This is a genomic window from Bradyrhizobium sp. SMVTL-02, from assembly GCF_051853005.1.
GTDB lineage: Bacteria > Pseudomonadota > Alphaproteobacteria > Rhizobiales > Xanthobacteraceae > Bradyrhizobium.
In genome coordinates, this window is the sequence record NZ_CP182469.1 from 3972103 (window position 1) to 4027867 (window position 55765).

Genomic DNA, 55765 nt, shown 5'->3' on the forward strand with positions numbered 1-55765 from the left:
TTGCCGTGCGCATCCGCGACATCATCGTGCGCGACCGCGACCATGCGATCGTCGCCAGCGCGCCGAAGGCCGAGGTGAGGCTGTCGGGCGCGGGCCTGCTGATGGGGCACCTGCGCGCGGAAAGCCTCAACCTGGTCGACGCCGAACTCGCGATCCGCATCGCCCCCGACGGCACCGTCACGGTCTCGGCCGGCGACACCGCAAAACCGCTGGCAACGGGCGTTGCCTCCAAGAAGGATGCGGGCCTGCCGCCGACATTCCCGCGCAACGGCGTTCCGCCGCCGCCATTCGCCACCGCGCCTGCGGGCCAGGAGCCGTCTCAAGCCGCATCGCAAGCCGCGCCTCAGGCGAGCGCGCCGAGCGGCATTCTCCAGGGCCTCGACTGGCTCGACAGTCTGAGCATGACCGGCCTCGACGGTCAGAACCTCAACGAGATCGGCCTGAAGAACGGCAATCTGATCGTCGACGATCAGCAGCGCGGCAGCAAATGGAGCTTTGAGAACATCACGCTGAGCTTGCGCCGGCCGAGCCACGGCGGCGTCGCGCTCAGCCTCGGCGAGGAGGGCGCGCGGCCCTGGATGCTGCGCGCCACGATCGGCCCGGCCGAGAATGGCGTGCGTTCGGTCGACATCAAGGCCGACAAGGTCTCGACCTCCAACATCCTGCTGGCACTGCGGGTGAAGGATCTCACCTATACCGCCGACCTGCCGTTGACCGGCGAGCTCAAGGGCGAGCTCGGCCGCGACGGCGTGCCCACCTTCTTCCGCGGCAAGATCGCTGTGGGCGCGGGCAACATCATCGATACCGACACGCCCGACTATCCGATGGCGATCGATTCCGCCGAGATCAACGTCGAGTGGGATGCCAATCGGCGGGTGCTGGTCGCACCTTTCAAGATCCTCTCCGGTGCCAACCGTCTGACGCTTCTGGCCCATCTCGAGCCGCCCAACGGCAACATCAACGACTGGCAGCTCGGCTTCAGCGGCGGATCGATCCTGCTCGGCGGCATCGACAACGAGCCGCCGCTGGTCTTCAACCGCATCGCGATCGGCTTCCGCTTCGACACCGACCACAAGCGCATGCTGCTGACGCAGGCCGACGTCTCCAATGGCGAGATCGGCGTCGCCGGCACCGGCGCCATCGACTATTCGGGCGAGCCGCGGCTCACGCTCGGCTTTGCGGGAACGCCGATGTCGGCCTCCGCGCTCAAGCGGATGTGGCCGACGCTGATCGTCCCCGAATTGCGCGAATGGGTGATCGAGCGGATCGAGCGCGGCACGCTCCAGCGCATCGAGATCGGCATCAATTCACCGACCAGGAACCTTCCGCGCAAGGGGCCGCCGATCCCGGACGACGGCCTCTCGGTCAATATCGTCGCGAGCGGCGTCGCGGTGCGCCCCGTGGACGGCATGCCTGTCGTGCACGATGCCGACCTCAAGGCACGCGTGACCGGGCGCACGGCGACGGTGAATATCGGCCAGGGCATCGCCGACACGCCGGCCGGTCGCAAGATCACGATCTCCGACTTCACCTTCGAGGTGCCTGACATGGCGCCCAAGCCGTCGCCCTCGCGCACCAGGTTCCGCGTCGACGGTCCCGTGCCTGCGGCGGCCGAAATGCTTTCGAACGATCGGCTGAGTGATCTCTCGGCGACCGTCGTCGATCCCAACACCAGCAAGGGCACGTTCTCGGCGAACATCCAGCTCGGCATGCCGGTCAAGGGCGAACTGACCAAGTCCGACACGACCTACGCCGTCACCGCCGATCTCAACGGCTTTGCCGCGGACAAGCTGGTGATGAACCAGAAGCTCGAGGCCAACAATCTGAAGATCCTCGCCAATAACCAGGGCTACCAGGTCAAGGGCGACGTCAAGATCAACGGGCAGGCCGCCTCGCTCGACTACCGCAAGCCGGCCGAGGGCGATGCCGACGTCCGATTGCAGGCGACGCTGGACGATGCGAGTCGCGCGCGCCTCGGCTTCGATCTCAGCCCCGCCGTCAGCGGCTCGTTGCCGATCAAGGTGTCTGGCAAGATCGCCGGCGGTCCGGAGCAGACGACGAAGCTCGGCGTCGAGGCCGACCTGACCTCGGTCAAGCTCGACAACATCCTGCCCGGCTGGGTCAAGCTGCCGGGCAAGTCCGGCAAGGCCAGCTTCAAGGTGGTGCCGACGGCGCAATCAACCCGCTTCGAGGACATCGTCATCGAAGGCAGCGGCGCCTCGATCAAGGGCTCGCTCGAGCTCGATCCGAATGGCGACCTCGTGAGCGCGAACTTCCCGACCTACGCGCCGTCCGACGGTGACAAGGCGTCGTTGAAGGTCGAGCGCGGCCAGGATGGCGTGGTGCGCGGCACCGTGCGCGGCGACGTGTTCGACGGCCGCGGCTTCCTGAAGTCGGCGATCTCGGGCAATTCCAAGGACGACAAGAGCAAGCTGAAGAACGTCGATTTCGACATCGACGTGAAGCTCGGTGCGGTCGCCGGCTTCAACGGCGAGGCGATGCGCAGCGTCGATGCCAAGATGTCGAAGCGCAGCGGTGCCATCAAGGCCTTCACGCTGAGCGGCAAGATCGGCCGCGACACGCCCATTGCGGCTGATCTGCGCGGTGGCCGCGCCCAGGGCAACCGGGAAGTGATCTACCTGCAGACCAACGATGCCGGCTCGCTGCTCCGCTTCACCGACACCTACACCAAGGCGGTCGGCGGTCAGATGGTGGTTGCGATGGAGCCGCCGACGTCGGAGCCGAACACCTCGCGCGAGGGCCTGATCAGCGTGCGCGACTTCACCGTCAAGGGCGAGGCGCAGCTCGAGCGCGTCGCCGCCGGCGCGCCGAACGGAAACGGCAACGGCGTCTCCTTCAGTGCGCTCCGCGCCGAGTTCACGCGGCAGAACGGCGCGCTCACGATCCGCGACGGCGTGGTCAAGGGCCCGATGATCGGCGCCACCATCGAAGGGTCGATCGACTATCCCGGCAACCAGGTGTGCATGAGCGGCACCTTCGTGCCGATGTATGGGGTCAACAACATCTTCGGCCAGATCCCGCTGTTCGGCATCTTCCTTGGCGGCGGCAACAATGAGGGCCTGATCGGCGTCACCTACGAGGTCGTCGGCACGCCGGCCGCGCCCGTGATGCGCGTCAACCCGATCTCGGCGATGGCACCTGGTCTGTTCCGCAAGATCTTCGAGTTCAACACCGGCAAGCAGACCTCGCCGTTCGAGGAATTCCCGTCGCAGTCCAACGATGGCTCGACCGGCTCGACGCGTCAGCTGTCGAGCGGCTGCAGCCTCGCGCGGCGGCAGTAGCGGGGCTCCAGCGCCCGCGCGGAATGACGCTGCGGAGCCTCCAGCGCCCGCCGTCTACGCCGCATGCGCGCCCTTCAGGAAGGTCCCGACTTCGCCGGAAAGCTGCCCGGCCTGCTTGGAGAGATTGGAGGCTGGCGCAACCACCATGCCAGCGGCGTTGCCGGTCTCCTTGGCGGCGGTGGAGACGCCGCCGATATTGGTGGTCACCTCCTTGGTCGCCGCGTTCTTGCGCCCGCCGCTGCGGACTGCCCGGAAATCGATGTTGGATTCTGGTAGCTACGGAGCAGGGCCGGACCCGCAATGAATCGATTCGTTCATCGCATCATCATGTTCGTGCTGCTCGTTGCGGCCCTCGTTCTCATCTGGAACGTGCTGGGGGCGCGTTGATGCGGCACCGGCGCACCCGCCGGTGCCGTGTTGCTTGCGAAGTGATCCGGGGGGTGCCTCAGCGCCGCGCGAACGCGCCGCCGGCTGCGCCGCTCTCCTTGCCGATCACGGCATCGACGCTGATAGGTCCGCCGCCGGCGGCCGACAGGTAGAGGCAGGCGAAGCAGAACAGGATCGCGGCGGTGCCGCCATTGAGCAGCGGCAGGAGCACCGGCGCTTCGCCCTTGAACATGTGGCCCATGAAGTAGGCGAAGGCCATTTCACCCGAGAGGATGAAAGCGGCCAGGCGCGAGAACAGGCCGATCATCAGCAGCCCGCCGAGCACCAATTCGAGCGTCCCGGCCGCGCCGTAGAGTGACATCAGTTCGACTTTTGCGAACATCGGCACGGGCGGGAACTTGAACAGCTTGGCGATGCCGTACTGGAACAGCAAGAGGCCGGTGATGAAGCGAAACAGGCTCAGAAGAGCCGGTTGAAAGCGAGAGAGAAAAGAAAAGTCCATCGGTTTGCCCTCTATCCAATGTAGCGACTTGGACCGCATTCGGTTCCTCCTCGCAAGCCACCCGGGATGAATTTCATGCTGACATTTTTGTCATGTCGGACAAAACACCGCAGGCTGGGATTTCAGCCGCGTGCAATCGGCATTTTTTGCGCGCATTCGTGCCGGTCCCACCCGTAATTTTCCGGTGACAGGAATGCGATCAGGTTACCCATGAGATACCTAACGCCGCAGAGCGGGCAAAATCAGGAAGGGAATCATCCCGAGGATCACGCTCGCAAGTGCGAAGGCCAGCAGCGCGTTGTAGCCATGGGTTGCGTCGTGGATCAGGCCGCCGCTCCAGGAGCCGAACGCCGAACCGAGGCCGCTGCCGATCGAGATCGTGCCGTAGATGGTGCCGACGCGCTTGCCCTGGAAGATCCGCATCGCCGTCGCGCTGATCAGCGGGCCGCGCGAGCCCATCATGCTGCCGAAGCAGACGACGAACCCCGTGAGCAGGAGAATGTTCGGCGAATACTGCAACAGCCACAGCAGCACGATGCCAAGGATCGAGATCGCGTAGCTGAGCAGCACCGAGGGCCGGCGCCCGATCAGGCCGTCGAGCGCAGACACACCGAGCATGCCGAAGACCAGCACGACGCCGGAAAAACCCCAGGCGGTCGCGGCCTGGAGCGGCGGAAAGCCGGCGTCGATCAGATAGGCCACGATTTGCGCGGCAATGGCATACATGCCGACGGCGGTGAAGAAGAAGGTCGAGAACAGGGCCCAGAAGGCGTGGTGGCGCATCGCGCCGAGCAGCGTCCAGCCGGTGTCGACGAAATCAGGATCGGTCTTCTTGACGACATGCGGCGAGCCCGCCGCGAACAGGCGCCACGGCAGCAGCAGCAGCGGCAACAGCAGGCCCAATGCGGCGAAGCCGAACAGCTGGTAGGTGTCGCGCCAGCCGACGTGATCGATCAGTAGCTGCGAGGCCGGCAACAGCGCCAGCACGCCGCCGCCCATCGCCGAATACACCACCGACATCGCGGTCGGCAGCCGTGGCCCGAACCAGCGACCGAGGAGGATCGAGTTCGGCACGATGCCGATGAACGCGATGCCGATGCCGACGCAGAGGCCGATCGAGAGCTGGAATTGCCACAGCTGCTGCGCGTGCGCCGCGACCAGGAAGGCCGCGCCGAGCAGCAGCAGGCCGAGCGCATAGACGATGCGCGGTCCGGAATGATCGAACAGGCGTCCGACGAAGGGAGCGGTGAGGCCGCTCGCGAGCCAGGTGAGCGAGTAGACCGAGACGATCTGCGCGCGGTCCCAGCCAAAGCTTTCCGAGATCGGCTTCAGGAACACCGTGAAGCTGTCGCCGAGCCCCCGTCCGAGCACGGCCAGCGTGAAGCAGAGTGCGAGCACGGTGAGCGCGATGCGCACGGCGCCTTGCGGTGTCGCCGCGACATCGTTCTTGGACGCTTCCCTGTTCGTTTCCTTGGGCGTGTTCTGGTCCATTGCCCGTCAGGGAGCGCGCATCGGCGCGCCCTGACAAGCATCAAAAGCTCATACGCCTATGCAGGCTTGATGAGGACGTGCTTCTTCTTGCCGAAGGACAGCTTGACCACGCCCTCCGGCGTGAGATTGGCCGCTGAGAGCGCCATCTTCTCGTCGGTGACCGGCGCGTCGTTGACGCGCAGGCCGCCGCCCTTGATCTGGCGCCTCGCTTCGCCATTGGAGGCAACCAGGCCCGCCTTGACGAAGGCGTTGAGCACGCCGAGCCCGGCGTCGAGTTCGCCGCGCGGAATTTCCACGGTCGGGAGGCTCTCCGCCAGCGCGCCTTCCTCGAAAGTGCGGCGCGCGGTTTCAGCGGCTTCGTTTGCTGCGTCGCGGCCATGCAGCAGCGCGGTCGCCTCGGTGGCGAGCACCTTCTTGGCCTCGTTGATCTCCGAGCCGCCGAGTGCTTCGAGCTTCTTGATCTCGGCCATCGGCAGCGTCGTGAACAGTTTCAGGAACTTGCCGACGTCGGCGTCCTCGGTGTTGCGCCAGTACTGCCAGAAATCATAAGGCGAGAACTGATCGGCGTTGAGCCACACCGCGCCTTGCGCGGTCTTGCCCATCTTGGCGCCCGACGCCGTCGTCAGCAGCGGCGTCGTCAGCGCGAACAGCTGATGGGTGCCCATGCGGCGGCCGAGATCGACGCCCATGATGATGTTTCCCCATTGATCGGAGCCGCCCATCTGCAGTCTGCAGCCGGTACGCTTGGCGAGCTCGACGAAGTCGTAGGCCTGGCACACCATGTAGTTGAACTCGATGAAGCTCATCTCCTGCTCGCGCTCGAGGCGCAGGCGCACGGAGTCCATGGTCAGCATGCGGTTGACCGAGAAGTGCCGGCCGACGTCGCGCAGCATCTCGATCCAGTTCAGCCTGGTCAGCCACTCCGCATTGTCGAGCATGATGGCGTCGCTCTTGCCATCGCCATAGCGCAGCACCTTCGCGAACACGCCGCGGATCGATTCCTTGTTGGCCTCGATCTCGGCGACGGTGCGCATCGCCCGGGTCTCGTCCTTGCCGGAGGGATCTCCGACCATGGTGGTGCCGCCGCCCATCAGCGTGATCGGCTTGTTGCCGGACTGCTGCAGCCAGTACAGCATCATCATCGTCAGGTAGTTGCCGATGTGCAGCGAGCGGGCGGTGCAATCGTAGCCGACATAGGCGGTCGCCTCGCCCTTGGCGGCGAGGGCGTCCAGTCCCTCGAAATCGGAGCACTGGTGGATGAATCCACGTTCCTGCAGGGTGTTGAGGAAATCCGATTTGAAAGCAGTCATCTGTCGGCGGCCTGACAATTCTTGGTTTACTGTTTCGGGAGCAATTTAAGGGTCTTCCGTGGGAACTCGGTTGCTGCCCGCCACTTGGCGCTGTGGCATTATAAGATGTGTCCCTCTGGCACAAGATCGGCATGCCGGAGGGGGTCCGTTGAGGACGCTGATCCATGATGTTGACGGCACTCGGTTTGATGAGCGGCACCTCGCTGGACGGGGTGGATGTCGCGCTGATCGAAACCGATGGAAAGCTGGTCAAGGCGTTCGGGCCATCCGGCTACCGGCCCTATAGTCCGGCCGAGCGCAACCTGCTGCGCCAAGCCCTCTCCGAGGCGGTGCACCTGTCGCAGCGCGATGCCCGGCCGGGCGTTCTGGCCGAGGCGGAGCGCGCGGTGACGCTGGCCCATGCCGAGGCGGTGGCCGCTTTCGTCGCCCAGAACCGGATGCGGCCGGAGGACATCGACATCGTCGGTTTTCATGGCCAGACGGTGCTGCACCGCCCCGAGAAGCGGCTGACGGTGCAGATCGGCGATGCGCCGGCGCTGGCCAGGGCGATCCATATTCCTGTCATGCACGACTTCCGCGCCGCCGACGTCGAAGCCGGCGGGCAGGGCGCGCCGCTCGTACCGGTCTACCACCGCGCGCTGGCCAATTCGCTGGAGCGCGAGGGGCCGATCGTCGTGGTCAATATCGGCGGCGTCTCGAACATCACCCATATCGACGGCAACGACACGCTGATCGCCTGCGACACCGGGCCGGGCAACGCGCTGCTCGACGACTTCATGTACCGTACCATGAACCTGGCCTTCGACGCTGAAGGCAAGTTCGCGGCGCTCGGCAAGGCGGACGAAGCCTGGATCGCGCGTGCGCTGGAGCTGCCGTTCTTCGCGGCTCCACCGCCGAAATCGCTAGACCGCAACGACTTTGCCGCGCTCAAGCTCGGCGATGTCGAGCCCGCCGACGGCGCGGCCACCCTCACGGCCTTCACCGCTGCTGCGATTGCCCGAATCATCCCGCTGTTGCCGCGCCGGCCGCGGAGCTGGATCGTCTGCGGCGGCGGCGCGCGCAACCTCACCATGCTGCGCATGCTGCGGGAGCGGGTGGGGTCGGCGACCGTCGAGGCCGCCGAAACGCTCGGCTGGGCCTCCGACGCCATCGAGGCGCAGGCCTTCGGCTTCCTCGCCGCGCGCGGCCTGAAGGGCCTGCCGCTGTCCTATCCGGCGACCACGGGCGTGCCGATGCCGATGACGGGCGGGGCGATTGCGCGGCCTTGAGATAGGGCGCAATTAATGCAGATGCATGGAACTTGACATGTAGATGCAGGTGCATCTATGCTGGATGCAGTTGCATCTAACCGCCGGGATCATTGCCATGACGACTTCGCTCAAACTCATCAGCCACAAGCTTTGTCCCTACGTGCAGCGCGCCGTGATCGCGCTGAAGGAGAAGGGCGTACCGTTCGAGCGGATCGACATCGATCTCGCGAGCAAGCCCGACTGGTTTTTGAAGCTCTCGCCGCTTGGCAAGGTACCCGTGCTGGTGGTGACGACGGAGCAGGGCGAGGTCGCGCTGTTCGAGAGCAACGTGATCTGCGAGTACATCGAGGAGACGCAAGCAGGCCTCGAGCTGCATTCGGCGGATGCGTTGAAGCGCGCCGAGCACCGCGCCTGGATGGAGTTCGGCTCGGCGATCCTCGGCGATCTCTGGGGGCTGGAAACGACGACGGATCCGGCGACGTTCGACAGCAAGCGCCAGGCGCTTGCGGCGAAATTCGCGCGTGTCGAGGCTGCGCTTGGCGCGGGGCCTTATTTTGCGGGCGAGACTTTCAGCCTGGTCGATGCGGTGTTCGCGCCGATCTTCCGCTATTTCGACCTGTTCGACGAATTGACCGAGCACGGCATCTTCAACGATGTGCCGAAGGTGCGCGCCTGGCGCGCCGAGCTCGCGAAGCGCCCGAGCGTGCGAAGCGCGGTGGGCGCGGACTATCCGCAATTGCTGCGCGCCTTCCTCGTCCGCCACGACGCGCATCTGCTCAAGCTGGCGGCCTGAGCGCGCGGCGATGTCGTCCTCTGTGGCCTGGCTGATGCTGGTGGTCGCCGGCGCGCTCGATGTCGGCTGGGCGATCTCGATGAAATATGCGGAAGGCTACACGCGCGCGAGCTGGAGCATCGTCTCGCTGATGCTGCTCGCCGCCTTCGTCTTCCTGCTCGGGCGAGCGCTGAAGGTGCTTGAGGTCGGCGTAGCCTATTCGGTGTGGACCGGCATTGGCGCTGCCGGCACCTTCGTCATGGGCGTCGTGCTGTTCGGCGAGAGCTTGAGCGCGATGAAGCTTGCGGGCATCGCGCTCGTGCTATTGGGGATCGCCGCGCTCAAGCTCGCTTAGCGCACGTTGGCGAGACGCATGTCCAGATACGCGGTGATGGTTTCCATCAGCGGCTCGAGCTTGGCGTCAAAGAAGTGGTTCGCGCCGGGGATGATCTGCTGGTCGATCACGATACCCTTCTGCGTCTTCAGCTTTTCGACCAGCGTGTTGACGTCCTTCGGCGGCACCACCGCGTCCTTCTCGCCATGCACGATCAGACCCGAGGACGGGCAGGGCGCGAGGAAGGAGAAGTCATAGAGATTGGCCGGAGGCGCGATCGAAATAAAACCCTCGACCTCGGGACGGCGCATCAGGAGCTGCATGCCGATCCAAGCGCCGAAGGAGAAGCCTGCGACCCAGCAGGCGCGCGCTTCGGGATTGATGGTCTGCGCCCAGTCGAGCGCCGCGGCAGCATCGGACAATTCGCCGGTGCCGTGGTCGAACGAGCCCTGGCTGCGGCCGACGCCGCGGAAATTGAAGCGCAGCACCGAGAAGCCGCGATGCGCAAAGGCGTAGTAGCACTGGTACACGATCTGATGATTCATGGTCCCGTGAAACTGCGGATGCGGATGCAGGATCATCGCGATCGGCGCGTTCTTCTGCTTGGCCGGGTGATAGCGGCCCTCGAGGCGGCCAGCGGGGCCGGCGAAAATGACTTCAGGCATCGATGATCTCTTGATTGATGTGCTGGAGCGAGGATTCCTCGGCAATCAACCGATTGTGGCTTCATCGGCGAATGCCGACGAAAGCGCGAATGAAGGGTGAGAAGGCGTGCGCCTCGCGGTGATGCGCAAACGGCGCACGGTGACTTGACGGCCGCGTTCTAACATGGGCGCGGGGGCAAAAAGCAAGCATCTTGAACATCGGCCAATGGGCTCAAGGCGTTAGCGTGTCATGAGCGTGTCTCACGGACAGGTGGTCCGGAATCAGGTTGCCAAGGGCGCGGCCGCAGCCCATGTCGGGCGGGAGGCGAGCCTCCGTCAAAGCAAGGTACTATATTACTCCATGCCGACCCGTGTATATCTCGACTGGAATGCAACGACGCCGCTTCGCCCTGAGGCGCGCGCGGCGATGCTCGTTGCCTGGGACCTGGTCGGCAATCCCTCCTCGGTCCACGCCGAGGGACGCGAGGCGCGGCGGCTGGTCGAGGACGCCCGTGCGGCGCTTGCGGCTGCGGTCGGTGGGTTGCCGCGGAATGTCGTCTTCACCTCCGCTGGAACCGAGGCCAATGCGCTGGCGCTGTCGCCCGGCCTGCGGGGACCAGCCGGTCGTCGGGTCGAGCGGGTGCTGGTCTCGGGCGTGGAGCACGCCTCGGTGCTGTCAGGCGGCCGGTTCCCGGCGGACAAGGTGGGCCATGTCAGGGTGACGCGCGCCGGCGTGGTCGACCTCGACCATCTGAAGACGCAGCTCATGGAAGGTCCGCCCGCGTTGGTCTCGATCATGGCGGCCAACAACGAGACCGGCGCGCTCCAGCCGGTCGCGGAGGCCGCGCGGATCGTGCACGAGGCCGGCGGTCTCCTACACGTCGATGCGATCCAGGCCCTCGGCAAAATTGCGTTCAATATTAGCGCGGTAGGGGCCGACCTTGCGACCTTTTCTGCGCACAAGATCGGCGGCCCCAAGGGCGTTGGCGCGCTGGTCGTGGCGGAGGGAATTGCTGGGCTGGAACCGGTGCTCCGGGGCGGCGGGCAGGAGCTGAACCGGCGCGCCGGCACCGAAAATGTTGCGGGCATCGCGGGCTTCGGCGCCGCCGTGAACGCCGCGCTTCAGGCTCTGCCGGAGGATGCGGAACGCGTGTCAACCCTCAGGGATCGCTTGGAAAATGGCATCAGGGCGATCGCCGGGGCGACAGTGTTCTCGGATGATGTGGCGCGGTTATGCAATACCACTCTGTTCACGGCGCGCGGCCTCAAGGCCGAGACCGCCGTGATCGGCTTTGACCTCGAAGGCGTCGCCGTGTCCTCCGGCTCGGCCTGCTCCTCCGGCAAGGTCCAGCCGTCCCACGTGCTTTCGGCCATGGGGTATGACCCTGCGACGGCCCAGGGAGCGGTGCGCCTCAGTCTGGGCTGGTCCACGGATGCAGAGGACATCAATAGGGCGTTAGAGGCTTGGCGAAAGCTCGGTAATACCCTACTTAAGGGACTAAGGTGACGAAACACGGCTTGAACGGTTCTAAGCACGTGCTTTCTACCTAGAAACATCGTAATACTCGTCCGAGTTTGATCCACCGCGGTCCTTGAAACCGCGAGCGGAGGATGGAATGCCAGCCGTACAAGAGACGGTCGAGCGCGTGAAGCGCATCGACGTCGACCAGTATCGTTATGGGTTTGAGACCCTGATCGACTCCGAGAAGGCGCCAAAGGGGCTCTCGGAAGAGATCGTAAAATTCATCTCGCAGAAGAAGAACGAACCCGCCTGGATGCTCCAGTGGCGGCTCGAGGCCTATCGCCGTTGGCTGACCATGACCGAGCCGACCTGGGCCCGCGTCGACTATCCCAAGATCGACTTCCAGGACCTCTATTACTACGCGGCCCCGAAGCCGAAGAAGACGGTTTCCTCCCTGGACGAGATCGACCCCGAGATTCTGAAGACCTACGAGAAGCTCGGCATCCCCCTGCGGGAAGTCGCCATGCTCGAAGGCGTCGAGCCGAAGGTGGGCGAGGAAGATCCGGCGCGCCGCAAGATCGCGGTCGATGCTGTCTTCGATTCGGTCTCGGTTGCGACCACCTTCAAGGCCGAGCTGAAGAAGGCCGGTGTGATCTTCATGCCGATCTCGGAGGCGATCCGCGAGCACCCCGAACTGGTGCAGAAGTATCTCGGCTCGGTAGTTCCGACCTCGGATAATTTCTATGCGACGCTGAACTCGGCGGTGTTCTCCGACGGCTCGTTCGTCTACGTGCCGCCGGGCGTGCGCTGCCCGATGGAGTTGTCGACCTATTTCCGCATCAACGAGCGCAACACCGGCCAGTTCGAGCGCACGCTGATCATCGCGGACAAGGGCTCCTACGTCTCCTATCTCGAAGGCTGCACCGCGCCGCAGCGGGACGAGAACCAGCTGCACGCCGCCGTCGTGGAACTCGTCGCGCTCGACGATGCCGAGATCAAATATTCGACGGTGCAGAACTGGTACCCCGGCAATTCGGAAGGCAAGGGCGGCATCTACAATTTCGTCACCAAGCGTGGCGACTGCCGCGGCGCCAACTCCAAAATCTCCTGGACCCAGGTCGAAACGGGTTCGGCGATCACCTGGAAATATCCGAGCTGCATTCTCCGCGGTGATAATTCCCGTGGCGAGTTCTACTCGATCGCGATCTCGAACGGCTTCCAGCAGGTCGATAGCGGCACCAAGATGATCCATCTCGGCAAGAACACGTCGAGCCGCATCATCTCCAAGGGCATCGCCGCCGGCAAGTCGCAGAATACCTATCGCGGTCTCGTCACCGCGCATCGGAAAGCGTCCGGCGCGCGCAACTTCACCGCCTGCGACTCGCTGCTGATCGGCGACAAGTGCGGCGCACACACCGTGCCGTACATCGAGGCCAAGAACTCCACGGCCACGTTTGAGCACGAGGCGACGACCTCGAAAATCTCGGAGGACGTGCTGTTCTACTGCATCCAGCGTGGCCTTTCGCAGGAAGAGGCGGTCGGCCTCGTCGTCAACGGCTTCGTCAAGGACGTGCTGCAGCAGCTGCCGATGGAATTCGCGGTGGAAGCGCAGAAGCTGATCTCGATCTCGCTCGAAGGGTCGGTCGGCTAACTCCGACCTCATCCTGAGGAGGCCGCGGAACGCGGCCGTCTCGAAGGATGGATACCGGAAAGATTGGTGGCCTCAATCCTTCGAGACGCGCCTCCGGCGCTCCCTGGGATGAGGGGATAGATGGAAAAAACGTTATGGCTTTGCTTGAAGTGAAAGACCTCAAGGTTCGTGTCGAGGAGCGTGAGATCCTCCACGGGCTGACGCTGACCGTGAACGAGGGCGAGGTGCACGCGATCATGGGGCCGAACGGCTCCGGCAAATCGACGCTCTCGCACGTCATTGCCGGCAAGCCCGGCTACGAGGTCACCGACGGCCAGATCCTGTTCAAGGGCGAGGATCTCCTCGAGATGGACCCGGACGAGCGTGCCGCCAAGGGCGTGTTCCTGGCCTTCCAGTACCCGGTCGAGATTCCCGGCGTCGCCACCATGACCTTCCTGCGCACCGCGCTGAATGCGCAGCGCAAGGCGCGCGGCGAGAGCGAATATTCGACCCCGGACTTCCTGAAGAAGGTCCGCGAGGTCTCGAAGTCGCTCAACATCCCGCAGGACATGCTCAAGCGCGGCGTCAATGTCGGCTTCTCCGGCGGCGAGAAGAAACGCAACGAGGTGCTGCAGATGGCGCTGTTCGAGCCCAGCCTGTGCATCCTCGACGAGATGGATTCCGGCCTCGACATCGACGCGCTGCGCATCGCGGCCGACGGCGTCAACGCGCTGCGCTCGCCGGGGCGCGCGATGGTCGTCATCACCCACTATCAGCGGCTGCTGAACTACATCGTGCCCGATTTCGTGCACGTGATGTCGAAGGGGCGTGTCGTGAAGAGCGGCGGCAAGGACCTGGCGCTGGAGCTGGAAGCGTCCGGCTACGCCCAGTTCGAGGATGCCGCGTAAGGAATTTTGCGATGAACGTTGCTGTGGCAAAGACCGGGAACGGCCGCGCGGTGAGCGATCTCTTCGCCAGCGCCGAAGGCCGCCTGCCGGGTTCGCCGGGAGTGGCAGCAGTGCGCCGCGAGGCGTTCGAGACCTATGAGCGTCTCGGCCTGCCGCACCGCCGGATCGAGGAATGGAAATACACCGATCTGCGCGCGCTGGTCGGCGAGGTGCTGCCGTTGGCAGCAAGCCCCGATGCCGCCGCGCTGAAGCGCGCGGCGGCGGCCGTGAAGGCGCATGCGATCGCGGGCGCCCGCAAGCTGGTGCTGGTCGACGGAGTGTTCGCGGCCGATTTGTCCGACGTGAAGACGCTCGCGTCAGAGGTCAGCGTCAAGACGCTGCGCGAGGTCCTTGCGAACGAGGCCAACCCCGCGGCCGGCGATCTCCTCCAGACTGCGTCGACGGATGCGGTCATCTCGCTCAATGCGGCCATGGCAACGGACGGCGTCTTGGTTTCGGTGGCTGACGGCACCCATTTGTCCGCGCCGATCCAGGTCATTCATGTTGCGACCGCGGCTGGTGCGTCCGCGTTCACCCGCTCGCATCTGCGGATTGGCAAAGGCGTGCGTGCCACTGTCGTAGAGAGCTTCGTCGCGGCCGGAAAGGCCGGCGGCTATCAGGTCAACGATGCGGTGGTCCTCTGGGTCGGCGATGACGCCGACGTCGCGCATATCCGCCTGATGGACGATGCGCCCGACGCGGTGAACGTCACCTCGCAGTTCGTGACTGTCGGCGCGAACACCAAGCTCAATTTCTTCAACATGACGACCGGCGCGGCGGTCAGCCGCCTGCAGGGCTTCATTACGTTCTCGGGTGAGGGCAGCGAGCTCTCGGCCAATGGCGTGAACCTGCTGCAGAAGACCGAGCATGGCGACACCACGCTGGTGGTCGACCATGCCGTGCCGAACTGCCTCAGCCGCGAGACCTTCCGCGCGGTGATCGACGATCGCGCCCATTCGGTGTTCCAGGGCCGCATCATCGTCCGTCCCGACGCGCAGAAGACCGACGGCAAGATGATGACCCGTGCGCTGCTGCTCTCGGACGAAGCCGAGGCCGACAACAAACCCGAGCTCGAGATCTTTGCTGACGACGTCTCCTGCGGCCACGGCGCCACCGCCGGCGCGCTGGACGACAGTCTCTTGTTCTATCTGAAGGCGCGCGGCCTGCCGGAGAAGCAGGCCCAGGCGCTGCTGATCCAGGCCTTCGTCGGCGAGGCGATCGAGCAGATCGCCGATGACGGTTTGCGCGAGCACGTGATCGGCATCGCCGAGCGCTGGCTGGAGCGTCGGTCATGAGCACGCATCCGGCAGTCAAGAACGGCGCCTATAACGTCGCGCGCGTGCGCCAGGACTTTCCGGCGCTCGCGATGCAGGTCTACGGCAAGCCGCTCGTCTATCTCGACAACGCAGCCTCCGCGCAGAAGCCGCAGTCTGTGCTCGACCGCATGACGCAGGCCTATACGAGCGAATACGCCAACGTGCATCGCGGTCTGCACTATCTCGCCAATGCCGCAACGGAAGCGTATGAGGGCGGCCGCGCCAAGGTCGCCCAGTTCATCAATGCGCCGCGCACCGAAGAAGTGATTTTCACTCGCAACGCGACCGAGGCGATCAATCTGGTCGCATCTTCGTGGGGTGGCCCCAATATCAAAGACGGCGACGAGATCGTCATCTCGATCATGGAGCACCACTCCAATATCGTGCCCTGGCACTTCCTCAGGGAACGTCAGGGCGCCGTGATCAAGTGGGCGCCGGTCGACGACGAGGGCAATTTCCTGATCGACGAGTTCGAGAAGCTGCTGACGTCGAAGACCAAGCTGGTCGCGATCACGCAGATGTCGAACGCACTCGGCACCATCGTCCCGGTCAAGGACGTCGTCAAAATGGCCCATGCCCGCGGCATCCCCGTGCTGGTCGACGGCAGCCAGGGCGCCGTGCACTTGCCGGTCGACGTCCAGGACATCGGCTGCGATTTCTACGTCTTCACCGGCCACAAGGTCTACGGTCCGACCGGCATCGGCGTGCTCTGGGCCAAGTACGATCACCTCGTCGCGATGCGCCCGTTCAACGGTGGCGGCGAAATGATCCGCGAAGTGTCGCGCGAGGTCGTCACCTATGGCGATCCCCCGCACAAATTCGAGGCGGGCACGCCCGCGATCGTCGAGGCAGTTGGCCTTGGCGCCGCCATCGACTACGTCAATTCGATCGGCAAGGAGCGCATCGCCGCGCACGAGCACGATCTCACCACCTACGCCCAGGAGCGCCTCCGCGAGATCAACTCGCTGCGGCTGATCGGCACGGCGCGCGGCAAGGGTCCTGTGATCTCCTTCGAACTCAAGGGTGCGCATGCCCATGACGTCGCCACCGTGATCGACCGCCAGGGCATCGCGGTGCGCGCCGGCACCCATTGCGTCATGCCGCTTTTAGAGCGGTTCAACGTCACGGCCACGTGCCGGGCCTCGTTCGGGATGTATAATACGCGGGAAGAAGTCGATCATCTGGCACAGGCGCTGCTGAAGGCGCGGGATTTGTTCGCATGAGTGACACGGCCGAAATCAAAGCCAATCCGATGGAGACCCATTCGGCGTTGCCGCCGGAGGAGACCGAGCGGCTGACCCGCGAGATCATTGCCGGGCTGAAGACCGTGTTCGATCCGGAAATCCCGGCCGACATCTACGAGCTCGGGCTGATCTACAAGGTCGAGATCAAGGACGACCGCTCCGTCGACGTGCAGATGACGCTGACGACGCCGAACTGCCCGGCCGCCGGCGAGCTGCCGACCATGGTCGAGAACGCGGTCGCCAGTGTCCCCGGTGTGGGCGTGGTCGACGTCAAGGTGGTCTGGGAGCCGCCGTGGTCGCCCGAGCGCATGAGCGACGAGGCTCGCCTCGTGCTCAACATGTGGTGACGGTCTCAACGCGCATTGAATTCGTTCTGCAACGGACCACATAAATAACATGACCCAGGCAACACCAGCATCCTCACCAAAACCCCGGCGGCCGCGCCCGCAGGTGATGCGGCTGACGGATGCCGCTGCCCAGCGCATCACCGAGCTGACCCAGCGCGCCGATTCGGAGATCGTGGGCCTGCGCGTCGGCGTGAAGAACGGCGGCTGCGCCGGCCAGTCCTACACGGTCGAATACGCCCACGAGATCCGCCCGACCGACGAGATCGTCGAGGACAAGGGCGTCAAGATCCTGGTCGATCCCAAGGCCGTGCTGTTCCTGCTCGGCACCGAGATGGACTACAAGGCCGACAAGATGCAGGCCCAGTTCGTCTTCAACAACCCCAACCAGGTGTCCGCCTGCGGCTGCGGCGAGTCGGTCGAGCTGCGGCCGGCGAAGATCGACGGCTAGCTTCTCCGGCGTCATTGCGAGCGAAGCGAAGCAATCCAGATCGTCTCCGCGGCGGCGGTCTGGATTGCTTCGCTTCGCTCGCAATGACGCGGATGCTATGAGGGTTCGCTTGCTCGTGCAGGGAAACCTCCCATGGACCGCGAATTCCTGATCGACCTGTTCGCCGATTTCGGCCCCGTCACCATCCGAAGAATGTTCTCCGGCTACGGCATCTCCGCCGACGGCACCAACTTTGCCCTGTCGCTGCGCGCCGGCCTGTTCTTCCGCGCCGACGAGGTGACCATTCCGGATTTTGAAGCGGAAGGCTCGAAACCATTCCAGTACTCGACCCGCGCCAAGACCGTGGTGGTCAACTCCTATTGGGAGCTGCCCGCGCGCCTGCTCGACGATTCCGCGGAGCTCGCACAATGGGCGAGGGCGGCGCTCGCCGCCGCGCAGCGGGCCAAGGTGAAGAAGCGGCCGGCGAGCAAACCGGCGAAGAGGGCCGCAAGTAAACCCGCGGCGAAGCGAACAGCCAAGAGAACGGTGCGTACGGTGGCCAAGCCACTCGTCCGCCGTAGCTCATAGAGCGGAAGGCGGAAGCGTGCCCCCCGTTCGGCTGCTCTACGCCACCTGGCCGTGGCTCTCGACCGTGAATTCCGGATCGGCTTCGCAGATCACGCGGTTGCGGCCGTTGCGCTTGGCGGCGTAGAGGCAGGCGTCCGCACGCTCGATCAGCGCTTCGGTGTCGTCGCCCTGCTTGAGCATGGAAACCCCGACGGAGATGGTGACGCGGCCGAGAATCTCGCCGGTCGATTTCTTCTTCAATTCCTTCGCCATCACCGCGCGGCGGATGTGATCGGCGACGGTGAGGGCCTGGCGCAGCGCGGTGTTGGGCAGCACCACCGCGAATTCCTCGCCGCCGTAACGGGCAGTGATGTCCTGGCCCTTGATGGTCTGCTTGAGCGACAGACCGACGAGCCGCAGCACCTGGTCGCCGGTGAGGTGACCGTAGGAGTCGTTGAACGACTTGAAGTGATCGATGTCGAACAGCAGCAGCGACAGCGGCTCGCCGGAGGCGAGCGCACTTTCTACCGCCATGCCGATCATGCGGTCGAAATATTTGCGGTTACCGAGGCCCGTGAGCGGGTCGGTCAGGCTCTCGGCGCGGATCGCCTCGAGGCTCTGCTGCAGATTGCTGATCTCGTTCTTCGACAGCGTCAGCCGGTCTTCCAGCGCCTTGTTGGTCTCGCGCATCGCGCTGGTCGAACGTATCAGCGTCTCGACGATCCCCTTGATCTGCTCGCGGCTCTTGGCCGACGACAGCTTCTCGGACGCGCCCGACAGGCTGGCATCGTACGAGGCGGTCATCCCGAGCGCATCGCCGAGCACGCGCATCACGTCGTCGATCTCGCCGATGACGCGCGCGCCGACCTTGTCGATGCGGTCGGTGGTCTTGATGTGGGAGAGATAGGTCTCGTAGATCTGCTCGAGGTCGGCTTCGGTCAGCTTGCCTTGCCGCGCCAGCGTCTCGTTGACGATCTTGTTGAGCGGTGCGTTGTAGCCGGTGGCGTAGACGTACCAGATCTCGTAATTGCGGGGAATTGCAGTCTGGCGAAGCGATCGGATCTGGCCGAGCGCCACTTCGGCGAACGCCATCGTGCGTTCGTGTTCGTCGAGAGCCTTGACCACGGAACATACCCCACAGCGGTCGGTGCGCCCTCGACCGCGGTAATGCTTAAATTATGTTCGTAGCCTAAGGGACGATCGTGAATACCCCGTAAATATACGTTTCCCGATGCATCTAGAAAATTGTGCGGCGGCCTGTCTCAACCAGCAGGAAGCGCGTCGCGCTTCAGGCGCCGGCGGGGGAGCGAACCGGCCGCAACAGGAACGCCGGCAGGTGCGAGTGATCGCCCGGCTCGGTGTCGACCTCGCGCTGGCGGCGCGGCTCGGGACGGCCGATCGACGGCACATGCGAATTGTTGGCCTGCGCGCGCGAGGGGTGACGCGGCTCGGACGCACGCTTTCCGTCGGAGCCGTGCCTTGCTTCGGACGAGTGCCTTGCCTCGCCACGCGCCTCGCGCGGCTCGTGGCTGCGCTCACGATCATGACCGCGCCGTTCGCCGCGCGGCGGCTTGCCGCGTCCGCCACGTGAACGCTCACGGCCGCGCTGCTCGCGCGGACGCTCGGCCGTATCCGAGGCCTCGGTGCGGACTTCGTAGTCGCCCTCGGCGCGCGGAATGCTCTGGCCGATCAGCTTCTCGATCGCGGCCATCGACTTCTGGTCGAGCGGCGTCACGATCGAGATCGCGGTGCCGGTGCGGCCAGCGCGGCCGGTGCGGCCGATACGGTGGACGTAGTCGTCGGCGTGGTGGGGGACGTCGAAATTGAAGACGTGGCTCACCTCGGGAATGTCGAGGCCGCGGGCGGCGACGTCGGAGGCGACGAGGAGCGGAAGCTCGCCCTTGCGGAACTGGTCGAGCGCAGCCATGCGCGCAGGCTGGTCCATGTCGCCATGCAGCGCGCCGACGCTGAAGCCGTGCTTCTGGAGCGATTTGTGAACGATCGCGACCTCGCGCTTTCGATTGCAGAAGATGATCGCGTTCTTGAGGTCCTTGGCCTCGCGCAGCAGGCGGCGCAGCAATTCGCGCTTCTCGTGCGCTTCGCGCCCGGCGGGCACCTGGGCCTGCGTGACGGTGACGGCTGTGGTGGCGGGGCGGGACACTTCGACCTTCTGCGGATTGTGCAGGAAGGCTTCGGTGATGCGCCGGATTTCCGGCGGCATGGTCGCGGTGAAGAACAGGGTCTGCCGGGTGAAGGGGACGAGCTTGCAGATGCGCTCGATGTCGGGAATGAAGCCCATGTCCAGCATGCGGTCGGCTTCGTCGATGACGAGCAGCTCGACGCCGGTGAGCAGCAGGCCGCCCCGCTCGGTGTGGTCGAGCAGGCGGCCTGGGGTTGCGATCAGCACGTCGACGCCGCGCATCAGCTTGGCATCCTGGTCGCCGAAGGAGACGCCGCCGATCAGAAGGGCGACGTTGAGTTTCTGGCCGGCGCCGTAGCGGTCGAAGTTTTCCTTCACCTGCGCCGCGAGCTCGCGGGTCGGTTCCAGGATCAGCGTGCGCGGCATGCGCGCCCGGGCCCGGCCCTTTTCGAGGATGGTGAGCATCGGCAGCACGAAGGCTGCGGTCTTGCCGGTGCCGGTCTGGGCGATGCCGAGCACGTCCTTGCGTGCGAGGACGTGGGGGATCGCCTGTTCCTGGATGGGGGTGGGGTTGGTGTAACCGGTGGCCGCCACTGCGGCGAGGACTTTTTCGGACAGTCCGAGATCTGAAAAGGACATTGAGCCTCTGGTCGAAACCGCCGTTCGGAATCGAGGGTAATAAGGCTGGTCGCGTTCCACCCCGAAACGGCGCGCTCTCAAAGAAGCTGGGGGTGCTGACTCACGCGAACAAAGCGCAAGGCTCAGGAATCGCTCTTCGATCTGAGCCGCGTCGCCCCGGAACATAGGCGGGAATTGGCCAAAGTCAATGGAGCAGGCGCGGGAAGGCCCTAAAAACCCTTAGCTTTTTAGCAAATCTCGGGCCCGGCTGGGATTTTCCGCCTCACTCCTAAGCCCGGCGGGCGGTCACCGTGACGGGCGAAGGCCGTTCGGAACCCTGGGCCCGGAAGTCTCCAGGGGCCATGCCATAGGCCGCATTGAAAACCCGGTAATAGGTCGCCAGGCTCTCGAAGCCGCAGGCGGTCGCGATGTCGGCGATCAGCCGGTCCGGCGCCTCGCGCATCAGGCGGCGGCTCTGCTTGAGGCGCTCGTCGGTCACGGTCTGCGAAAAGCTCTTCTCGACGGCCTCGAACAGCACATGCAGGTGCCGCAGGGACACACCGAGCAGATCGGCGACCATTGCCGGGGCGAGGTTCGGGTCTTGCAGGTGGCGCACGATCAGGCGTCGCGCTTGCGACAGGCGGGCTGTCCGCAGGGCAGCCTGTCCGAGCCGGCTACCCGGCCGCACGATACCGCGCTCGATCAGCGCCAGATGCGCCAGGGCTTGAACCAGGGAAGCCTGCACGTGGGAGGCCTGCACGTGGGAGGCTTGCACGTGGGAGGCTTGGGCGCCATCGCTCCCGTCGTCAGCTGTGGCAGCCTCACTGAGATCGGCAAAGCAGGCCTTGAGCAGGGGCGCCAGGCCGGGATCGTTGAATGTTTGGGCCGACAGCTCGCGCATGCGCTTGTCCTGCGCCGGGATGCTGCTCACGGGGATCTTCAGAATCCGCAGGTGGAAGCCGCCGTCCCCGAGCGGGACGGTGCGATAGGGCATGTCGGTGTGGCTGGTGGCGAAGCTGCCATTGGCGATGGAGAAATCGCCGCCGCGCATGCCGCCGAACCAGCCGCCGCTGCCGAGCTGCTGGTAGACGCAGATGCTGTCGCTGGGCGCGCAGGCGATGTCGGAGGCGCTGCGCTCGACCGCGTAGTGCGAGGCCTTCAGCTCGACGAGGGCGGCCCCGCCAAGCTGGCGCAGCGAGAACTCGCCGTAGAAGTCCGCGCGTCGCTCCCGCTCGAGCTCGGCGGTGACGCCGAACAGGCCCTTGGACCGGACTTCGCGCCAATAGTCGAAGCCGTCATGCGGCTCGACCTCGTCGGTACACCAGCGATACACGGCAGTCCCTCGCGTCCGGAGCGATTGCCCCGTGGAAAACCAAGGAAAAGCAGATTCCGATCGAATCTGCCATAGCTCAGAGGATGGAACCGAAGAGGCGGCTGTTGAACCCCCGCTGCGGCTGGGCCGACTATCACATCAACGGCAGGGGTTCCGACCAGTGGGGCCGTTCCACAGCGGGATGTTAGCGATGACGCGTCGGCTTTTCAGAATTCTGGCGGCCCTCGGCCTCGTGGCTGGCCTTTGCGGCATCGCGCTGCCGGCTCACGCCGCGAAGCGCGTCGCGCTCGTCGTCGGCAACAACGATTACAAGAACGTGCCGAAGTTGCTCAAGGCGGTCAACGACGCCCGCACCATGGCCGACACGCTGAAGCAGCTCGGCTTCTCCGTGATGGTCGCCGAGAACCAGAGCCGGCAGCAATTCTCGGAGACGCTGCTCGCCTTCGACCGGACCGTCGAGCCCGGCGACACCGCGTTCTTCTTCTACGCCGGCCATGGTTTCGAGATCGCAGGCCAGAACTATCTGCTGCCGACCGACGTGCCGGCGGCGACGGAAGGGCAGGAAGAGCTGGTGCGCGACGCCTCCATCCTGGCCGACCGCATCGTCGAGCGTCTCCAGAACAAGAAGGCGCGGACCTCGATCCTGGTGTTCGACGCCTGCCGCAACAATCCGTTCGAGCGCGCCGGCACGCGCGCGGTCGCCGGCGGCGGCGGGCTCGCGCCGATGGTGCAACTGCCTGAGGGCGTGTTCTCGGTGTTCTCGGCCGGTCCCCGCCAGACCGCGCTCGACCGCCTGTCCAACGACGACGCCAATCCCAATTCGGTGTTCACGCGCACCTTCGCCAGGGAGCTGCTGCAGCCCGGCGAGAACCTCGTGCAGGTGGCACAGCGCACCCGCCGTCTCGTCAGCGAAATGGCGGACACCGTGAAGCACAGGCAGGTGCCGGTCTATTTCGACCAGATGGTCGACGACGTCTTCCTCAGCGGCACCGCCAAGGACGCTGCCGCGCGTCCCGCCGATCCGCCCCCGCAGCAGGTCGCGGCGCTGCCGCCGGTGTCGGTGCCTCGCGTGAAGGAGGAAACCACCAACGCGCCGATCGCGAGCTTCTCGCGCCACAATGGCGGCTGGAGCGTGGTGTTCTCCTTCGCCGATCCGACGCTCGGCATTTCCTGGCGCATGGCCGGCCAGGGCGATTTCCGCGAGACGGGCTTCATCGACACGCTCGATCCGCGGACGCGCAAGCGGATGCCGAACCCGTCGATCGAGCTGCCGCCGGACGCTGTGGCCGGCACCATCGAGGTCCGCTATGTCGATCAGGCCGGCGACATGCAGGGGCCCTTCCCGATCAGGTTCGATCCCGAGGCCGCGCTGATCCGCGACCAGCGCAAGATCCTCGACATGACCTCCACGAGCTGGCTGTCATTCCGCGAGTTCAACGGGCTATTGGTCTACTACACGCATCTGGTCTCGTATCGCTGCGCGATCCGCGAGGTGCGCATCGGCATCGACACCGCCGTGCCCAACCAGGTGCTGAAGATGCCGAATTGCGACATGCGTGATCCCAGCGCGATCAGCGCCGGCATGCCGCTCTACATGAAGCTCGCTCCGGCCACGCAGTTCGTCTCGGTGGAGCTGACCTATCGCGACGGCAGCGTCTCGGAGATCAAGAGTTTTCGCACCGCGAACCGCAGCAACAATTGAGCGATCCGGCGGGACTGGCGAGGCTGCTTCAGGAGCCGCCCATGCTCTGCCACATCGTGCGGTCAGTTCTCAGATTGGATCAGGCTCACGCCCACCTTGCTGGTTATGATCCCCCGTGCCTGGCCCGACGATCCGCGCGTGTCACCCTGTGCTCCTGTTCAGGCGACATCAAGAGGCGCTTTCGGGAGCTAGAGGAAATACGCGATGCGTATCCAGCCGCTCGTAGGCCAGGAGGCGCAGGTCGGCGACGCCGTGATCCGGTGTATCCACGATCAGGATTTCTTCAGCCAGCGGCTCGTAGAACGCGCGGAAATGGGTCTTGGAACGAAGCACGATGATGTCGAAGTCTTCGGGACGTAACCCGAACACCCCGAACGGATCGCCATCGACCGCGAAGGCAAAAGCGCTGACGACACTCACCGACACGCCATCGATGTCGAGCAACGCCGTCATTCCGAGGTCGACGGGCATGCCATGCATGTAGGAGCCCGTCACGCGGTAAGATTTAGGGCCTGCCCACAGCACCCGTGCGGTGACGTCGAGCGTCGGCCCGGCCTTCTCCGAGCTGTGGCCGCCAAGCTCGAGCTTGACCATCGCGCCAACGCCGGCTTCGAACGCCTTCTGCGCCGCGGCTGAATCCCAGAGAAATGGCACGGCAGCCCGCGGGACGCGGCGCTTGAGCAGCACGGCCAGCAGGTAAGTTGAATCGTTCATTCGGTCTGCGTGCTCGACCAGGACATAGGGGCGTCCCGCCGCCTTGCGCGTCGTCAGGCCTGTGCACGCCCGGGAGACCGCCGACTCTGCGGTGTAGATGTCGAACGGCCTGTAGAGTGCATGCCGCTCGTTCCAGATCCGATCCGAAAGATGATCCACGACCCTCTGAGCGCGGTCGGGGTTGCCGTCCGTGACGCACAACACCGAGAAGCCGGCGTTGTGCGCGTCCGCATAGGAAAAGCCCGCCATGAGCGAAATATCGGTGTAGCGCTCGCTGTCGCGTTCGATTTGCTGTCCTTCCTCGATGATATCCGCCAGGGGACGCAGCGCGGTCGCGCTGAAGATCGATGGGACGAGCACGCCTGGTTTTGCGATCGCCCATGCCGGCGAAATCTGTCCCCGCAGCGTGCGCAGCATGCAGGTGGCGGCGCGGCGTCCCGTGTCACCCGTATCCGTGTGCGGGGATTTTCGATAGGCGAACGCTGCGGTCGCGTTCTTCAGCGTGTCCGCGTCGATGTTGCCATGGTAGTCGAGGGCGACGATCAAGGGCTTGTCCTGCCCCAGGGCCGCGCGGACCGTGTCGATGATGAAGCGCTCGGGGTCGGGATAGGAAGCCGTCCAGCACGCGCCGTGGAGGAAGAGCAGCACGCCATCCAGGTCCGAAAGAGCGCGGATACCGGCTGCCATCTCGTCCGCGTAACGTCTGACGGCCTCGTCGGTTGCGGGCCCGACGGCACCCAGGGCGGTGTACACGAGGGGATGCAACTCCACGCCGTCCTGTTCGCAGACCTCGATGAAGCCGCCCATCACGGTGTTGGTGCCTCGGAGCTCTCCGACGATGCGGCTCCCGCGCAAGGCCACCTGCTCGAAATCGTCCCAGGTCGAGGCGGTTGGCAGGAAACTCACGGACTCGATATGAAATCCGGCGGTCGCAATCCGAAACGGTTTGTGCAGGTCATGATTGGAGGTGGAGCGAATTGCAGCCTTCGAGACCATGTCACCCCCTTAGGCCGAGACGATATGCCGGGCCATCAGGTGCCGCGGAATCGCAAAGATCAGCCCAGCCGCGGCGAACAGCGCGATCGCCAGCAGCGACACTCCGGCCGTCATGCTGCCCGTGAGCTGACCGAGGAGCCCGAGGACCGCCGGACCGGCAAAACCCGCGATCGCCGCGCCGATATTGACCAGTCCGGCGCCGCTGGCCGCCGCGGTTCCGGCAAGCACGCGCGATGGCAGGCTCCAGAACATGGCGAGCGTGCACTGGATGCCGGAGACGCCGACGGTCATCCATAGGAGGGACAGCACTGGCACGTCTCGCGTGGTCACACCCGCGACCAGGGCGATGCCGCCCGCGATCAGGGGCAGCGCGGTGTGCCAGAGTCTCTCGCCGGTTTTCACCGAGTGGAACGAGTTGAGAAGCATGGCGCAGGCGGCAACGAAGTACGGTACCGCAGTCACGATGCCGATCTGGAAGTTCGTCAGCCCGCCTATTGATTTGATCATGCTCGGCATCCAAAACACGAGGCCGTAATTGCCAAGGTTGTAGAGAAACGTCGTCGCGAACAAAATCCACAGCGTCGGCTCGCGCAACGCTGGCAACAAGCTCGTCTGCTTGTCCCGGGCTTCCAGGGCGAGCTCTCGCTGCACCAAAGCTTTCTCGCCGGGCGTTAACCACGTAACATCGTCCGGCCGTTCGACGATCGCCCTGATCGCGAACAATCCAAGCAACAAGGCCGGGAGTGCCTCGAGCAGGAACATCCATTGCCAGCCCTTCAGGCCGTAGCTCCCATGGGTGAAGTCCATGATCCAGCCGGACAGCGGACCGCCGAGGATGACGCCGAGAGGCAGGGCAAGGAACAGCAAGGACATCACCTTGCTCAGCCTGTACGAGGGAAACCAGAGGCTGAAGCAGGCAATGACGGCCGGGAAGAATGCTGCTTCGGTGACCCCGAGCAGAAAGCGAAGTGCGTAGAAGCTGGCTTCGTCGCGCGTCAGCAGGGTCGCCATAGAGACAAGGCCCCATGCGAGCATCGATCCGGCGATGCAATTGCGCGGGCCGTAGAGCTGAACCAGGTAGCCGGCGGGCACCTGAAGCAGGAGATAGCCGATGAAGAACAAGCCTGCGCCAAGGCCATAAGCGGCCTCGCTCAGACCGAGGTCACTGACCATGCTGAGCTTGGCGAAGCCGACGTTCACCCGATCCAGATAGCCAAAGAAATAGCAGGCGAGAATGAAAGGCACGATGTGAAGCACGATCTTCCGGTACGTCGCGTCCGCTCCGGTCACATCGGGTGTTGCGGCCGCGGCAATCGGCATGGACGACGCAAGTTGCTGCTGGATGGGCATCGGTGCTACCTGTTCCCTTTGGTTGGGCTATCCGCCAGGATGGTAGGAACCGCCATCATTGAGGTCCAATGCGGGTTCGCTTGCGACTGATGAGACTCCCGCATGAAAGTCGAGAACGCTGAACTCGAGGCCTTCGTGGTCGCGGCAGAATTGCTGAATTTTCAGCGTGCTGCCGAGAAACTCCATCTGACCCAGCCTGGCCTGTCGCGCCGGATCCAGAAGCTGGAGCAGACGCTGGGCGTCGAGCTGTTCAGCCGCACCACGAGGTCGGTGGTCCTCACCGGAGCTGGACGCCACTTCCTTCCAATGGCTCGCCAGCAGATCAACAACCTCAACGGGATGCTGGATTCGATCCGCGAGGTCGCCGAGAGGCGCTTCGGCAAGATACGGGTGGCCAGCATTCCGACCGTCGTGTGCCAGGCATTTCCGTCCTTGCTGAGGACGTTCACCGAGCGGCATCCGAATGTCGGTGTGCAGGTCTTCGATGGCAACCAGGACTTCGTCGTTCGCCAGGTCTTGTCGGGATTGGCCGAGTTCGGCATCGGTGTGGATCCGGGCACAGATCCGGATCTAACGTTCGCACCATTGTTGGCCGATCGTTTCGTTCTGGCCGTGCACAAGGACGACGCGCTGGCCGCTCGTCGGGAGGTGACGCTGCAGGAGCTACAGGCGATGGGGAAGGTCCGGCTCGTCATTGGCGGGCGCGACAGTGGCAACAGGCTCCTGCTGGAGGTGTTGCTCGGAAATGCCGGCCTGAAGCTGCGGTGGTTCTACGAAGTCGAGCACGTTTCCTGCATCCTTGGACTGCTGGAAGCAGGCGTCGGCTGCGCCATCTTGCCGGCCATGGCCCTGCCGACAAACCCAAGCTCCAATATCCGAACCGTTCCGATCTCTGCCCCGGAGATCAAGCGTACTGTTGGCGTCATTCGGCACAGGTCGCTCAGCATCTCGCCGCTGGCCAGTGAGTTCCTCGACCTGGTGGCTCGGAATCTCGGCGCCGAGCCGGCGAGCCAATGAATCGTCGTGGTGCTGGCAAGCACCGACTTTTTCCGCGATGGCTCTCGAAGAGGGCGGGTATCGGTCTGCTACGTCTGTCGCTTCCGGATGAACCGCTTGATGGACTCGAAGGCCTCGATCAACAGAGGCGTCAGCGAGAAGAACGCGCCCATCGCGATCGAGATGATGACGTGGCGCGGCAGGAGCTTCTCCTGCTCCTCGAACGGATAGTTCTGGTTGATGGGCACCGGCGCAAGCCTGCCAGTCAGGACCGGGTCGGGTTTCCGCGGCTTGCGCGGCGGGATCATGATCACGACGAAAGTACGTTGATCAGGATCCAGACGCTGAGCAGTATGAGGATCGTCTGCACTGCAATGTCCGGCAAACCGTCTTTGCAGGAACGCTAACGGGCATTCGCAATCGCGGCAAATTAAACTTGCTTGCTGCACTGCATGGAAAACTTAAGTCCCAAACGAGAGCGGCCATGAACGCGAGTTCCTTCGTAAAAGTCCGGTGTTGTGTCGTCGGCGGCGGGCCGGCCGGCATGATGCTCGGCTATCTCCTCGGGCGTGCCGGCATCGATGTCGTGGTGCTGGAGAAGCACGCAGATTTCTTCCGCGACTTTCGCGGCGACACCGTGCATCCCTCGACGCTTCAGGTCATGGATGAACTCGGCCTGATCGACGGGTTCCTGAAGCTGCCGCATCAACGCTTGCAGAAGATGGACGGACTGTTCGGCGGCACGCCGGTGCGGATCGCCGATCTCAGCCGGCTGCACACCAAATACCCGTTCATCGCCTTCATGCCGCAATGGGACTTCCTGAATTTCCTGCGCGAAGAAGGCCGGAGCTTCGCCTCGCTCAAGGTGATGATGAGCACCGAAGCCATCGATCTCATCCACCGCGCCGACACCGTCGCCGGCGTGCGGGCGAAGACGCCGGACGGCGCCATCGACATCGAGGCCGATCTCACCATCGCCTGCGACGGCCGGCATTCGACGCTGCGCGAGCGCGCCGGCCTCGAAGTCGAGGAGATCGGCGCGCCGATGGACGTGCTGTGGTTCCGCGCCGGCCGCAAGGCCGACGAGACCGAGAACCTTTTTGCGCGCATCGAGCCCGGCAAGATGATGATCACCTTCGACCGCGGCGACTACCGGCAATGCGCCTACGTCATCGCCAAGGGGCAATACGATGCGGTGAAGGCGAGGGGATTGCAGGCGCTGCTCGACGACGTCGTGCGCATGGCGCCGATCCTCAAGTCCGGCATTGCCGACGTGAAGAGCTTCGACGACGTCAAGCTGCTCACAGTCGCGATCAATCGCCTCGAGCGCTGGACGCAGCCAGGCCTGCTTCTCATCGGCGATGCCGCGCATGCAATGTCGCCGGTCGGCGGCGTTGGCGTCAATCTCGCCGTGCAGGATGCGGTGGCGGCCGCCAATCTGCTCGCGGACAAGCTTCAGCGCGGCTGCCCGACCGAGGATGAGCTCGACGCCGTGCGCCGCCGGCGCGAGTTTCCGGTGAGAATGACGCAACGCATGCAGGTGGTCGTGCAGAACAACATCATCAGCGGCGCCTTGCAGGGTGGCGACCGGCCGCTGAAGGTGCCGCTGATCGTGCGGCTCATCACCGCGTTGCCGTGGCTGCAGGGCGTTCCGGCGCGGCTGATTGGGCTCGGTGTGCGGCCCGAGCACGTGCGGTCGAAGGCTGCGTTGGCTTCGTAAGCGCTGCAATCGGTAGGGCTAATGTCGTGTTAAATCGCGCGTTGCGCGTTGCCTGCGTGCAACAGCGCCGATGGATTGAAGGCACGCTGAGCGTCAATCCGGCATCTTAACTTTCTTGATTCAAATTTGAGTAAGGGTTGCGTGTGAGCGTGCGCCCATCAAAGGACACGGGGTGTACCATGCGTAACAAGTTGATTGCTGCCTTCGCCTGCACGACCGCTCTGGTTTCGACCGGCGCTGCGTCCGCCGCCGATCTCGGTGCGCGCTACACGAAGGCGCCCGCCTATGTCGAGCCGCTGTTCAACTGGACCGGTTTCTATGTTGGCGGCCACATCGGTGGCGCATGGACCAACGAGCAGTTCATCAACAACGGGACAGGCGCGCCGTTCGGCGATCTACTCCCGGGCGAGGGCTATCGCCAGCGTGGCTCCGGCATCATGGGCGGTGCCCAGATCGGCTACAACTGGCAGGCCAACAACTACGTGTTCGGCATGGAAGGCACGATCTCCGGCCTCGACAACAAGGCCACGGTCGTGAATACCGCGTTCGGCTCGGGGGACGATGTGTTCACCTGGCGTGCCAACGTGCTCGCGACCGTGGTCGGCCGGGCCGGCTTCGCCGTGCAGAACAATCTCTTCTACATCAAGGGCGGCTATGCCGGTGTGAACAACCGTTTGTCGGTGACCGATACGGTCGGACCGGCGACGGGTTCGGGCGGTCAAACTCACTGGGCCAATGGCTGGACCGTCGGCGCCGGCTGGGAATACGGCGTCACCCGCAACTGGATCGTCGGCCTCGAATACAACTACGCGGCCTTCGGCAGCCAGACCTATCAGCTCGGCGGCCTCTCCGGTAACTACACCTTCGATGCCAAGCCGCGCGACATCCAGTGGGCCGTCGTGCGCGCGAGCTACAAGTTCGACGCACCCGCCATCGCTCGCTACTGAGCAACGAACGACCAATCAGCAAAAGAAAACGATCTCTGCCAAATTCAAAGCCCCGGCATCGCCGTGGCTTCTTTTTTACGTGCAGCTTTCGTGCAGGAGGCTCAGGCCATCACCGAGAACCCGCCATCGACGGGGATCGCGGTGCCCGTGACGAAGTTCGACGCTGACGAGGCGAGGAACACCGCGATCCCCGCGAAATCATCGATGTCGCCCCAGCGCCCCGCAGGCGTGCGTGCCAAAACGCGCTCGTGCAATCCCGCAACCTGCTGCCGCGCGCCGCGGGTGAGGTCGGTGTCGATCCAGCCCGGCAGGATGGCGTTGACCTGGATGTTGTCAGGTGCCCAGGCATTGGCGCAGGCGCGCGTGTACTGCACGATGCCGCCCTTGCTCGCCGCATAGGCGGTCGCAAAGCTCGCGCCGAAGATCGACATCATCGAGCCGATGTTGATCACCTTGCCGTTGCCGGAGGCCTTCAGCGCCGGATAGGCCAGCTTCGAGCACACGAAGGCGCTGGTGAGGTTGGTGTCGATCACCTTGTTCCACTCGTCGAGCTCGAGTTCGTGCGGCGGCTTGCGGATGCTCATGCCGGCATTGTTGATGAGAATGTCGATACGGCCGAATTCCTTGACGACGCGGTCGATCATGGCGGCGACCGCCGCCTTGTCGGTTACGTCGGTGGGAACCGCGATCGCCTTCACGCCGCGCTGCTTGAGATCGGCAACGGCCGCGGCTGATTTGGTTTCATTGCGTCCGACCACGGCGATATTGGCGCCGGCATCGGCAAGTCCGTGCGCCAGGCCAAGCCCGATGCCGCCATTGCCTCCTGTGACGACCGCGACCTTGCCGCGAAGATCGAACCGGTTGGATGTCATGCTGTATTCCCTGGTTTCTTCTACTGGTTGCTCTGCCAGATCAGCACCAGCCCCAAGCCGGCCATGGCTGCGCCGTAGCCGGCCCATTGCAGCTGGTTGACCATGAAGCTCGATGGCGGCCAAGGCACCGTGCCGGTACCCTGGCCGATCCAGAGCAGTCCGACGGCGGTCGCAAACAGGCCTGCTACGAGCAGAAATCTGCGCATGCATTCCTCCCTTGGTCTGCTTCTGTCGCGATCCGCGGCATCAAGGAGCGCCGCGGTCACGAAAGCTTGGAGCCAGACTAGCCGCAGCATAGGTTCGGATACAATGGCTGCCGGTGCAGAGCGCCGGGAAGACGCATGTGCGCAGAAGGTGATCCCACAACGAAAAAGCCCCGGACGATGCCGGGGCTTTGACGTCTGAATGTGAGATCAGATCAGTACTTCGCGACGACCGGACCGGTCCAGTTGAAGCGGTAGACCAGCGAGGTCGAGATCGTCTGGTTCCAGCTGTTGGCGCGGATGTCGCGGCCAACGAGGGTGTTGGTGACGTCGAACAGTTCGTTCGAGGTCTTGGCGTTGTAGAAGGCCGAACGATATTCGGTCTTCATGAACCAGCCGGGCGAAGAGATGCCGAAGAAGTTCAGGCTGTTCTCGACGCCGCCACCAACGAACCAGCCGTTGCGGTTGTAGCTGTTGAGGTGGATACCGGCGGGCACGCCGGCCAGCGTCAGGAAGTTCGTCTGGCCGAAGTGAGCGCCGGAGTAGCCGCCGTTGACGTAGGTGAGAACGTTCGGAGCAACCAGCCAGCCGAGGCGCACGCCGGCGGCCCAGGAGTCTTCCAGCTTCTGGGTGCCAGTGATGCCGGCAATCGGATCCTGGATGGTGGCGCGGATGCTGCCAAACTGACCATCGGCGAACACGCCGGCGACCCAGGTGCTGTTGAACTGCCAGTCGTAGCCGAGGCCGACGGTGCCGAACCAGCCCGAGCCGCCCTGACGCTGATCGATCGTCAGCGGGATCGCGCCGACCGTGGTCTGGACGTGCTGGTCAGCATTGGACAGGCCGCCGCCGCCGCCGCCGAAGATGTAGAAGCCGGTCCAGTTGGCGACGGGCGCCGCAACCGGGGCCTTCGCGTAAGGACGGTCAGCGAGGTCAGCCGCCGAGGCCGAACCGGTCATCGCCGCGACTGCGGTCAGCGCCAGCAAAGTCTTCTTCATGATTAAATCCCCAAGTTCGTCTTTAGCAGGCGCGAGCGCACTGAAGTCCTGTGATCTGATGCCCGGACTATAGATGTTATCCTGCCGAAATGCTGTTGCAGGGCAGGCACAGTCGCCGGAAAACGCGCACCGCTGAGGCTTTGAGGTGGCGGGGTCGATTTCGACAAAATATCAGTGATATCAGCTGGTTGTGTGGATGTTTGAATTTCGAGATCGGGTGAGTTTTCGGTAGCGGATTCGGCTTTGTCTGAATGGAGGCACCCCTGTCTCATCCATCGGCGCCGCTGAGTCGCTGGCCGAGTCGCGCCTCTGCAGGACTTTGGGACGGCGGTATCCTCGTCCCACATGAAAAAGCCCCCGGGCCTGAGGGAGCCGGGGGCTTTTTGACAGTAGCGCGTGACGTCAGACGTCGAGCAGTTCCTCGCTGGCGAATTCGGCCTTGTCCGAGATGAAGGCAAAGCGCGCTTCGGCCTTGGTGCCCATCAGCCGTTCCACCGAATCCGCCGTCGTGTCGCGGTCGTCGGCGAGCAGCACCACCTTGAGCAGCGTCCGCTTGCTCGGATCCATGGTGGTTTCCTTGAGCTGCGCCGGCATCATCTCGCCGAGACCTTTGAACCGGTTCACCTCGACCTTGGCGTTGGCGTTGAACGCGCTCTTGAGCAGCGCCTCCTTGTGCGCGTCGTCGCGGGCGTAGACCGACTTGGAGCCGTGGGTCAGCTTGTAGAGCGGCGGCACGGCGAGGAAGAGGTGGCCCTCGTCGATCAGCCGCGGCATCTGCCGGTAGAAGAAGGTGATCAGCAGCGAAGCGATGTGGGCGCCGTCGACGTCGGCGTCGGTCATGATGATGATGCGCTGATAGCGCAGATCCTCTTCGCGGTAATGGGCGAGCTGTCCGCAGCCGATCGCCTGCACGAGGTCGGAGAGCTGCGCATTCGCGGTCAGCTTGTCCTTTCCGGCGGAGGCGACGTTGAGGATCTTGCCGCGCAGCGGCAGCACCGCCTGGGTCTTGCGGTCGCGCGCCTGCTTGGCGCTGCCGCCCGCCGAATCGCCCTCGACGATGAAGAGCTCGGAGCCTTCGGTGCCGGCATCGGTGCAGTCGGCGAGCTTGCCGGGCAGGCGCAGCTTCTTGCCGGCGGTCTTGCGCGCCGTTTCTTTCTCCTGGCGGCGGCGCAAGCGCTCCTCGGCGCGGTCGATCACGAAGTCGAGCAGGCGGTTGGCCATGTTCGGATTGCCCGACAGCCAGTGGTCGAACGGATCCTTCATCGCCTGCTCGACGATGCGCTGTGCTTCGGCGGTGGCGAGGCGATCCTTGGTCTGGCCCTGGAATTCAGGCTCGCGCACGAACACCGAGAGCATCACGGCCGCGCCCACCATCACGTCTTCGGAGGTCACGGAGGCAGCGCGCTTGCCCTGGCCGACGCGCTCGGCGTGATCCTTCAGGCCGCGCAAAAGGGCGCTGCGCAAGCCGGATTCGTGCGTACCACCGTCCGGCGTCGGCACGGTGTTGGTGTAGGAGGACAGGAATCCGTCGGCATCCGCGGTCCAGGCCACGGCCCATTCGCAGGCGCCATGCGCGCCGTTGCGGCCCGACTTGCCCGAGAAGATGTCCGGGTGCACCAGCGTGTCGGCGTGGATCGCTGCGGCGAGATAATCCTTGAGGCCGCCGGGGAAGTGGAACGTTGCCTCCTCCGGCACGTCCTCGACGCCCTTGAGCAGCTCGGGCGCGCAATTCCAGCGGATCTCGACGCCGCCGAACAGATAGGCTTTCGAGCGCGTCATCTTGAACAGGCGCTGCGGCTTGAACGCGGCCTTGGCGCCGAAGATGTCGGTATCGGGCTTGAAGCGCACGCGCGTGCCGCGGCGGTTGTTGACCTTGCCGAGGTCCTCGAGCTTGCCCTTGGGGTGGCCGCGCTCAAAGCTCATGCGATAGAGCTTCTGGCTGCGCGCGACCTCGACTTCAAGGCGCGAGGAGAGGGCATTGACGACGGAGATGCCGACGCCGTGCAGACCGCCCGAGGTCTCGTAGACCTTGCTGTCGAACTTGCCGCCCGAATGCAGCGTGCACATGATGACTTCGAGCGCCGACTTCTTCGGAAATTTCGGGTGCGGATCGATCGGGATGCCGCGGCCGTTGTCGGTGACGGTCAGGAACCCGTCTGCGCTGAGCTCGACTCCGATGAACGTAGCGTGTCCCGCCAGCGCCTCGTCCATCGAGTTGTCGATGACTTCGGCGAACAGGTGATGCAGCGCCTTCTCGTCGGTTCCGCCGATATACATGCCGGGCCGGCGCCGCACCGGTTCGAGGCCTTCGAGCACCTCGATGTCGGCCGCAGTGTAGTCGGCTTCTCCGCCGCTTGCGCGCGGCGCCGCCTTGGCGGCGGTGCGGGGCTTCGGCTCATCGCCGCCGAAAAAGTCGTCTTTTGCTCTTGGCTTCAACTGCTTGGACATAGATCTTGATGTGCTTAGGGGCCGCGCTGGCGGCGAATCGGTTAAGCGGACTATGCCACTTCTGGCTTGGAAAGGTTACCGCGGGCCGACCAGGCGCCGTGGTTGGGAGCTAATGCCGGCGATTTTACGCCAACTTGCCATTAGTTCCCGGCAATTTGACGTCCCGGGCTGGTTTGGATCGGCTTTTGTGACTTGATGTCACACAAGGGCTTGGCTTACCAGTCGTTTTCATCGAGCAGCACCTTGAGGCGGGCGGGAAGGCTATTTTCGGAATGGAGCAGTATGCGCACGCCCTGGCCGACTTCGTGCGCGCTCACCAGGCCTGGGCGGCTCCAATCGTGTTCCTGCTGGCTTTCGGGGAGTCGCTCGCCTTCATCTCGCTCTTGGTCCCGGCCTGGGGCGCGCTGGTGGCGATCGGCGCGCTGATCGGGGTGAGCGGCATCAGCTTCTATCCGGTCTGGATTGCCGGCGGGCTCGGGGCGGCGCTCGGCGACTGGGTCTCCTACTGGTTCGGCTACCGCTACAAGGAGCACGTCGCCCAGATGTGGCCGCTCTCGCGCTATCCGGAGCTGTTGCCGAGGGGCGAGGCCTTCGTGCGGAGCTGGGGGATACCCAGCATCTTCATCGGCCGCTTCTTCGGCCCCTTGCGCGCCTCGGTGCCGCTCGCGGCCGGCATTTTCGAGATGCCCTATTGGAGCTTCCAGGCCGCCAATTTCGTCTCGGCCCTGATCTGGTCGGCCGCACTGCTGTTGTTCGGCGACGTGATCGCCAAGATCATGGAATGGATCTGGCGGTTGATCTGAACGTGTGAACCTTGACGGGAACCGCGACTGGCCTTATAGCCGCCCGCCATGATCAACGCCGCGACCATTCTGTTCGCCCGCCGCCGCCGCAGCTTTGCGGTTTGGGCGGTCGATCGCGTTTGAGATCATCGTCTTTGCCGCTGGACCCGATCCGCGGCATCCTCTCTCCTGTCAGCGCGATCTGATCCGGCGGCTCCCACAAGGAGGCCCAGCAGGAGACCACGATGTACACGCCACCCTTTTTCAAGCAGGACCGCGCCGCGAGTCTGAGATTTGCGGAAGAGCGCGGCTTCGGCACCATGTGCGCCTTCGACGGCAACAAGCCGATCGCCTCGCCAGTGCCGTTCTATCTGACCTATGCCGCAGACGGCACGCCGCAGGCCGCCTTTCATCTTGCCCGTCACAATCCGCTGCTACAGCTTGCCGACGGCGCAGCCTGTTGGCTGCTCGCGGTCAACGGTCCGGATGCCTATGTATCGCCGGACTGGTACGTCTCGCCGGATCAGGTTCCGACCTGGCTCTACCAGTCGGTGCATCTGAGCGGGCCGGTGCGGCTGTTGTCGGACGCGGAGCTCTCGGTGCAGGTCGACACGCTCAGCGACAAGTTCGAGAACTGGCTGCTGCCGAAGAAGCCCTGGACATCGGGCAAGATGACCGCCGGGCGGCTCGAGGCGTTGAAGAAGGGTATCGTGGGGCTGGTCATGACGGTTGAGGAGGTGGAAGGCAGCTTCAAGCTCAACCAGCACAAGTCCGACGCCGATTTCGCCGCGGTCGCGAATGCGCTCGGCGATGGCGATGCCGACGCGAAGCAGATTTCTCAGCTGATGCGGCAGACCCGGCCGCAGCTCTTTGCAGACGATACGAACACGCTCGAAAGGACCGCGCCATGAGCCTCGCTGAAACCACGAAAACCCCGACCACCGGCGGGGCGAAGAAGCCCGCCACCGTCTTCGTTGACGGCGGCTCCGGCACCACCGGGCTCGGCATCAACGAGCGGTTGAAGCTCCAGAGCGACGTTGCGGTGAAGGTCATCGCCGACGACAAGCGCAAGGATCCCGCCGCCAAGAAGGCGCTGATGGAGGAGGTGGATCTCGTCATCCTCTGCCTGCCCGATGATGCCGCCAGGGAGACGGTCGCGCTGGTCGACAGCATGGGCGCGGCGGGACCGAAGGTGCTGGACGCCTCGACCGCCTACCGGGTCGCGCCCGACTGGGCCTATGGCTTTCCGGAGCTGACGGCGGACCAGGCCGGCAAGATCAAGGCGGCGAAAAAGGTCTCCAATCCCGGCTGCTATCCGACCGGCGGCATCGCGCTGCTGCGGCCGATCGTCGATGCCGGCCTGCTGCCTCCTGATTATCCCGTCACCATCAACGCGGTGAGCGGCTATTCCGGCGGCGGCAAGTCGATGATCGCGAGTTTTGAAGACGGCAGCGCGCCGTCCTTCGAGCTCTACGGTCTCGGCTTCGAGCACAAGCATCTGCCGGAGATGCAGCTCTATTCGAACCTGACGCGGCGGCCGATCTTCATTCCCTCGGTCGGCAACTACCGGCAGGGCATGCTGGTCTCGGTGCCGCTCCAGCTCGACACGCTGCCGGGCAAGCCCGGCGGTGCCGATCTTCAGGCCGCGCTGGCCAAGCGCTATGCCGGTTCGAAATACGTCAGGGTGATGCCGCTGCAGAACGAGGCGACCAAGGGCGGCCGGCTGGAGCCGGAGGCGCTCAACGAGACCAACATGCTCGAGCTCTACGTCTTCGCCAGCGACAAATATCACCAGGCGGTCCTGGTCGCGCGCCTGGACAATCTCGGCAAGGGCGCCTCGGGCGCGGCCGTGCAGAACATGCGGCTGATGCTGGGCCTGCCGGAGGAGTAGGGAAGGCCTCTCTCCTCCGTCATTGCGAGCGAAGCGAAGCAATCCAGACCGTCGCCGCGGAAACAGTCTGGATTGCTTCGGCGCAAGGGCTCCTCGCAATGACGTCGAAAGTGCTTCAAACCACCCTGAAGATCGCCAGCGCCAGCACGGCCTGCGCGAGGAAGCCGATGGTGAAGGCGAGGGTGCGGAACACGGGCAGGCCGAGCGCGTACACGATCAGGTGGGCGACGCGGGCCCAGAAATACACCGCGCAGGCGAGCACGGTCCATGACGAGGAATAGTCGATCGCGTTCAGGATCAGCACCAGCGGCGCGAAGATCACGAGGTTCTCGACCGCATTGTCATGTGCGAACATCAGGCGGTTGGCCCATTCGGCCTGAGGCTTGTCGCCACGCGAGGGGTTGGCCATCGCGCCACTGAGCCCGCGCACCTGGCACCGGTTGATGATGTAGGGAATCCAGAGTATCCCGGTCAGGATCACCGTCAGTGTCAGCCAGAACAATTCGCGCGTCATAGTCCGGTCCCCTCTGTCGTCGCGGTGTTGAGAGCTTGTCTATACAAGAGCGCGGCAGAGTCCGCTATGCGCGAACCCTGACATAGCTGCCGGGCGCGTCCTCGATCGGGGGCATCGCCTCGCTGCCGACGCTGCGCGCCGGGACTTCCTCGGGATCGAGGTTGCCCAGCCATTCGCGCCAGTCCGGCCACCACGAGCCCTTGTGCTCGACCGCGCCCTTCATCCAGTCCGCGACCGTGACATCCTTGATGTTGTCGTTGGTCCAGTACTGGTACTTGTTCGAGGCAGGCGGATTGACGACGCCCGCGATGTGGCCCGAGCCGGACAGGACGTATTTCACCGGGCCGCCGAAGAACTGCGAGCCGTACAGCACCGACTCGGCCGGGGCGATATGGTCCTCGCGGGTGGCGAGGTTGTAGACGGGCACCTTGACCTTGGAGAGATCGAGCAGCGTGTTGTCGAGCACCATCGTGCCCGTCGAGAGCCGGTTCTCCAGATAGCAGTTGCGCAGGTAGTAGGAATGGTTCGCCTGCGTCATCCGCGTCGCATCGGAATTCCAGTGCAACAGGTCGAACGCGCTCGGCTGCTGGCCCTTCAGGTAGTTGCTGACGACATAGGACCAGATCAGGTCGTTGGAGCGCAGCATGTTGAAAGCCATCGCCATCTTCGAGCCTTCGAGCACGCCGGCCGCCTTCATGTCCTGCTCGAGCGCGGCGATCTGCTCCTCGTCGACGAACACGAGGAGATCACCCGCATGGGTGAAGTCCACCTGCGCCGCGAAGAACGTCGCGGAAGCAACGCGCTGGCGGCGCTTCTCGGCAAGCCAGGCCAGCGTGGTCGCGAGCATGGTGCCGCCGACGCAATAGCCGGCGGTATGCACCTTCATTTCGCCGGTCACCTTCTCGATCACGTCCATCGCCGTGAGCGGACCTTCCTTCATGTAGTCTTCCCAGCCCTTGTTGCCGAGCCGCTTGTCGGGATTGACCCATGAGATCACGAATACGGTGATGCCCTGGTCGACGCACCACTTGATGTAGGATTTCTCCGGCTTGAGATCGAGGATGTAGAACTTGTTGATCCAGGGCGGCACGATCAGGAGCGGGGTGCGCAGCACCTTCTCCGTGGTCGGCGAATACTGGATCAGCTGCATCATCTCGTTCTGGTAGATCACCTTGCCCGGCGTCGTCGCCATGTTGACGCCGACGACCAGGTTGTCCGGGTTGGACTGGCGGATCTTCAGCATGCCCTTGCCGGCCGCGATGTCCTCGGCCAGCATCTTCAGGCCGCGCGCGAGGTTCTCGCCGCTGCTCGCCATCGTCTCGCGCAGCACTTCCGGATTGGTCAGCACGAAATTAGAGGGCGAGATCGCGTTGATGACCTGCTGGACGTAGAACTCGGCCTTGCGGCGGGTGGGCGCATCGAGGCCATCGGCGTCGCGCACCAGCTCCTGCGCCCATTTCGTCGTGAGCAGGTAGAGCTGCATCACGAAATCGAAAAACTGGTTCGACTTCCATTCCGGATCGGCGAAGCGCTTGTCGCGCGGCGAGGGCGCGATGGCCGGCTCGACGTCCTGGCCGGCCATGCGGCGCGCCGCCGAGCCCCAGAGGTCGAGATAGTCCTTGGCGAGCTTGGTCTGGAGATCGGACGAGCGCGAGGAGTCCGACAGCCAGTATTCGGCGACCGCGGTGAAGGTCTTGACCATCTCGGTGAGCTCGGGCGGCGGGCGGTCCTGCACCTCGCCGCTCTCGCGCGGCTTGAGGTAGGCGGCCAGCGCCTTGCCGCCGCTTTCCATCGCCCGCGCGACATTCATCGCGAAGGCTTCCGCATCGAACTTCGTCTCGGACTTGGTTGTCCCGGAGCCGGGCTTGTCGGTGGTGGCGGTACTCATGGGCAGAACAGTAACGATTCATTCCGTATTCGTCACCGCGAAGCTCGCAGGTTTGGCGTGAAACCCGCGCGAAGATGTGCTGCACTGCGACAAGTTTTCTTGGTTCCGTCATAATCAGGCCGCACCGCTCGGCTTGGTAGCGCCGGGCTGTTTTCTCGCTCGGACCATTTGGGCAGCAATGGTTTGAGCTTGGGCGCGGTGTCGGGTAGCCTTGCCCCGGGGCCGTGCTTTGGCACGAGTAGGGGATTCCCAAGTGTTGGCGTTAAGGGACCTGCAAAAGACGCTGCCGATCCACGGCGCGCTGCTGATGATGGCGCTCGCGCTGGGCGGCTGCTCGAGTCAGCTCGCGGATCTCATACCTGCGGATGCGCAGGCCCATCCAAAGGAGCCCGGCACCTATTTGCCGGTGCACGACCTGCCGCCTGATCGCGATCAGGCGATCATCCCGCCGGACCAGCGCGTCAAGATCGAGGCCGAGCTTGCCGCGGCGCGCGACCGCCAGGCCGCTGCCGCCAAAGACGCCAAATGAGGCAGTGCAAGGTAATCGCTGGCGCCCCCGCCTTGCCGTGCTAAAAGACCTGAGTTCAGCCGAGAGTCAGGGCGAACGACTTCAGCCTCCGCCGTCGAAAATTGCTCTAAGTATCTGATTTTGAGCTATTTAACGGCCGGGCCGAGCGCCTTTGCGATCGGCGCTCGTGGCCAGTCGATTCTGTCCTGACCGGTTGCCCGGAGCCCAGAGAGCCATGGAAGAATTTTACCGCATCCGCCGCCTTCCGCCTTACGTGTTTGAGCAGGTCAACCGGGCCAAGGCGGCCGCGCGGAATGCCGGCGCCGACATCATCGACCTCGGCATGGGCAATCCGGACCTGCCGGCGCCGCCGCATGTGCTGGAGAAGCTCAAGGAGACGCTCGGCAAGCCGCGCACCGACCGCTATTCGGCGTCCCGCGGCATCCCCGGCCTGCGCAGGGCCCAGGCCGCCTATTACGCCCGCCGCTTCGACGTGAAGCTCAATCCCGACACCCAGGTGGTGGCGACGCTCGGCTCCAAGGAGGGCTTTGCCAACGTGGCACAGGCGATCACCGCGCCCGGCGACGTCATCCTCTGCCCGAACCCGAGCTATCCGATTCACGCCTTCGGCTTTTTGATGGCGGGCGGCGTGATCCGCTCGGTGCCCTCGGAGCCGACGCCGCAATTCTTCGAGGCGGCCGAGCGGGCGATCGTGCACTCGATCCCGAAGCCGCTGGCGCTGGTGGTCTGCTATCCCTCCAACCCGACCGCCTATGTCGCGAGCCTCGACTTCTACAAGGACCTCGTCGCCTTCGCGAAGAAGCACGAGATCCTGATCCTGTCCGACCTCGCTTACGCCGAGGTCTATTTCGACGAGAACAACCCGCCGCCCTCGGTGCTGCAGGTGCCGGGCGCGATGGACGTCACGGTCGAGTTCACCTCGATGTCGAAGACCTACTCGATGGCCGGCTGGCGCATGGGCTTTGCGGTCGGCAATGAGCGCGTGATCGCAGCGCTCGCCCGCGTCAAATCCTATCTCGACTACGGCGCCTTCACGCCGGTGCAGGTCGCCGCGACCGCCGCGCTGAACGGCCCGGACGATTGCATCAAGGAGATGCGCGATACCTATCGCAAGCGCCGCGACGCGCTGGTGGAATCATTCGGCCGCGCCGGCTGGGAGATTCCGCCGCCGGAGGCCTCGATGTTTGCCTGGGTGCCGCTGCCGGAAGCCTTCCGCAGCATCGGCAGCATGCAGTTCGCGACCCTGATGGTCGAGAAATGCGGCGTCGCGGTGTCGCCCGGTGTCGGCTTCGGCGAGCATGGTGAAGGATATGTCCGCATCGCCATGGTGGAAAACGAGCAACGGATCAGGCAGGCAGCGCGCGGCGTGCGCCGGTTCCTTGAAAGCGGCCTCGAAACGTTGCACAACGTCGTTCCGCTCGCCAACCGGCGCTAATTCTCTTCGACAGGTTTTCTGAAGCCATCATGGTCGCACCCCTGAAAGTGGGCATAGCGGGGCTCGGCACCGTGGGTGCCGAAGTCGTCCGTTTGATTGAAACGCAAGCGCGCGTGCTCGCGGGGCGTAGCGGCCGCGGTATTCGTGTCGTTGCCGTCACCGCCCGCTCGAAGGCCAAGAAGCGCGGCGTCGACCTGCGCGGCCTAGACTGGGCCAAGGATCCGCTCGCGCTTGCCACTCATCCGGAGGTGGATTGCTTCGTCGAACTGATGGGCGGCGCCGGCGATCCCGCGCTCTCCGCGGTCGAGGCCGCGCTCAATGCCGGCAAGTCCGTCGTCACCGCCAACAAGGCACTGCTCGCCAAGCACGGCATCAAGCTGGCGAGGGCCGCCGAAAAGCACGGCGGCGCGCTGAATTTCGAGGCAGCCGTCGGCGCCGCGATTCCCGTCATCAAAACGTTGCGCGAGGGTCTTGCCGGAACCGGCATCAACCGCGTCTACGGCATCCTCAACGGCACCTGCAATTACATCCTGACCCGGATGGAGCAGGAAGGTCTGTCCTTCGCCGAATGCCTCAAGGATGCACAGCGGCTCGGCTATGCCGAGGCCAACCCGTCCTTCGACGTCGACGGCCACGATACTGCGCAAAAACTCTCGATCCTCGCCAGCCTCGCTTTCGGCACGAAAGTTGCTCAAAGCGCGGTGTATGTCGAAGGTATTTCCTCCATCGCGCCGGAAGACCTGCGCGCCGCCGAGGATCTCGGTTACCGGCTCAAGCTGCTCGGCGTTGCCGTTCGCACCGCCAAGGGTATCGAGCAGCGCGTGCATCCGACCATGGTGCCGAAATCCTCCTCGATCGCGCAGGTGATGGGTGTCACGAACGCGGTCACGATCGATGGCGAGGGCATTCCGCCGATCACGCTGGTCGGCCCCGGCGCCGGAGGTGCTGCGACGGCATCGGCCGTCGTCGCCGACATCGCCGATGTCGCGCGCGGCATCCGCGCCAATCCGTTCGGCCGGCCGATCGCGCAACTGCGCGACACCAACAAGGCCCCGATGGAGCGGCATGAAGGCGGCTACTACATCCGCCTGCTGGCGCGCGATTTCCCGGGCACCGCGGCTGCGATCGCGACCCGGCTCGCAGAACAGAAGATTTCGATTGAATCGATCGTGCAGCGTCATCCCAATGGCGGCGCTGCGTCGGCCGACGGCAAGGCGGTGCCGGTGCCCGTCATTCTGATCACCTATGCAACGCATGAGGACGCGGTGCGCCGTGCGCTCGCCGCCGTGCAGAAGGACAAGGTGATCAGCGGACGGCCGCAGGTGATCCGGATCGAGAAGAACTAGAGCACGACCCGGACCCGGAGGGCCGCGCTAGCGCAAAGCGTGAAGCGGTTTTCCGGAAAGGTCATGCTCAAACAATGACACGGTTCGAACGAACTGTGGGTGTTACGAGTTGATGCGGACGGGGATTTCCGTCCCAAAAGTCTTCGAAGGAGTTAGCCGATGTCGACCCATATTGAAGTCCCCCCGCACGCGTTGCTCGAGCGCATTCTCACGCTGGAGATCGTGCGGGTGACGGAGCGGGCGGCGGTGTCGTCGGCGCGACTGCGCGGGCACGGTAACGAGAAAGCGGCCGACCAGGCCGCGGTCGACGCCATGCGGCGCGAGCTGAACAAGCTGCCGATCCAGGGCACCATCGTGATCGGCGAGGGCGAGCGCGACGAGGCGCCGATGCTCTATATCGGCGAGCAGGTCGGCCTCAAGGCCGGCCCCGAGGTCGACATCGCCGTCGATCCGCTCGAAGGCACCACGCTGTGCGCGAAGAACATGCCGGGCTCGATCGCCACCATGGCGATGGCCGACGGCGGCACGCTGCTGCACGCGCCCGACGTCTACATGGAGAAGCTCGCGATCGGTCCCGGTTACGACAAGGGTGTTGTCGAAATTGATGCCTCGCCTGCCGACAACGTCCGCCGCCTCGCCAAGGCCAAGGGCGTCAAGCCTGAAGGCATCACCGTCCTCGTGCTCGACCGTCCGCGCCATGCCGGCATCATCGAGAGCGTGCGCTCGACTGGCGCGGCCGTGCGCCTCATCACCGACGGCGACGTCGCCGGCGTGATCCACTGCGCCGACCCCGACAACACCGGCGTCGACATGTATCTTGGCACCGGCGGTGCGCCGGAAGGCGTGCTGGCGGCCGTGGCGCTGCGCTGCATCGGCGGCCAGATGCAGTGCCGCCTGATCCTCGATTCCGAGGAGAAGCGCGAGCGCGCTGCGAAGATGGGCGTCAACGATCCCAAGATGATCTACGGCATCGAGGACATGGCGCGCGGCGACTGCCTGTTCGCCGCCACCGGCGTGACCACGGGCTCGCTGCTCTCGGGCGTCAAGTTCCGCAAGGACGGCGTGATCGAGACCGAGACGGTGGTGATGCGCTCCGTCACCGGCACGGTGCGCTACATCAAGGCCGAGCATCGAGAGCTCGCGAAGTTCCATCTGGACTAATCCAGGTAAGACCAACTCCCGTCATTCCGGGCCGAGGGGACTGCGCAAGGCGCGGGGCTCCGAGAGCCCGGAACCCATCGGGCGGCAGAGTCTGGTGTGAAATGGATTCCGGGTTCGCGCTCTGCGCGGCCCCCGGAATCACAACAAGAACTATAGGGAAGCGCACATGTCCGACCTTTCCGCCGTCAAAGCCCTCGTGTTCGACGTGTTCGGCACGGTCGTGGACTGGCGCACAAGCCTGATCACCGACTTCATGTGGTGGGCGAAGGGGCGCGGCATCACCGCCGACTGGACGGCTCTGGTCGACGGCTGGCGCGGCATGTATGTCGCGGCCATGGACGACGTGCGCAAGCATCCCGAGCGCGGCTACGTCATGCTCGACGATCTGCATCGCCGCTCGCTGGAGAAGCTGGTCGAGAAATTCGCGATCAAGGGCCTCACCGAGGCCGATCTCGATCATCTCACCAAGGGCTGGCACCGCCTCAATCCCTGGCCCGACAGCGTCGCTGGCCTGACCCGCCTGAAGACGAAATTCGTGATCTCGCCGCTGTCGAACGGCAACGTCGCGCTGCTCACCAACATGGCGAAGTTTGCCGGCCTGCCGTGGGATCTCATCATGTCCGCCGAGCTGTTCGAGCACTACAAGCCCGATCCCGAGACCTATCTCGGCGCCGCGCGCCTGCTTGGCCTCATGCCGGAACAGGTGATGATGGTCGCCGCCCATAACGGCGATCTCGCGGCCGCCCAGAAGAACGGGCTCAAGACTGCCTTCGTGGCGCGCCCGACGGAGTACGGGCCGTTGCAGAAAGTGGACTTCGAAGCGACCGGCAACTGGGACATCGTCGCGAAGGACTTTGGCGGCATCGCCGACAGGCTGGGGTGCTAAAGGCGGCAAGGGCATGACCGAATGAGCCGACCCGCCGCCATCACTGCCGCCGACGCGATCAGCACCTACATTCTGGCGAAGGATGGCAACCGTCCGCAGTTGATGACGCGCGCTTTCGCTGACGACTGCGAGCTCGAAATGATCGTCAAGACCGACGCCATTTCGTTTCCGAGCTCGGCACATGGGCTTGAGCAGGTGACGCAGGTGCTGGTTACCGGCTTCGGCGGGCAGTACGAGAACGTGCGCACATTTTGCCTGTCGCGTCCCGGCTCGGATCACTTGCCGCATGTTCGCTGCGACTGGTTGGTCGGGATGTCGGCGAGGCAAGGCGGCGCCGTTCGCGTTGGTTGCGGACGTTATGATTGGCATTTCAGCTCCCGCGATGGCCGTGTGACAAAGCTGGTGATCGGGATCGACGTCATGTGTGTGCTTCCCGCGGAGGACACCGGGCCGATCATGCGCTGGCTGGCGGCTTTGCCATATCCATGGTGCTCGGGCGTCCAGGCTGGCAGGACTGCTCCCGATATCGATGCGCTGCGGCCGATTGCACGCTTCCTTGGCGGCCGGAACTGAACCGAGCGACGATCCTCTCAGGACGACGGCGAGCGACGAGCACGCGCCTCCAGCCGGAGGGCGAGCGCTGCCGGCTGACGTGAGTGGGACATACCTCAGACATGCGGTCTACAGCGCTGGTTAATATTGCACCGAGATCAATGTTCTTATTGTACCGAGTTTTTTCTCGGATCATACTCCGGGGCAATGAGCAAATTGCACCGGGCGCCCCGGTGCCAGCGGAGTGACGACATTGCCACTGAGCTATCTCGATCTGTTTCTGGCTTTCCTCGGATTGACCTTTGGATTGCCTTCTGTGCTGCCCGGCCTGTTTTTCCGAAACAAGGAAGGTCGGCCCCCTCGGTCGTAAGCGGAGTGACGGCGCTATCCGGACGCGTCTGGCGAACTTGCAAGCGACGGTCTTGGCGCGACGGTCTTGGACGAGACAGACTTGGAGATGCGCAGATGGCACTGACGGTCAGCACTGTCCTCATCGCCTTTGCGGGCGTGTTCCTGATCTGCTTCATGAAGGGGGCCTTCGGTGGCGGCTTCTCCATCGTCGGCATTCCGCTGCTGTCCTTCGTGATGGATCCGGTGACGGCCGGCGGCCTCCTGGCGCCATTGTTCATAGCGATGGATTTGTTCGCGTTGCGCTACTGGAAGCCTTCGACCTGGTCGAAGCCCGACCTGGTGCTGCTCTTGCCCGGGCTCGTGGTCGGCATCGCGCTTGGCTATCTGTTGTTTCGCGTGCTGGACCATCGCGCCGTCGCGATCGTGATGGCGCTCGTCACCCTGGTCTTCGTCGGTCTGTGGCTCCTGAGCGATCCGAAGGTGATCGTTCATCCGCGCTCGAAGCCGAGGGCGGTCGCCGCCGGTCTTGCCTCCGGTGTCACGACCATGGTCGCGCATTCCGGCGGACCGCCGCTGGCGATGTATCTCTTGCCGCTCGGCCTCAGCAAGGAGGTCTATGCGGGTACGACCAGCCTGTTCTTCACCGTCGGCAATGCGACGAAGGCGGTGCCGTGGCTGCTGCTGGTGCGGCCGACTGGAAACGTCTGGATCGTCATGGCTGCGTGCCTGCTCGCAATTCCTTCGGGCGTCTGGCTCGGCTGGCGGCTGCATGGCAGGCTCGACCAGCAGCAGATCTATCGGGCCTGCTACGGCCTGCTGGTCGTTACCGCGCTGAAGCTGTTGTGGGACGGTGTGTCCGGCTATCTCGCCTGATCTGGGCCTCCCCGAGCATGTCTCGAAGCGCCAGATGGACGTCGCCGCAAATCCCGCCGCGGTCGCGCAGACCGCGGAACAGCGTGCCCTACCTGATCGCAGTCGTCAGCTCGGTATCGGCCGTGTCCACCACGAACACGGCCAGCAATTTCGCAGGCTCGGTGTCGCTGGCGTTGGAGCTGACGGCGTGGCGATCGCCGGGCTTCTCGAAAAAATTCTCGCCCTGCTGATAGACTTTTGCGGGCTCGTCATTGACCTGGCTTCGGATCGCGCCCTCCAGCACCGTGGCGTAGATGAACGCGGAGCGCGCGTGGATGTGGGCCGGTGAGAAGCCTCCGGGACCATATTCGACCAGCACGCCCTTCATGCTCTTGCCCGGGACATTCGGCAGGGCGTGGTCGAACACCACGCTCACCTTGGCCGACTTCGCTGCCCGCTGCGCCTCGGCGGACTGTGCCGTCAGGAAGACGAGGGCGCACGCCGCCGTCGCGATCAACAGTCTGCGCATGGGATGTCCCTCATTGCCGTGGTCGCTGTGACCGATCCTCAGACCGTCGCCAGCCATGCCGCGAGCGGCGTTTTCCCGAGCCTGGCCTCGCCGAGCGGGACCAGCGAGGTATCCTCGATGGGGGAGCCGTAATATCCGGCCTTGGGGTCACCCACGACCTGACGGCTGTCCCCGGCCGCCTTCAAACGGCGGGCAACGAACTCGTTGAAGGGCGCCTTTTCAGGTCCCGCGATATCGATCGTGCCGTTCAGCGGCCGTCCCGTCGCGACCTCCGCGAGGCACGCGACCACGTCGTCGGATGCGATCGGCTGGAACGCCGCCGATGGAACGACGATGCGCCCGTCAGCCACGCCCGACTCCGCGATGGCGCCGAGGAATTCGAAGAATTGCGTGGCGCGCACGATCGAGTAGGGCACTGCCGAGGCCTTGACGATGCTCTCCTGCGCGAGCTTGGCCCGGAAATAAGCGATGTCGGGCGAGCGATCCGTTCCCACGATCGACAGCGCGACGTGATGCTTGACGCCTGCCGCGGCCTCCGTCGCCGCGAGCTTCCTGCTCGACTGCTGGAAGAATTCGAGGACGGCAGCAGGCTCCCAGGACGGCGCGTTGGCGACGTCGACCACGACATCCGCCCCAGTCAGCGCGGCTGCGAGACCTTCTCCGGTGACGGCATTCACGCCCGACTTCGGCGAGGCGGCCACGGCGATGTGGCCCTGCTGCTTCAGCTTCGCCACGAGCTTGGATCCGATCAAACCGGTACCACCGATCACGACGATCTTCATGGCATGTCTCCTCGGCATTTTCGAACGCGGGTGGGCAAGGGGTCTTGCGCTCTCGCTGCGGTGAATGATGCGAGCAGCGTCTTACCCGATCAATGCGGCGGGCTCTTGCCTGGAACGGGCTTGGCTTGCCGAAAAATGCTCAGACATGCCGGGCGACCACGAATCGGTCAGGGATCATTCCCCTCTGCCGCGCGCGAGGCAGACGATGTACCCGGGCCGCACCTGCGCGACCCGGGGGCTTGATGCTACCGCCTACAGCGTCATCTGCATGGGTTCGGGATAGTAGTGGAATCCTTCACCGGCCTTGGCGACATGGCCGTAGCCCGGCCAGGCGAAGTGATAGGACATCACCGGCGTCTTGTTCGCTGCGAGCATGGTGAGCAGCTTTACGCGGGAGTCCGCCGCCTGCTTCGGGTCGGTGTCGTAGGAGAATTCCATCCGCGGCCGTTCCAGCAGCAGCACCGAATGGTGCGAGAGGTCGCCGAGGAAGGCGAACGACTTGCCGGCCGAGGAGACCATGAAGATGGTGTGACCGACGGTGTGACCGGGCGCCGCGATCGCCTGCACGCCGGGCAAAAATTCCTGGCCGTCCTTGAAGAAGACGATGCGGTCGCGGACCGGCAGCAGGTTCTTGCGGGCGTGCACGACGAAATCCTTCGCCGCGCTCCCTATCTTGCCTTCGTCGGTCCAGAAGTCGAAATCGCTTTGCGAGATGTAGATCTGGGCGTTCGGAAACAGCGGCTTGTCGTTGGCATCCACGATGCCGCCGATATGGTCGATATGCGCATGCGAGCAGACCACCGCATCGATGTCCTCGGGCTTGATGCCGGCCTCCATCATGCTTTTCTGCTGCCGCCCGGTGGTGGGGCCGAACATCTTGGACGAGCCCATGCCGGTGTCGAACAGGATCAGCTTGTCGCCGGTGTTCACGATCGGCGAGTTCTGCTCCAGCACGACGTTGTCGGGCGACAGGAAATTGTCCGCCAGCATCTTCTTCACCTCTTCCTTTGGAACGCCGGTGAAGGTGCCGGAGGGATCGCCGAGCGGCAGCGGTCCGTCGGACACGACGGTTACTTCGGCATCGCCGAGAATGAAGCGGTGCCAATAGGGCGTCTGGGTGCCGAGCTTGGGCGCACGTGCCGTCGCACTGCCGCCAAGGAGCGCGTTGGCACCAAGACCGGCACCGAGCGCGAGCAGGGACCGACGTGAGACATCCAGTGTCATTCGTATCCTCCATTTTCTGTTTTGACCCGCACGATTGTTCGCGTGCGATGTGCGGCCTTGAGGCCGGCAGCGCGATGCTGCGCCGGTTCAGACAAGCTCGCAAGAGGAAATGGATCGGCGATGAAGGTGGGAGAGACAATCAGTGATTGAGTTGCGAATGTGTTCTCTGAATCGTCGTGGCAAACATCTCACGCGATCCGCAGGGTGACGTCGCTTGCTTCGGTTTCCGCGAAGCCCGCCTGCAAGACCTCCTCGCGCTTGTGGCGGAGATGCGCACGCAGGATGTGCGAGAGGCCGACGCCGTCGCGCCGCTGCAGCGCGTTCAGGATCGCTTCGTGCTCCTTTACCGCGAGCGCCCAGCGCTGCGGCGTCATCGGCGTGACGTAGCGCGCGCGTCGGATGCGCGCGGTCACGGAGGCATAGAGCCCCGTCAGCGTGGGATTGTCGGCGGCTGCGACGATGGCCTCGTGAATGGTGCGGTTGCCGCGATAGTACTGGATCAGATCGCCCTCGCGATAATGCCGGACCATCTCGTCATGGGCTGCTGCGATCGCGCCGATCCCGGCGTCGCTGATGCGCTCGCAGGCGAGCTCACCGGCGAGGGCTTCGAGGCCCTGGCAAACCTCGAACAGGTCGCGCATGTCCTTGTCGGTCAGCTTTGCCGCGCGCGAGCCGCGATGGGGCAGGAGTTGCACCAGGCCTTCGGCGGCGAGCACCTTGAGCGCCTCGCGCAGGGGCGTGCGCGAGATCTGGAGCCGTTCGCACAGCTCGCGCTCGGGAATCCGCGCGCCCGGCGGGATTTCACCGTCGAGCAGGATGGCGCGGATGCGGCCGACGACCTCCTCATGAAGCATGGCACGCCGCTCCGGTTTGAATTCAAAAACGGCACAAGCAGTCTAAATCTGGAAGTTCCAGCTTGCTAATCGCAAGTTTTGCATTCAAAAGTGTAAAAAACAAGAGGATGTTAGGAAATGGACCTGGCTGCGGAGGCGGACGACCTCGTTTTTGAATGCAATCACGGCATCGGGCGGATCACCTTCAACCGCCCGCAGGCCCGAAACGCCTTCACCTTCGCCATGTACGAACGCCTCGCGGCGATCTGCGAAGAAGCCAACGATGATCAATCGATCAAGGTTCTGGTGCTACGCGGGGCCGGCGACAAGGCCTTCGCCGCCGGCACCGACATCAACCAGTTCCGCGAATTCAGAACGCCGCAGGACGCGATCGACTACGAGAACCGGATCGATCGCGTGCTGACCACGCTGGAGCAGTGCCGGGTGCCGACGATCGCGGCGATCAACGGCTTCTGCACCGGCGGCGGGGCGGGCATCGCCGCGGCCTGCGACCTCCGCATCGGCACCAAAAGCGCGAAGATCGGGTTTCCCATCGCCAGGACCCTCGGCAACTGCCTGTCGATGTCCAATGTCAGCCGTCTCACCGCGTTGATCGGCGCCGCCCGCGTCAAGGATCTCATCTTCACTGCGCGCATGGTCGACGCCGCGGAGGCCGCGAGCGTCGGGCTGCTCGGCGAGGTCGTCGATGACATCGCGGCGCTCGACAGGCGCGCTGACGAGGTCGCCCGGCTGCTCGCCAGCCATGCGCCGCTGACGCTGAACGCGACCAAGCAGGCGGTCGCCCGCCTGCAGCGGCGGCTGATCCCGGAGGAGGGCGAAGACCTCATCCTGATGTGCTACACGAGCCAGGACTTTCGCGAAGGGCTCGATGCATTCCTCAACAAGCGCGCGCCGCAATGGCGGGGCCAATAGGACGGGCCGATGCAAAGTTCGCAATCCACCTCTCGCCGTTCGGGACCGCTGGCCGGTCTCAAGGTCGTCGATCTCACCCACGTGATGGCGGGGCCGACCTGCACCCTGATGCTCGCCGACATGGGCGCCGACGTCATCAAGATCGAGAAATCGCCGAACGGCGACGACACCCGCCACTCCGTGCCGCCGAAGATCGGCGAGGAGGCGGCCTCCTTCCTGATGATGAACCGTAACAAGCGCGGCATCGTGCTGGACCTCAAGACCGAGGGCGGCAAGCAGGTGCTGCGCCGGCTGATCGCGGATGCCGACGTGCTGGTCGAGAATTTCGCGCCCGGCGCCATGGAGCGCCTCGGCTTCGGCTACGAGGAGCTGCACGAGCAGTATCCATCGCTGATCTACTGCTCGCTGTCCGGCTTCGGCCGCACCGGTCCCTACAAGCACCGCCGCGGTTTCGATCTCGTCGCGCAGGCCATGAGCGGCATCATGAGCTTTACCGGCGAGCGCCCGGATGGTCCGCCGGTCAAATGCGGCCCGCCGCTGTCCGACATCACCGCCGGCCTGCTCGCGAGCATGGGCATCCTCGCCGCCTATACGCATCGCCTCAAGACCGGCGAAGGGCAGTGGGTCGAGACCTCGCTTTACGAGGCCGCGCTGGTGCAGACCTATTGGCAGTCGACCATCGCGCTCGCCGCGGGCACCGCGCCGCGCGCGATGGGCTCGGCCCATCCGCTCAACGCGCCGTACCAGGCTTTTGAAGCGTCGGACGGCTGGCTCGTGGTCGGCGGCGCCAACAAGAAGCACTGGCTGTTGATGCTGGAAGCGCTCGGCGCGACCGAGCTCGCCGCCGATCCGCGCTTCGTCAACGGTTCGGACCGCATGGCGAACCTGAAGGAGCTCGAAGCCGTTCTGAGCGAGCGCTTCCGCAAGAAGTCGCGGGCGCATTGGCTCGCGGCGCTGGACGAGAAGGGTGTGCCGTGCGGCCCCGTCCACGACATGCTGGAGGCGCTCAGCGACCCGCAGACGCTGGCGCGCGAGATGGTGGTCGAGGTCGATCACTCCACGCTCGGGCCCGTGAAGACGATCGGGCTTCCCGTCAAGTTTTCGGAGACCCCAGGCAAAGTGCTGTCCGGCGCGCCGCTCTATGGTGAGCATACGCGCGAAGTGCTGGCCGAGTACGGGTTCGACGAGACACAAATCGAAGCGCTCGAAACAGAAGGCGCGATCGTTTCGGCCATGGAAAGACGCGAGGAACGCGTCGCCTGACCGGACCTCGATACGACAAGAACAAGAGACAAAAATCAGCTGGAGGAAATCATGGGTCGGACGTCAACATTTCTGCTCTCCGCAGCCGCGACCGTGCTCGCCGGCACCATGCCGGCGCTCGCCGCGTGGCAACCGCAAAAGCCGATCGAGTTCGTTGCCACCGCCGGCCCCGGCGGCGGCACCGACAATCTCGCCCGCGCGGTGCAGAACATCATCACCAAGCACAAGCTGACGGAGCAGCCGATCGTCGTCGTCAACAAGGGCGGCGGCAGCGGCGCCGAAGGCTATGTCTACGGCAAGGCCTCCGCCGGCGATCCCTACAAGGTGATCTTCGGCACCTCGAATGCCTGGCAGCAGCCGCTCGTCTCCAAGGTCGCCTTCAACTACACCGATCTCACCCCGATCGCGGCGATGGCGCAGGACGAGTTCCTGCTCTGGGTCAAGCAGGACGCGCCCTACAAGAACGCGGGCGACTACCTGAAGGCGGCCGCGTCGGGCGAATTCAAGATGGGCGGCGCGCAGTCCAAGGACACCGACGAGGTGCTGACCCGCATGATCGAGAAGGCCGGCAAGGTCAAGCTGACCTACATCCCCTTCAAGAGCGGCGCCGAGACCGCCGTGCAGCTTGCCGGCGGCCATCTCGACTCCCACGTCAACAATCCCAGCGAAAGCATCGGCCAATGGCGTGGTGGCACGCAGCGGCCGCTTTGCGTGTTCAGCCCGAAGCGGTTGCCGCAGGGGCCCAAGGTCACCGCGACCGAAGGCTGGAGCGACGTTCCGACCTGCGTCGAGCAGGGGCTCGACATCAAGCAATACGAGCAGCCGCGCACGGTGTGGCTCCCCGGCAAGGTCACGCCGGAGCAGGCCGCGTTCTATGTCGACCTCATGAAGAAGGTGCAGGCGACGCCGGAGTGGAAGGACTACATCGAGAAGACCTCCCAGGTCGACACCTTCCTGACCGGCGCCGAGTTCGACAAGTTCATCAAGGAGGACCTCGAGCACGTCAAGCAGGTCGCGGGCGAGCAGGGCTGGCTCGTCAAGTGAGGCGGGCAACCTCTTCACGGGTGGGGCGATCGCGGATGCAGCAAAGCGTGGCGGGCAGGTCGCTTGCGGCCATCCTTCGAGACGCCCGCCTGCGGCGGGGCGCCCTCAGGGAGGTCGTGCGTTGCGGCGAGATATCAGACCCTCATGGTGAGGAGCCCGCAAAAGCGGGCGTCTCGAACCAGGCAGGCCGAGAACGTCCGGCCGGCTCCTCGCAGTCACGTGCGAAAGTCCAGCCTTCAAAGGTAGAATGCCATGATCTCGCGCCGCGCGCTTGAGCTTGCGACTGCTCTCCTCACCGGCAGCTTCGGTGTGGCCGTCGTCGTCTCCAGCCTCGACAACGGCATCGGCTGGTCGAGCGCGGGCGTCGACGCCGGCACGTTTCCGTTCCTGACCGGGATCATCGTCGTGCTCGGGAGCCTCTACAATCTCGTGCGCGGCGTGCTGCCGGCGGCGTCGCTGGCAAACGTGCCCATCGCGATCACGCCGCTCGAGCTGCGCCGCCTCGCGAGCCTGTTCGTGCCGGCCGCGATCTTCGTCGCCGCGATCCCGCTGCTCGGCATGTATCTCGCCTCGGCGGGCTACGTCTTCGCCGTGCTGGCGATCCCCCGGCACCAATCGGTACCCCGTGCGCTGGCCATGGCGGCGGCCACGGCGCTCGCGCTCTACGTGGTGTTCGAGCGCATGTTCCAGGTCAGCCTGCCGCACGGTGCGCTCGCGGCCGCGTTCGGGTACTGAGAGGCAGTCCCATGGATAATCTCCAGGAGCTCCTGCACGGCTTCACCATCGCGGTCACCATGCCGCATCTGCTGCTGATGGCGGTCGGCGTGCTGCTGGGCATTCTCGTCGGCGTGCTGCCGGGCCTGGGCGCCCCGAACGGGGTGTCGCTGCTCTTGCCGCTGACCTTCGGCATGCAGCCGGTCTCGGCGATCATCCTGCTCTCCAGCATGTATTGGGGCGCGCTGTTCGGCGGCTCCGTGACCTCGATCCTGTTCAACATTCCGGGCGAGCCGTCGTCCGTCGCGACCACTTTCGACGGCTATCCGATGGCGCGCGACGGCCGTCCGACCACGGCACTTGCGACCGCTTTCGGCTCGGCGGCGTTCGGCGCGCTGATCGGCGTCATCCTGATCACCTTCCTCGCATCCTGGGTGGCGCAGGTCGCGCTCGCCTTCGGGCCCCCGGAATATTTCGCGGTCTACTTCCTGGCCTTCGCCAGCTTCGTCGGCATGGGCGGTGCGGCCCCGATCAAGACCGTGGTGGCGCTCGCGATCGGCTTTGCCATCGCCGCCATCGGCATCGACACCGTCTCCGGCAGCGTCCGCCTCACCATGGGGATCGACGAGCTCGTCAAGGGCGTGAACTTCGTCGTTGCTGTCATGGGCCTGTTCGGCATCGGCGAGCTGCTGGTCGCGGTCGAGGAGGAGTTTCACGCCCGTGCGGTCTCCTCGAAGATCGACTGGCGCGAGGTGTTTCGCGCCATCGGCCGCCTGCCGCGTCATAGCCTTGCCCTGCTGCGCAGCGCCGCGATCGGCTGCTGGATGGGGATCACGCCGGGCGGCCCGACCGCGGCCTCCTTCATGAGCTACGGCATCGCCCGCCGCTTCTCCCGCCGTGGCCGCTATTTCGGCACGGGCGAAGTCGAAGGCATCATCTCGCCGGAGACCGCCGACCATGCCGCCGGCACCAGTGCGCTGTTGCCGATGCTGTCCCTCGGCATTCCCGGCTCCGCGACGGCCGCCGTCATGATGGGCGGCCTGATGATCTGGGGTCTCAATCCCGGGCCGATGCTGTTCGTCGAGCAGAAGGACTTTGTCTGGGGCCTGATCGCTTCGATGTATGTCGGCAACATCGTTGCCGTCGCGCTGGTGCTGCTGACCGTCCCGGTCTTCGCCGCCCTGATGCGGATTCCCTTCGTGGTGATCGCACCGCTGATCGTGATCATCTGCGTCGTCGGCGCCTATTCGGTGTCGAACTCCTATCTCGACGTGGTCATGATGCTCG

Annotated in this window: 51 protein-coding genes and 1 pseudogene (2 of these 52 running past the window's edge); 31 read left to right on the forward strand and 21 right to left on the reverse strand. The window is 64.6% G+C overall.

Annotated features, from left to right (window positions below; translation table 11 throughout):
• Positions 1 to 3302, forward strand: partial view of a YhdP family protein gene (locus ACNJYB_RS18625; RefSeq protein WP_439375253.1) — the 3' portion only. 520 nt of this gene lie to the left of the window's left edge; the window shows 3302 of its 3822 coding nt (coding positions 521–3822); its start codon lies off the left edge, out of view; the stop codon is at positions 3300 to 3302.
• Positions 3303 to 3356: 54 nt separating this feature from the next.
• Here the strand turns inward: ACNJYB_RS18625 and ACNJYB_RS18630 are convergent.
• The 4 genes and pseudogenes from ACNJYB_RS18630 to tyrS form a co-directional block, all read right to left on the reverse strand.
• A pseudogene (locus ACNJYB_RS18630) lies at positions 3357 to 3521 on the reverse strand (methyl-accepting chemotaxis protein); the annotation flags it as partial.
• Positions 3522 to 3747: 226 nt separating this feature from the next.
• Positions 3748 to 4191 carry a DoxX family protein gene (locus ACNJYB_RS18635; RefSeq protein WP_439375254.1) on the reverse strand — a complete coding sequence of 148 codons (444 nt, stop codon included), beginning with the start codon at positions 4189 to 4191 and terminating at the stop codon, positions 3748 to 3750.
• Between the two features lie 219 nt (positions 4192 to 4410).
• Entirely contained in the window at positions 4411 to 5682 is a 1272-nt protein-coding gene (locus ACNJYB_RS18640) for an MFS transporter (RefSeq protein ID WP_439375255.1), read from the reverse strand.
• A gap of 56 nt (positions 5683 to 5738) precedes the next feature.
• Entirely contained in the window at positions 5739 to 6992 is a 1254-nt protein-coding gene (gene tyrS / locus ACNJYB_RS18645) for a tyrosine--tRNA ligase (protein ID WP_439375256.1), read from the reverse strand.
• Positions 6993 to 7156: 164 nt separating this feature from the next.
• Between tyrS and ACNJYB_RS18650 the strand changes: the two genes are divergently transcribed.
• The 3 genes from ACNJYB_RS18650 to ACNJYB_RS18660 all read left to right on the forward strand — a co-directional run bounded on the left by ACNJYB_RS18650 (position 7157) and on the right by ACNJYB_RS18660 (position 9369).
• Complete coding sequence (locus tag ACNJYB_RS18650) at positions 7157 to 8260, forward strand: anhydro-N-acetylmuramic acid kinase (protein ID WP_439375257.1); 1104 nt, start codon at positions 7157 to 7159, stop codon at positions 8258 to 8260.
• A 97-nt stretch (positions 8261 to 8357) separates the two neighbouring features.
• Positions 8358 to 9035 carry a glutathione S-transferase family protein gene (locus ACNJYB_RS18655; RefSeq protein WP_439375258.1) on the forward strand — a complete coding sequence of 226 codons (678 nt, stop codon included), beginning with the start codon at positions 8358 to 8360 and terminating at the stop codon, positions 9033 to 9035.
• A gap of 10 nt (positions 9036 to 9045) precedes the next feature.
• Positions 9046 to 9369, forward strand: coding sequence for a DMT family transporter (locus ACNJYB_RS18660; RefSeq protein WP_439375259.1), 324 nt, complete (start codon positions 9046 to 9048; stop codon positions 9367 to 9369).
• Here ACNJYB_RS18660 and ACNJYB_RS18665 read toward each other — a convergent pair.
• A complete protein-coding gene (locus ACNJYB_RS18665; RefSeq protein ID WP_018641706.1) occupies positions 9366 to 10013 on the reverse strand; it encodes an alpha/beta hydrolase in 648 nt (215 codons plus the stop codon). The genes ACNJYB_RS18660 and ACNJYB_RS18665 overlap by 4 nt on opposite strands.
• A gap of 340 nt (positions 10014 to 10353) precedes the next feature.
• Between ACNJYB_RS18665 and ACNJYB_RS18670 the strand changes: the two genes are divergently transcribed.
• The 8 genes from ACNJYB_RS18670 to ACNJYB_RS18705 all read left to right on the forward strand — a co-directional run bounded on the left by ACNJYB_RS18670 (position 10354) and on the right by ACNJYB_RS18705 (position 17953).
• The gene (locus tag ACNJYB_RS18670) at positions 10354 to 11499 is read left to right on the forward strand and encodes a cysteine desulfurase family protein (protein WP_439375260.1); all 1146 of its coding nucleotides are present in this window, start codon (positions 10354 to 10356) and stop codon (positions 11497 to 11499) included.
• Positions 11500 to 11608: 109 nt separating this feature from the next.
• Positions 11609 to 13105, forward strand: a complete 1497-nt coding sequence (gene sufB / locus ACNJYB_RS18675) for a Fe-S cluster assembly protein SufB (protein ID WP_439375261.1) — start codon at positions 11609 to 11611, stop codon at positions 13103 to 13105.
• Between the two features lie 134 nt (positions 13106 to 13239).
• Positions 13240 to 13992, forward strand: a complete 753-nt coding sequence (gene sufC / locus ACNJYB_RS18680; protein WP_018641709.1) for a Fe-S cluster assembly ATPase SufC — start codon at positions 13240 to 13242, stop codon at positions 13990 to 13992.
• 11 nt (positions 13993 to 14003) lie between these two features.
• Positions 14004 to 15326 carry a Fe-S cluster assembly protein SufD gene (sufD, locus tag ACNJYB_RS18685; protein WP_439375262.1) on the forward strand — a complete coding sequence of 441 codons (1323 nt, stop codon included), beginning with the start codon at positions 14004 to 14006 and terminating at the stop codon, positions 15324 to 15326.
• Positions 15323 to 16570, forward strand: coding sequence for a cysteine desulfurase (locus ACNJYB_RS18690; protein WP_439375263.1), 1248 nt, complete (start codon positions 15323 to 15325; stop codon positions 16568 to 16570). The genes sufD and ACNJYB_RS18690 overlap by 4 nt, the downstream gene beginning before the upstream one ends.
• Complete coding sequence (locus ACNJYB_RS18695) at positions 16567 to 16938, forward strand: SUF system Fe-S cluster assembly protein (RefSeq protein WP_018641712.1); 372 nt, start codon at positions 16567 to 16569, stop codon at positions 16936 to 16938. Before ACNJYB_RS18690 ends, ACNJYB_RS18695 begins: the two co-directional genes overlap by 4 nt.
• A 49-nt stretch (positions 16939 to 16987) precedes the next feature.
• Positions 16988 to 17386, forward strand: a complete 399-nt coding sequence (locus ACNJYB_RS18700; RefSeq protein WP_439375264.1) for a HesB/IscA family protein — start codon at positions 16988 to 16990, stop codon at positions 17384 to 17386.
• Between the two features lie 132 nt (positions 17387 to 17518).
• Positions 17519 to 17953 (forward strand): TfoX/Sxy family protein, encoded by a 435-nt coding sequence (locus ACNJYB_RS18705; protein WP_439375265.1) that lies wholly within the window; start codon positions 17519 to 17521, stop codon positions 17951 to 17953.
• A 36-nt stretch (positions 17954 to 17989) separates the two neighbouring features.
• Here the strand turns inward: ACNJYB_RS18705 and ACNJYB_RS18710 are convergent, their stop codons facing one another.
• The 3 genes from ACNJYB_RS18710 to ACNJYB_RS18720 form a co-directional block, all read right to left on the reverse strand.
• Positions 17990 to 19057, reverse strand: coding sequence for a GGDEF domain-containing protein (locus tag ACNJYB_RS18710; protein WP_439375266.1), 1068 nt, complete (start codon positions 19055 to 19057; stop codon positions 17990 to 17992).
• Positions 19058 to 19220: 163 nt separating this feature from the next.
• A complete protein-coding gene (locus ACNJYB_RS18715) occupies positions 19221 to 20711 on the reverse strand; it encodes a DEAD/DEAH box helicase (protein ID WP_439375267.1) in 1491 nt (496 codons plus the stop codon).
• 268 nt (positions 20712 to 20979) lie between these two features.
• Entirely contained in the window at positions 20980 to 22023 is a 1044-nt protein-coding gene (locus tag ACNJYB_RS18720) for a helix-turn-helix transcriptional regulator (RefSeq protein ID WP_439375268.1), read from the reverse strand.
• Between the two features lie 190 nt (positions 22024 to 22213).
• On the opposite strand from ACNJYB_RS18720, the gene ACNJYB_RS18725 reads away from it, so the two are divergent.
• Positions 22214 to 23725, forward strand: a complete 1512-nt coding sequence (locus ACNJYB_RS18725; RefSeq protein WP_439375269.1) for a caspase family protein — start codon at positions 22214 to 22216, stop codon at positions 23723 to 23725.
• Between the two features lie 168 nt (positions 23726 to 23893).
• Here ACNJYB_RS18725 and ACNJYB_RS18730 read toward each other — a convergent pair whose 3' ends face one another.
• Together ACNJYB_RS18730 and ACNJYB_RS18735 are read right to left on the reverse strand one after the other, a co-directional pair.
• On the reverse strand, positions 23894 to 25435 hold the full coding sequence (locus tag ACNJYB_RS18730; RefSeq protein ID WP_439375270.1) for a M81 family metallopeptidase: 1542 nt from the start codon (positions 25433 to 25435) through the stop codon (positions 23894 to 23896).
• 9 nt (positions 25436 to 25444) lie between these two features.
• Positions 25445 to 26785: an MFS transporter gene (locus ACNJYB_RS18735; protein ID WP_439375271.1), complete on the reverse strand. Its 1341-nt coding sequence runs from the start codon at positions 26783 to 26785 to the stop codon at positions 25445 to 25447.
• A gap of 102 nt (positions 26786 to 26887) precedes the next feature.
• Here ACNJYB_RS18735 and ACNJYB_RS18740 point away from each other — a divergent pair, with 102 nt between their 5' ends.
• Positions 26888 to 27802 (forward strand): LysR family transcriptional regulator, encoded by a 915-nt coding sequence (locus tag ACNJYB_RS18740; RefSeq protein WP_439375272.1) that lies wholly within the window; start codon positions 26888 to 26890, stop codon positions 27800 to 27802.
• Between the two features lie 68 nt (positions 27803 to 27870).
• On the opposite strand, the gene ACNJYB_RS18745 is transcribed toward ACNJYB_RS18740, so the two are convergent.
• Positions 27871 to 28095, reverse strand: coding sequence for a hypothetical protein (locus ACNJYB_RS18745; protein WP_439375273.1), 225 nt, complete (start codon positions 28093 to 28095; stop codon positions 27871 to 27873).
• A gap of 170 nt (positions 28096 to 28265) precedes the next feature.
• On the opposite strand from ACNJYB_RS18745, the gene ACNJYB_RS18750 reads away from it, so the two are divergent.
• Both ACNJYB_RS18750 and ACNJYB_RS18755 read left to right on the forward strand, forming a co-directional pair.
• Complete coding sequence (locus ACNJYB_RS18750) at positions 28266 to 29501, forward strand: FAD-dependent oxidoreductase (RefSeq protein WP_439375274.1); 1236 nt, start codon at positions 28266 to 28268, stop codon at positions 29499 to 29501.
• Positions 29502 to 29680: 179 nt separating this feature from the next.
• A complete protein-coding gene (locus ACNJYB_RS18755) occupies positions 29681 to 30448 on the forward strand; it encodes an outer membrane protein (protein WP_439375275.1) in 768 nt (255 codons plus the stop codon).
• A 101-nt stretch (positions 30449 to 30549) separates the two neighbouring features.
• Here the strand turns inward: ACNJYB_RS18755 and ACNJYB_RS18760 are convergent, their stop codons facing one another.
• The 4 genes from ACNJYB_RS18760 to parE all read right to left on the reverse strand — a co-directional run bounded on the left by ACNJYB_RS18760 (position 30550) and on the right by parE (position 34969).
• Positions 30550 to 31320 (reverse strand): SDR family NAD(P)-dependent oxidoreductase, encoded by a 771-nt coding sequence (locus tag ACNJYB_RS18760; RefSeq protein WP_439375276.1) that lies wholly within the window; start codon positions 31318 to 31320, stop codon positions 30550 to 30552.
• Between the two features lie 20 nt (positions 31321 to 31340).
• On the reverse strand, positions 31341 to 31526 hold the full coding sequence (locus ACNJYB_RS18765) for a hypothetical protein (protein WP_439375277.1): 186 nt from the start codon (positions 31524 to 31526) through the stop codon (positions 31341 to 31343).
• Positions 31527 to 31738: 212 nt separating this feature from the next.
• Entirely contained in the window at positions 31739 to 32521 is a 783-nt protein-coding gene (locus tag ACNJYB_RS18770) for an outer membrane protein (protein ID WP_439375278.1), read from the reverse strand.
• Between the two features lie 402 nt (positions 32522 to 32923).
• Positions 32924 to 34969 (reverse strand): DNA topoisomerase IV subunit B, encoded by a 2046-nt coding sequence (gene parE, locus ACNJYB_RS18775; protein ID WP_439375279.1) that lies wholly within the window; start codon positions 34967 to 34969, stop codon positions 32924 to 32926.
• 272 nt (positions 34970 to 35241) lie between these two features.
• Here parE and ACNJYB_RS18780 point away from each other — a divergent pair, with 272 nt between their 5' ends.
• From ACNJYB_RS18780 to argC, 3 genes are all read left to right on the forward strand, one after another.
• Positions 35242 to 35772 carry a DedA family protein gene (locus tag ACNJYB_RS18780; RefSeq protein ID WP_439375280.1) on the forward strand — a complete coding sequence of 177 codons (531 nt, stop codon included), beginning with the start codon at positions 35242 to 35244 and terminating at the stop codon, positions 35770 to 35772.
• 224 nt (positions 35773 to 35996) lie between these two features.
• Positions 35997 to 36662: an FMN-binding negative transcriptional regulator gene (locus ACNJYB_RS18785; RefSeq protein ID WP_439375281.1), complete on the forward strand. Its 666-nt coding sequence runs from the start codon at positions 35997 to 35999 to the stop codon at positions 36660 to 36662.
• A complete protein-coding gene (gene argC / locus ACNJYB_RS18790) occupies positions 36659 to 37642 on the forward strand; it encodes an N-acetyl-gamma-glutamyl-phosphate reductase (RefSeq protein ID WP_439375282.1) in 984 nt (327 codons plus the stop codon). Before ACNJYB_RS18785 ends, argC begins: the two co-directional genes overlap by 4 nt.
• Before the next feature lie 115 nt (positions 37643 to 37757).
• Here argC and ACNJYB_RS18795 read toward each other — a convergent pair whose 3' ends face one another.
• Complete coding sequence (locus tag ACNJYB_RS18795) at positions 37758 to 38156, reverse strand: MAPEG family protein (protein WP_439375283.1); 399 nt, start codon at positions 38154 to 38156, stop codon at positions 37758 to 37760.
• Between the two features lie 64 nt (positions 38157 to 38220).
• The gene (locus tag ACNJYB_RS18800) at positions 38221 to 40044 is read right to left on the reverse strand and encodes a PHA/PHB synthase family protein (protein WP_439375284.1); all 1824 of its coding nucleotides are present in this window, start codon (positions 40042 to 40044) and stop codon (positions 38221 to 38223) included.
• A 253-nt stretch (positions 40045 to 40297) separates the two neighbouring features.
• Between ACNJYB_RS18800 and ACNJYB_RS18805 the strand changes: the two genes are divergently transcribed.
• The 7 genes from ACNJYB_RS18805 to ACNJYB_RS18835 all read left to right on the forward strand — a co-directional run bounded on the left by ACNJYB_RS18805 (position 40298) and on the right by ACNJYB_RS18835 (position 47177).
• Positions 40298 to 40573 carry a hypothetical protein gene (locus ACNJYB_RS18805; RefSeq protein WP_439375285.1) on the forward strand — a complete coding sequence of 92 codons (276 nt, stop codon included), beginning with the start codon at positions 40298 to 40300 and terminating at the stop codon, positions 40571 to 40573.
• 214 nt (positions 40574 to 40787) lie between these two features.
• Positions 40788 to 42008 (forward strand): LL-diaminopimelate aminotransferase, encoded by a 1221-nt coding sequence (locus tag ACNJYB_RS18810; RefSeq protein ID WP_439375286.1) that lies wholly within the window; start codon positions 40788 to 40790, stop codon positions 42006 to 42008.
• Between the two features lie 29 nt (positions 42009 to 42037).
• Positions 42038 to 43354, forward strand: a complete 1317-nt coding sequence (locus ACNJYB_RS18815; RefSeq protein WP_439375287.1) for a homoserine dehydrogenase — start codon at positions 42038 to 42040, stop codon at positions 43352 to 43354.
• Positions 43355 to 43513: 159 nt separating this feature from the next.
• Positions 43514 to 44515, forward strand: a complete 1002-nt coding sequence (gene glpX, locus ACNJYB_RS18820; RefSeq protein ID WP_439375288.1) for a class II fructose-bisphosphatase — start codon at positions 43514 to 43516, stop codon at positions 44513 to 44515.
• Between the two features lie 166 nt (positions 44516 to 44681).
• Positions 44682 to 45401 carry a haloacid dehalogenase type II gene (locus tag ACNJYB_RS18825; RefSeq protein ID WP_439375289.1) on the forward strand — a complete coding sequence of 240 codons (720 nt, stop codon included), beginning with the start codon at positions 44682 to 44684 and terminating at the stop codon, positions 45399 to 45401.
• 138 nt (positions 45402 to 45539) lie between these two features.
• Positions 45540 to 45974 (forward strand): hypothetical protein, encoded by a 435-nt coding sequence (locus ACNJYB_RS18830; protein WP_439375290.1) that lies wholly within the window; start codon positions 45540 to 45542, stop codon positions 45972 to 45974.
• A 444-nt stretch (positions 45975 to 46418) separates the two neighbouring features.
• Positions 46419 to 47177, forward strand: coding sequence for a sulfite exporter TauE/SafE family protein (locus ACNJYB_RS18835; protein WP_439375291.1), 759 nt, complete (start codon positions 46419 to 46421; stop codon positions 47175 to 47177).
• 88 nt (positions 47178 to 47265) lie between these two features.
• On the opposite strand, the gene ACNJYB_RS18840 is transcribed toward ACNJYB_RS18835, so the two are convergent.
• The 4 genes from ACNJYB_RS18840 to ACNJYB_RS18855 form a co-directional block, all read right to left on the reverse strand.
• Positions 47266 to 47685 (reverse strand): cupin domain-containing protein, encoded by a 420-nt coding sequence (locus ACNJYB_RS18840; protein ID WP_439375292.1) that lies wholly within the window; start codon positions 47683 to 47685, stop codon positions 47266 to 47268.
• A 38-nt stretch (positions 47686 to 47723) separates the two neighbouring features.
• Positions 47724 to 48467 (reverse strand): SDR family oxidoreductase, encoded by a 744-nt coding sequence (locus ACNJYB_RS18845; RefSeq protein WP_439375293.1) that lies wholly within the window; start codon positions 48465 to 48467, stop codon positions 47724 to 47726.
• 252 nt (positions 48468 to 48719) lie between these two features.
• Complete coding sequence (locus ACNJYB_RS18850) at positions 48720 to 49691, reverse strand: MBL fold metallo-hydrolase (protein ID WP_439375294.1); 972 nt, start codon at positions 49689 to 49691, stop codon at positions 48720 to 48722.
• Between the two features lie 188 nt (positions 49692 to 49879).
• Complete coding sequence (locus tag ACNJYB_RS18855) at positions 49880 to 50545, reverse strand: GntR family transcriptional regulator (protein WP_439375295.1); 666 nt, start codon at positions 50543 to 50545, stop codon at positions 49880 to 49882.
• A gap of 117 nt (positions 50546 to 50662) precedes the next feature.
• On the opposite strand from ACNJYB_RS18855, the gene ACNJYB_RS18860 reads away from it, so the two are divergent.
• The 5 genes from ACNJYB_RS18860 to ACNJYB_RS18880 all read left to right on the forward strand — a co-directional run.
• Entirely contained in the window at positions 50663 to 51457 is a 795-nt protein-coding gene (locus ACNJYB_RS18860; protein ID WP_439375296.1) for an enoyl-CoA hydratase/isomerase family protein, read from the forward strand.
• A gap of 9 nt (positions 51458 to 51466) precedes the next feature.
• The gene (locus tag ACNJYB_RS18865; RefSeq protein ID WP_439375297.1) at positions 51467 to 52720 is read left to right on the forward strand and encodes a CaiB/BaiF CoA transferase family protein; all 1254 of its coding nucleotides are present in this window, start codon (positions 51467 to 51469) and stop codon (positions 52718 to 52720) included.
• Between the two features lie 51 nt (positions 52721 to 52771).
• On the forward strand, positions 52772 to 53764 hold the full coding sequence (locus ACNJYB_RS18870) for a Bug family tripartite tricarboxylate transporter substrate binding protein (protein ID WP_439375298.1): 993 nt from the start codon (positions 52772 to 52774) through the stop codon (positions 53762 to 53764).
• A gap of 252 nt (positions 53765 to 54016) precedes the next feature.
• A complete protein-coding gene (locus ACNJYB_RS18875) occupies positions 54017 to 54499 on the forward strand; it encodes a tripartite tricarboxylate transporter TctB family protein (protein WP_439375299.1) in 483 nt (160 codons plus the stop codon).
• Positions 54500 to 54510: 11 nt separating this feature from the next.
• Positions 54511 to 55765 carry the 5' portion of a tripartite tricarboxylate transporter permease gene (locus tag ACNJYB_RS18880; RefSeq protein ID WP_439375300.1) on the forward strand. It continues 284 nt past the right edge of the window, so the window shows 1255 of its 1539 coding nt (coding positions 1–1255); it begins with the start codon at positions 54511 to 54513; its stop codon lies beyond the right edge, outside the window.

What these genes read in the sequence shown, in the direction of transcription:
- ACNJYB_RS18635 (WP_439375254.1), bottom strand. Translation starts at nt 4,191, where the DNA reads ATGGACTTTTCTTTTCTCTCTCGCTTTCAACCGGCTCTTCTGAGCCTG.
- ACNJYB_RS18640 (WP_439375255.1), bottom strand. Translation starts at nt 5,682, where the DNA reads ATGGACCAGAACACGCCCAAGGAAACGAACAGGGAAGCGTCCAAGAAC.
- tyrS (WP_439375256.1), bottom strand. Translation starts at nt 6,992, where the DNA reads ATGACTGCTTTCAAATCGGATTTCCTCAACACCCTGCAGGAACGTGGA.
- ACNJYB_RS18650 (WP_439375257.1), top strand. Translation starts at nt 7,157, where the DNA reads ATGATGTTGACGGCACTCGGTTTGATGAGCGGCACCTCGCTGGACGGG.
- ACNJYB_RS18655 (WP_439375258.1), top strand. Translation starts at nt 8,358, where the DNA reads ATGACGACTTCGCTCAAACTCATCAGCCACAAGCTTTGTCCCTACGTG.
- ACNJYB_RS18660 (WP_439375259.1), top strand. Translation starts at nt 9,046, where the DNA reads ATGTCGTCCTCTGTGGCCTGGCTGATGCTGGTGGTCGCCGGCGCGCTC.
- ACNJYB_RS18665 (WP_018641706.1), bottom strand. Translation starts at nt 10,013, where the DNA reads ATGCCTGAAGTCATTTTCGCCGGCCCCGCTGGCCGCCTCGAGGGCCGC.
- ACNJYB_RS18670 (WP_439375260.1), top strand. Translation starts at nt 10,354, where the DNA reads ATGCCGACCCGTGTATATCTCGACTGGAATGCAACGACGCCGCTTCGC.
- sufB (WP_439375261.1), top strand. Translation starts at nt 11,609, where the DNA reads ATGCCAGCCGTACAAGAGACGGTCGAGCGCGTGAAGCGCATCGACGTC.
- sufC (WP_018641709.1), top strand. Translation starts at nt 13,240, where the DNA reads ATGGCTTTGCTTGAAGTGAAAGACCTCAAGGTTCGTGTCGAGGAGCGT.
- sufD (WP_439375262.1), top strand. Translation starts at nt 14,004, where the DNA reads ATGAACGTTGCTGTGGCAAAGACCGGGAACGGCCGCGCGGTGAGCGAT.
- ACNJYB_RS18690 (WP_439375263.1), top strand. Translation starts at nt 15,323, where the DNA reads ATGAGCACGCATCCGGCAGTCAAGAACGGCGCCTATAACGTCGCGCGC.
- ACNJYB_RS18695 (WP_018641712.1), top strand. Translation starts at nt 16,567, where the DNA reads ATGAGTGACACGGCCGAAATCAAAGCCAATCCGATGGAGACCCATTCG.
- ACNJYB_RS18700 (WP_439375264.1), top strand. Translation starts at nt 16,988, where the DNA reads ATGACCCAGGCAACACCAGCATCCTCACCAAAACCCCGGCGGCCGCGC.
- ACNJYB_RS18705 (WP_439375265.1), top strand. Translation starts at nt 17,519, where the DNA reads ATGGACCGCGAATTCCTGATCGACCTGTTCGCCGATTTCGGCCCCGTC.
- ACNJYB_RS18715 (WP_439375267.1), bottom strand. Translation starts at nt 20,711, where the DNA reads ATGTCCTTTTCAGATCTCGGACTGTCCGAAAAAGTCCTCGCCGCAGTG.
- ACNJYB_RS18725 (WP_439375269.1), top strand. Translation starts at nt 22,214, where the DNA reads ATGACGCGTCGGCTTTTCAGAATTCTGGCGGCCCTCGGCCTCGTGGCT.
- ACNJYB_RS18730 (WP_439375270.1), bottom strand. Translation starts at nt 25,435, where the DNA reads ATGGTCTCGAAGGCTGCAATTCGCTCCACCTCCAATCATGACCTGCAC.
- ACNJYB_RS18735 (WP_439375271.1), bottom strand. Translation starts at nt 26,785, where the DNA reads ATGCCCATCCAGCAGCAACTTGCGTCGTCCATGCCGATTGCCGCGGCC.
- ACNJYB_RS18740 (WP_439375272.1), top strand. Translation starts at nt 26,888, where the DNA reads ATGAAAGTCGAGAACGCTGAACTCGAGGCCTTCGTGGTCGCGGCAGAA.
- ACNJYB_RS18750 (WP_439375274.1), top strand. Translation starts at nt 28,266, where the DNA reads ATGAACGCGAGTTCCTTCGTAAAAGTCCGGTGTTGTGTCGTCGGCGGC.
- ACNJYB_RS18755 (WP_439375275.1), top strand. Translation starts at nt 29,681, where the DNA reads ATGCGTAACAAGTTGATTGCTGCCTTCGCCTGCACGACCGCTCTGGTT.
- ACNJYB_RS18760 (WP_439375276.1), bottom strand. Translation starts at nt 31,320, where the DNA reads ATGACATCCAACCGGTTCGATCTTCGCGGCAAGGTCGCGGTCGTCACA.
- ACNJYB_RS18765 (WP_439375277.1), bottom strand. Translation starts at nt 31,526, where the DNA reads ATGCGCAGATTTCTGCTCGTAGCAGGCCTGTTTGCGACCGCCGTCGGA.
- ACNJYB_RS18770 (WP_439375278.1), bottom strand. Translation starts at nt 32,521, where the DNA reads ATGAAGAAGACTTTGCTGGCGCTGACCGCAGTCGCGGCGATGACCGGT.
- parE (WP_439375279.1), bottom strand. Translation starts at nt 34,969, where the DNA reads ATGTCCAAGCAGTTGAAGCCAAGAGCAAAAGACGACTTTTTCGGCGGC.
- ACNJYB_RS18780 (WP_439375280.1), top strand. Translation starts at nt 35,242, where the DNA reads ATGGAGCAGTATGCGCACGCCCTGGCCGACTTCGTGCGCGCTCACCAG.
- ACNJYB_RS18785 (WP_439375281.1), top strand. Translation starts at nt 35,997, where the DNA reads ATGTACACGCCACCCTTTTTCAAGCAGGACCGCGCCGCGAGTCTGAGA.
- argC (WP_439375282.1), top strand. Translation starts at nt 36,659, where the DNA reads ATGAGCCTCGCTGAAACCACGAAAACCCCGACCACCGGCGGGGCGAAG.
- ACNJYB_RS18795 (WP_439375283.1), bottom strand. Translation starts at nt 38,156, where the DNA reads ATGACGCGCGAATTGTTCTGGCTGACACTGACGGTGATCCTGACCGGG.
- ACNJYB_RS18800 (WP_439375284.1), bottom strand. Translation starts at nt 40,044, where the DNA reads ATGAGTACCGCCACCACCGACAAGCCCGGCTCCGGGACAACCAAGTCC.
- ACNJYB_RS18810 (WP_439375286.1), top strand. Translation starts at nt 40,788, where the DNA reads ATGGAAGAATTTTACCGCATCCGCCGCCTTCCGCCTTACGTGTTTGAG.
- ACNJYB_RS18815 (WP_439375287.1), top strand. Translation starts at nt 42,038, where the DNA reads ATGGTCGCACCCCTGAAAGTGGGCATAGCGGGGCTCGGCACCGTGGGT.
- glpX (WP_439375288.1), top strand. Translation starts at nt 43,514, where the DNA reads ATGTCGACCCATATTGAAGTCCCCCCGCACGCGTTGCTCGAGCGCATT.
- ACNJYB_RS18825 (WP_439375289.1), top strand. Translation starts at nt 44,682, where the DNA reads ATGTCCGACCTTTCCGCCGTCAAAGCCCTCGTGTTCGACGTGTTCGGC.
- ACNJYB_RS18830 (WP_439375290.1), top strand. Translation starts at nt 45,540, where the DNA reads ATGATCGTCAAGACCGACGCCATTTCGTTTCCGAGCTCGGCACATGGG.
- ACNJYB_RS18835 (WP_439375291.1), top strand. Translation starts at nt 46,419, where the DNA reads ATGGCACTGACGGTCAGCACTGTCCTCATCGCCTTTGCGGGCGTGTTC.
- ACNJYB_RS18840 (WP_439375292.1), bottom strand. Translation starts at nt 47,685, where the DNA reads ATGCGCAGACTGTTGATCGCGACGGCGGCGTGCGCCCTCGTCTTCCTG.
- ACNJYB_RS18845 (WP_439375293.1), bottom strand. Translation starts at nt 48,467, where the DNA reads ATGAAGATCGTCGTGATCGGTGGTACCGGTTTGATCGGATCCAAGCTC.
- ACNJYB_RS18850 (WP_439375294.1), bottom strand. Translation starts at nt 49,691, where the DNA reads ATGACACTGGATGTCTCACGTCGGTCCCTGCTCGCGCTCGGTGCCGGT.
- ACNJYB_RS18855 (WP_439375295.1), bottom strand. Translation starts at nt 50,545, where the DNA reads ATGCTTCATGAGGAGGTCGTCGGCCGCATCCGCGCCATCCTGCTCGAC.
- ACNJYB_RS18860 (WP_439375296.1), top strand. Translation starts at nt 50,663, where the DNA reads ATGGACCTGGCTGCGGAGGCGGACGACCTCGTTTTTGAATGCAATCAC.
- ACNJYB_RS18865 (WP_439375297.1), top strand. Translation starts at nt 51,467, where the DNA reads ATGCAAAGTTCGCAATCCACCTCTCGCCGTTCGGGACCGCTGGCCGGT.
- ACNJYB_RS18870 (WP_439375298.1), top strand. Translation starts at nt 52,772, where the DNA reads ATGGGTCGGACGTCAACATTTCTGCTCTCCGCAGCCGCGACCGTGCTC.
- ACNJYB_RS18875 (WP_439375299.1), top strand. Translation starts at nt 54,017, where the DNA reads ATGATCTCGCGCCGCGCGCTTGAGCTTGCGACTGCTCTCCTCACCGGC.